Annotated in this window: 52 protein-coding genes and 2 tRNA genes (1 of these 54 running past the window's edge); 2 read left to right on the top strand and 52 right to left on the bottom strand. The window is 39.6% G+C overall.

What is annotated here, in order from left to right:
* From BUB93_RS03230 to BUB93_RS03010, 45 genes are all read right to left on the bottom strand, one after another.
* Nucleotides 1-289, bottom strand: partial view of a glycoside hydrolase family 3 N-terminal domain-containing protein gene (locus BUB93_RS03230; RefSeq protein WP_073269643.1) — the 5' end (the start) only. It extends 2,168 nt beyond the left edge of the window; 289 of the gene's 2,457 nt are visible here — the first part of the coding sequence; it begins with the start codon at nt 287-289; the stop codon falls past the left edge of the window.
* A 240-nt stretch (nt 290-529) separates the two neighbouring features.
* Nucleotides 530-1,549, bottom strand: coding sequence for a Gfo/Idh/MocA family protein (locus BUB93_RS03225; protein ID WP_073269642.1), 1,020 nt, complete (start codon nt 1,547-1,549; stop codon nt 530-532).
* 86 nt (nt 1,550-1,635) lie between these two features.
* Nucleotides 1,636-2,394, bottom strand: coding sequence for a sugar phosphate isomerase/epimerase family protein (locus BUB93_RS03220; protein ID WP_073269641.1), 759 nt, complete (start codon nt 2,392-2,394; stop codon nt 1,636-1,638).
* A 16-nt stretch (nt 2,395-2,410) separates the two neighbouring features.
* Complete coding sequence (locus BUB93_RS03215) at nt 2,411-3,286, bottom strand: sugar phosphate isomerase/epimerase family protein (RefSeq protein ID WP_073269640.1); 876 nt, start codon at nt 3,284-3,286, stop codon at nt 2,411-2,413.
* 13 nt (nt 3,287-3,299) lie between these two features.
* Nucleotides 3,300-4,379 (bottom strand): Gfo/Idh/MocA family protein, encoded by a 1,080-nt coding sequence (locus tag BUB93_RS03210; RefSeq protein WP_073269639.1) that lies wholly within the window; start codon nt 4,377-4,379, stop codon nt 3,300-3,302.
* 132 nt (nt 4,380-4,511) lie between these two features.
* Entirely contained in the window at nt 4,512-5,513 is a 1,002-nt protein-coding gene (locus BUB93_RS03205; RefSeq protein ID WP_159432053.1) for a LacI family DNA-binding transcriptional regulator, read from the bottom strand.
* Between the two features lie 142 nt (nt 5,514-5,655).
* Nucleotides 5,656-6,711, bottom strand: a complete 1,056-nt coding sequence (locus tag BUB93_RS03200) for an ABC transporter ATP-binding protein (RefSeq protein ID WP_073269637.1) — start codon at nt 6,709-6,711, stop codon at nt 5,656-5,658.
* 11 nt (nt 6,712-6,722) lie between these two features.
* Nucleotides 6,723-8,300 (bottom strand): ABC transporter permease, encoded by a 1,578-nt coding sequence (locus BUB93_RS03195; RefSeq protein WP_084116898.1) that lies wholly within the window; start codon nt 8,298-8,300, stop codon nt 6,723-6,725.
* Nucleotides 8,301-8,332: 32 nt separating this feature from the next.
* Nucleotides 8,333-9,397: an extracellular solute-binding protein gene (locus BUB93_RS03190; RefSeq protein WP_073269636.1), complete on the bottom strand. Its 1,065-nt coding sequence runs from the start codon at nt 9,395-9,397 to the stop codon at nt 8,333-8,335.
* 201 nt (nt 9,398-9,598) lie between these two features.
* The gene (locus tag BUB93_RS03185; RefSeq protein WP_073269635.1) at nt 9,599-11,011 is read right to left on the bottom strand and encodes a multicopper oxidase family protein; all 1,413 of its coding nucleotides are present in this window, start codon (nt 11,009-11,011) and stop codon (nt 9,599-9,601) included.
* Between the two features lie 85 nt (nt 11,012-11,096).
* Nucleotides 11,097-11,561, bottom strand: coding sequence for a macro domain-containing protein (locus tag BUB93_RS03180; protein WP_073269634.1), 465 nt, complete (start codon nt 11,559-11,561; stop codon nt 11,097-11,099).
* Nucleotides 11,562-11,786: 225 nt separating this feature from the next.
* The gene (locus tag BUB93_RS03175) at nt 11,787-12,527 is read right to left on the bottom strand and encodes an amino acid ABC transporter ATP-binding protein (RefSeq protein ID WP_073269633.1); all 741 of its coding nucleotides are present in this window, start codon (nt 12,525-12,527) and stop codon (nt 11,787-11,789) included.
* Nucleotides 12,524-13,186 (bottom strand): amino acid ABC transporter permease, encoded by a 663-nt coding sequence (locus BUB93_RS11305; RefSeq protein WP_073269632.1) that lies wholly within the window; start codon nt 13,184-13,186, stop codon nt 12,524-12,526. Before BUB93_RS11305 ends, BUB93_RS03175 begins: the two co-directional genes overlap by 4 nt.
* Before the next feature lie 12 nt (nt 13,187-13,198).
* The gene (locus BUB93_RS11300) at nt 13,199-13,957 is read right to left on the bottom strand and encodes a transporter substrate-binding domain-containing protein (RefSeq protein ID WP_073269631.1); all 759 of its coding nucleotides are present in this window, start codon (nt 13,955-13,957) and stop codon (nt 13,199-13,201) included.
* A gap of 103 nt (nt 13,958-14,060) precedes the next feature.
* On the bottom strand, nt 14,061-15,500 hold the full coding sequence (locus BUB93_RS03160) for a DEAD/DEAH box helicase (RefSeq protein WP_073269630.1): 1,440 nt from the start codon (nt 15,498-15,500) through the stop codon (nt 14,061-14,063).
* Between the two features lie 134 nt (nt 15,501-15,634).
* Nucleotides 15,635-16,804 carry a ubiquitin-like domain-containing protein gene (locus tag BUB93_RS03155; protein ID WP_073269629.1) on the bottom strand — a complete coding sequence of 390 codons (1,170 nt, stop codon included), beginning with the start codon at nt 16,802-16,804 and terminating at the stop codon, nt 15,635-15,637.
* Nucleotides 16,805-17,004: 200 nt separating this feature from the next.
* Nucleotides 17,005-18,771, bottom strand: a complete 1,767-nt coding sequence (locus BUB93_RS03150; protein WP_073269628.1) for a DUF4153 domain-containing protein — start codon at nt 18,769-18,771, stop codon at nt 17,005-17,007.
* A gap of 113 nt (nt 18,772-18,884) precedes the next feature.
* A complete protein-coding gene (locus BUB93_RS03145; protein WP_073269627.1) occupies nt 18,885-19,340 on the bottom strand; it encodes a DUF1801 domain-containing protein in 456 nt (151 codons plus the stop codon).
* A gap of 15 nt (nt 19,341-19,355) precedes the next feature.
* Complete coding sequence (locus BUB93_RS03140; protein WP_073269626.1) at nt 19,356-19,835, bottom strand: glutathione peroxidase; 480 nt, start codon at nt 19,833-19,835, stop codon at nt 19,356-19,358.
* 95 nt (nt 19,836-19,930) lie between these two features.
* The gene (locus BUB93_RS03135) at nt 19,931-20,569 is read right to left on the bottom strand and encodes a glutamine amidotransferase (protein ID WP_073269625.1); all 639 of its coding nucleotides are present in this window, start codon (nt 20,567-20,569) and stop codon (nt 19,931-19,933) included.
* A gap of 25 nt (nt 20,570-20,594) precedes the next feature.
* Nucleotides 20,595-21,890, bottom strand: a complete 1,296-nt coding sequence (locus tag BUB93_RS03130) for a homocysteine synthase (RefSeq protein ID WP_073269624.1) — start codon at nt 21,888-21,890, stop codon at nt 20,595-20,597.
* Nucleotides 21,891-22,038: 148 nt separating this feature from the next.
* A complete protein-coding gene (locus BUB93_RS03125) occupies nt 22,039-22,839 on the bottom strand; it encodes a Cof-type HAD-IIB family hydrolase (protein ID WP_073269623.1) in 801 nt (266 codons plus the stop codon).
* A 27-nt stretch (nt 22,840-22,866) separates the two neighbouring features.
* Nucleotides 22,867-23,754 (bottom strand): VOC family protein, encoded by an 888-nt coding sequence (locus BUB93_RS03120; protein WP_341465274.1) that lies wholly within the window; start codon nt 23,752-23,754, stop codon nt 22,867-22,869.
* A 214-nt stretch (nt 23,755-23,968) separates the two neighbouring features.
* Complete coding sequence (locus BUB93_RS03115; protein ID WP_073269621.1) at nt 23,969-26,950, bottom strand: sigma 54-interacting transcriptional regulator; 2,982 nt, start codon at nt 26,948-26,950, stop codon at nt 23,969-23,971.
* A 28-nt stretch (nt 26,951-26,978) separates the two neighbouring features.
* Complete coding sequence (gene lpdA / locus BUB93_RS03110) at nt 26,979-28,376, bottom strand: dihydrolipoyl dehydrogenase (protein ID WP_084116896.1); 1,398 nt, start codon at nt 28,374-28,376, stop codon at nt 26,979-26,981.
* A 36-nt stretch (nt 28,377-28,412) separates the two neighbouring features.
* Nucleotides 28,413-29,573: a dihydrolipoamide acetyltransferase family protein gene (locus BUB93_RS03105; RefSeq protein ID WP_073269620.1), complete on the bottom strand. Its 1,161-nt coding sequence runs from the start codon at nt 29,571-29,573 to the stop codon at nt 28,413-28,415.
* Between the two features lie 91 nt (nt 29,574-29,664).
* Nucleotides 29,665-30,924, bottom strand: coding sequence for a PTS transporter subunit IIC (locus tag BUB93_RS03100; RefSeq protein ID WP_073269619.1), 1,260 nt, complete (start codon nt 30,922-30,924; stop codon nt 29,665-29,667).
* Between the two features lie 54 nt (nt 30,925-30,978).
* Entirely contained in the window at nt 30,979-31,269 is a 291-nt protein-coding gene (locus tag BUB93_RS03095; protein WP_073269618.1) for a PTS sugar transporter subunit IIB, read from the bottom strand.
* 78 nt (nt 31,270-31,347) lie between these two features.
* Entirely contained in the window at nt 31,348-31,905 is a 558-nt protein-coding gene (locus BUB93_RS03090; RefSeq protein WP_073269617.1) for a PTS sugar transporter subunit IIA, read from the bottom strand.
* Nucleotides 31,906-31,917: 12 nt separating this feature from the next.
* A complete protein-coding gene (locus BUB93_RS11410) occupies nt 31,918-32,895 on the bottom strand; it encodes an alpha-ketoacid dehydrogenase subunit beta (RefSeq protein WP_073269616.1) in 978 nt (325 codons plus the stop codon).
* Nucleotides 32,864-33,889 (bottom strand): thiamine pyrophosphate-dependent dehydrogenase E1 component subunit alpha, encoded by a 1,026-nt coding sequence (locus tag BUB93_RS11405; RefSeq protein ID WP_200789398.1) that lies wholly within the window; start codon nt 33,887-33,889, stop codon nt 32,864-32,866. The genes BUB93_RS11410 and BUB93_RS11405 overlap by 32 nt, the downstream gene beginning before the upstream one ends.
* A 20-nt stretch (nt 33,890-33,909) precedes the next feature.
* Nucleotides 33,910-35,148: a RuBisCO large subunit C-terminal-like domain-containing protein gene (locus tag BUB93_RS03075; RefSeq protein ID WP_073269614.1), complete on the bottom strand. Its 1,239-nt coding sequence runs from the start codon at nt 35,146-35,148 to the stop codon at nt 33,910-33,912.
* Between the two features lie 19 nt (nt 35,149-35,167).
* Nucleotides 35,168-36,208, bottom strand: a complete 1,041-nt coding sequence (locus tag BUB93_RS03070) for a zinc-binding dehydrogenase (protein WP_073269613.1) — start codon at nt 36,206-36,208, stop codon at nt 35,168-35,170.
* A 221-nt stretch (nt 36,209-36,429) separates the two neighbouring features.
* Entirely contained in the window at nt 36,430-37,830 is a 1,401-nt protein-coding gene (locus BUB93_RS03065; RefSeq protein ID WP_341465273.1) for a GntP family permease, read from the bottom strand.
* Nucleotides 37,831-37,892: 62 nt separating this feature from the next.
* Nucleotides 37,893-39,608, bottom strand: a complete 1,716-nt coding sequence (gene ilvD / locus BUB93_RS03060) for a dihydroxy-acid dehydratase domain-containing protein (RefSeq protein WP_143159050.1) — start codon at nt 39,606-39,608, stop codon at nt 37,893-37,895.
* Between the two features lie 268 nt (nt 39,609-39,876).
* Nucleotides 39,877-40,608 (bottom strand): FadR/GntR family transcriptional regulator, encoded by a 732-nt coding sequence (locus tag BUB93_RS03055; RefSeq protein ID WP_073269611.1) that lies wholly within the window; start codon nt 40,606-40,608, stop codon nt 39,877-39,879.
* A gap of 420 nt (nt 40,609-41,028) precedes the next feature.
* A complete protein-coding gene (locus BUB93_RS03050) occupies nt 41,029-41,367 on the bottom strand; it encodes a hypothetical protein (RefSeq protein ID WP_073269610.1) in 339 nt (112 codons plus the stop codon).
* An 11-nt stretch (nt 41,368-41,378) separates the two neighbouring features.
* A complete protein-coding gene (locus tag BUB93_RS03045) occupies nt 41,379-42,728 on the bottom strand; it encodes a DUF1576 domain-containing protein (protein ID WP_084116894.1) in 1,350 nt (449 codons plus the stop codon).
* 252 nt (nt 42,729-42,980) lie between these two features.
* Nucleotides 42,981-43,898, bottom strand: a complete 918-nt coding sequence (locus BUB93_RS03040; protein ID WP_073269609.1) for a glycine betaine ABC transporter substrate-binding protein — start codon at nt 43,896-43,898, stop codon at nt 42,981-42,983.
* A 29-nt stretch (nt 43,899-43,927) separates the two neighbouring features.
* Nucleotides 43,928-44,527 carry an ABC transporter permease gene (locus BUB93_RS03035; RefSeq protein ID WP_073269608.1) on the bottom strand — a complete coding sequence of 200 codons (600 nt, stop codon included), beginning with the start codon at nt 44,525-44,527 and terminating at the stop codon, nt 43,928-43,930.
* A gap of 4 nt (nt 44,528-44,531) precedes the next feature.
* The gene (locus tag BUB93_RS03030) at nt 44,532-45,173 is read right to left on the bottom strand and encodes an ABC transporter permease (protein WP_200789396.1); all 642 of its coding nucleotides are present in this window, start codon (nt 45,171-45,173) and stop codon (nt 44,532-44,534) included.
* Nucleotides 45,174-45,176: 3 nt separating this feature from the next.
* Nucleotides 45,177-46,292, bottom strand: coding sequence for a betaine/proline/choline family ABC transporter ATP-binding protein (locus BUB93_RS03025; RefSeq protein WP_073269607.1), 1,116 nt, complete (start codon nt 46,290-46,292; stop codon nt 45,177-45,179).
* A 423-nt stretch (nt 46,293-46,715) separates the two neighbouring features.
* Nucleotides 46,716-46,791: transfer RNA gene (locus tag BUB93_RS03020), tRNA-Arg, on the bottom strand.
* 55 nt (nt 46,792-46,846) lie between these two features.
* A tRNA-Gly gene (locus BUB93_RS03015) sits at nt 46,847-46,921 on the bottom strand.
* 99 nt (nt 46,922-47,020) lie between these two features.
* Entirely contained in the window at nt 47,021-48,127 is a 1,107-nt protein-coding gene (locus tag BUB93_RS03010) for an RtcB family protein (protein WP_073269606.1), read from the bottom strand.
* 133 nt (nt 48,128-48,260) lie between these two features.
* Between BUB93_RS03010 and BUB93_RS03005 the strand changes: the two genes are divergently transcribed.
* Nucleotides 48,261-48,779 carry a nitroreductase family protein gene (locus BUB93_RS03005; protein ID WP_073269605.1) on the top strand — a complete coding sequence of 173 codons (519 nt, stop codon included), beginning with the start codon at nt 48,261-48,263 and terminating at the stop codon, nt 48,777-48,779.
* 15 nt (nt 48,780-48,794) lie between these two features.
* Entirely contained in the window at nt 48,795-49,289 is a 495-nt protein-coding gene (locus tag BUB93_RS03000; protein ID WP_073269604.1) for a flavin reductase family protein, read from the top strand.
* A 53-nt stretch (nt 49,290-49,342) separates the two neighbouring features.
* On the opposite strand, the gene larE is transcribed toward BUB93_RS03000, so the two are convergent.
* The 7 genes from larE to BUB93_RS02965 all read right to left on the bottom strand — a co-directional run bounded on the left by larE (nt 49,343) and on the right by BUB93_RS02965 (nt 57,079).
* Nucleotides 49,343-50,152: an ATP-dependent sacrificial sulfur transferase LarE gene (larE, locus tag BUB93_RS02995; protein WP_073269603.1), complete on the bottom strand. Its 810-nt coding sequence runs from the start codon at nt 50,150-50,152 to the stop codon at nt 49,343-49,345.
* 57 nt (nt 50,153-50,209) lie between these two features.
* Nucleotides 50,210-51,373, bottom strand: coding sequence for a nickel pincer cofactor biosynthesis protein LarC (gene larC / locus BUB93_RS02990; protein ID WP_073269775.1), 1,164 nt, complete (start codon nt 51,371-51,373; stop codon nt 50,210-50,212).
* An 87-nt stretch (nt 51,374-51,460) separates the two neighbouring features.
* Entirely contained in the window at nt 51,461-52,426 is a 966-nt protein-coding gene (locus tag BUB93_RS02985; protein ID WP_073269602.1) for an ABC transporter ATP-binding protein, read from the bottom strand.
* A complete protein-coding gene (locus tag BUB93_RS02980; protein WP_073269601.1) occupies nt 52,426-53,427 on the bottom strand; it encodes an ABC transporter ATP-binding protein in 1,002 nt (333 codons plus the stop codon). Before BUB93_RS02980 ends, BUB93_RS02985 begins: the two co-directional genes overlap by 1 nt.
* A gap of 17 nt (nt 53,428-53,444) precedes the next feature.
* Nucleotides 53,445-54,389, bottom strand: a complete 945-nt coding sequence (locus tag BUB93_RS02975; protein ID WP_084116892.1) for an ABC transporter permease — start codon at nt 54,387-54,389, stop codon at nt 53,445-53,447.
* Nucleotides 54,389-55,318 carry an ABC transporter permease gene (locus BUB93_RS02970; RefSeq protein ID WP_073269600.1) on the bottom strand — a complete coding sequence of 310 codons (930 nt, stop codon included), beginning with the start codon at nt 55,316-55,318 and terminating at the stop codon, nt 54,389-54,391. The genes BUB93_RS02975 and BUB93_RS02970 overlap by 1 nt, the downstream gene beginning before the upstream one ends.
* 132 nt (nt 55,319-55,450) lie before the next feature.
* A complete protein-coding gene (locus BUB93_RS02965) occupies nt 55,451-57,079 on the bottom strand; it encodes a peptide ABC transporter substrate-binding protein (protein WP_073269599.1) in 1,629 nt (542 codons plus the stop codon).
* Nucleotides 57,080-57,671 lie beyond the last annotated feature (592 nt).

The following is a 57,671-nucleotide window of genomic DNA, read 5'->3' as shown; positions in this document are numbered from 1 at the left end:
GTATTCCAAGCCTTGTTTCTTCAACAAAAAATCTCTGTATATCATTGCTGGTTTTAGCAATTGAACTTGCTGATATAAGGCCCAGTGTACTGTATTGTGTTATCCTGCCCAGTCCATCCTTAAATTTAATTTTGGCTTCATTATTAAGTTCTCCGTTTTCAACGAAATTAACTGGCAAGTCGCTGCATAACTGTGCAACTTTTTCTTCTATTGTCATTTTGGAAAGAAGGTCATCAACCCTAACATTGCTTGGTTGGTGCTTGTCTTTGTAAAGTAATCCTTTTGGCATATCAACTCTCCTTATCAATCATTTTTTTTCACATAAGTTCTCGGGCAGATAAGTTTTATTTTGAAATTATATTCTTGAATACCAGCTTGTTTTTCTTCTTGTTAAATAATTCTATAGCTTAAACAGTTGCCTATGGCCTTATAGAGAGCAGTGTATCGTTTGCATTCAGAGTACGTAATTTTCATTATGAAACTATAATAGCACGTCTTTTTAATTTTTTCAATATGAAATAATAAACTTTTACAACTTTATTTTTTTTGTTTTTTTAGACGATTCGTATACGCCCAGCACTATGCTCAGCGCTTTTTTACCTTCCGACCCATTTATGAAAACCGGGCTGTCGTTTATTGTGCTTTCGTAAAACTCTCTAATCTGTTCAAAATGATAATTCCCCCAGTAGTTATGACCTTTAGCGTCATCACTTTTCGAGTCTTGAGAATAGAACCTGTCTCTTTCTCCATCAATGCATACTGTTACATCGAATCCTTTTAAACTGATTGTTCCTTTTTCACCTTTAATCTCGATTTGAACTGGAGCATTATTGGTGTAATAGTTTGTAGCAAACAAACTATATATGCATCCATTTTTAAATTTTATAGCGGCATCGGCAACATCTTCAACTTCTACATTTTTAAGTATTCTGTTTGCGATGTGCCCTTCAATCCATTCAACCTCACTGCCCACTAGATATTGAACTAGATCGATAGAGTGAATAGCTTGGTCTATCAAAACTCCTCCGCCTTCTTCGCTCCAAGTCCCTTTCCAATCGCAATCGTAATATGAAGGTGGTCTCCACCAAGTAAGCAAGGACCAAGCACCTGTTATGTTACCTAATTTCCCTTTATCTATGAGTTCTTTAGCTATCTTTACACCTTCGATATATCTGTTTTGAAAAATCACTCCTAATTTTTTACCCGATTTGTTAGCTGCTCGTATCATCATCTCAGCATCTGGTATATTAATAGCCATAGGTTTTTCGGTTAGAACATTTATCCCTGCATTTAAGCAACTGACAACTTGTTCTTTATGTAAAAAATGTGGCGTACATATATGCACTACATCCAACTCTTGTTCAAAAGTATCTTCAAACAAATCCGAACTTACGCAACCTTCAAAATCTTTAGCAAAATCATCAGCTCGTTCTATAATCTTATCCATAGCAAATGTGACATCAATCGCATCTGAACACTTTTTGAATGCTTCTTTATAAACAACCGATATTCGGCCACATCCAATTATCCCTACTCTTAATTTACTCATTGCTACCTTCCTGTTCTTTAAGATGTACTCTAAGTTTATCAATTTGTTTCAGAGTATTTCTAAATTCATCACTTAAACTTTTTTCTCTAAAATAACTTGCTTATATATACGTAAGCTCTTTTGTAGCGCTCGATATCTTCTTCTCCATCCTCGTATTCCACAACAGCCCATCCATCTTCATCCAACACTTCTTTTAATAGCGGAATCAACGTCTTAAAATCCATGATACCTTCGCCTATTTCAACGAATTCTTTTTCATCATTCAAATCCCTTAGGTGAACGTAATTTATTCTATCCCTGTATTCTTTCACGAGTTCGATTGGGTCATTGCCTGTCTTATATACCCACCCAAGATCGAACCCTAGTTTGAGATTTGGCGCATGATCAGCCAACGCATTAAATATGCGCCTGTCCTTTTCAAATTCCCAGTTGTGGTTGTGATAATTTAATGCAACTCCTATATCAGCGCATTCTTTAGCTATGCTGTCAATGCTTAGCGCCATGCTTTTAAAATCTCTTATTCCTTCCTGATCTATCCCCGAAAACATAATATTTTTATTTGGCATATCTTTTACAAATTCGGCTACTGTCATAATGCGATTTCTCAATATTCTTGTTTTCTCAGCATCGCAAAAATCATTTAGCTCGCCAACAACATGCATCGCAGACATTTGATATTTAAACTTATCCAGTATTTTTATCAAGCCAGCCTTGTCTTCAGTTCCAAAAAAACGTGATCCAATTTCTGATCCTTCAAACCCTGTACTTTTAAGGTCTTTAATCAATCCCTCTGTGTCAGTTTTTATTCTATCCTTAAATAAAACCGCGTGACATCCTATATGCATAAACCTTCCTCCTCGTTTAAATATATTGTTCTATATGTTTTTTTGCCTTAAGTATCCCTGTTTGGACTTTATCCAGGCTTCCTTCCCAAACCGGATCTTCATGTTCGATGCTTATAGTCCCTTCATATCCTATTTCTTCAAGGTTGGCTGCCACTCTTCGCCAATCCACCTCTCCTAAACCAGGCAATCTATGTCTCCACCATTGATGCTCATAAAACTTAGTCTCTTCTGTGATGTTATGAAGAATCCCTATTCTGTTCATATTTGATCTTAATATTTCTGTATCTTTGCCATGAACGTGAAAGATCTTTTGTCCAAACTCTTTAATAGGATCATATGGATCCATCATTTGCCAAATCATGTGAGAAGGATCGTACGCAAGACCAAGCTTGTCGCTGTCTATCCGTTCAAACAATAATTCCCACATATATGGCGATATAGCTATATTCCCCATCATAGGACAGTTCTCAATCGCAAGTTTTACATTGTTTTTTTCAGCAACTTCTAAAAAACTTTTAAAAAGTTCTACTACTGCCTCTAAGCTATTTTCCGGGTTATATCTCATCCCGTAAAAAGCATCAGAAGTAACTCCGGTGCTACAAACCACCTTTTCGATGCCAAGTCTTCCTGCTGCTTCTATTCTTTCAATTAAGTTTTTCTGATGATCTTTAGCTGTTAATTCGTCGGTGTCTAAAAAATTTCTGCAATATATCAAAGTTGTGATATCAATGTTACCTTCTTCTTTTATTTTAAAAAATTTTTCTTCATCCAAGGCGATTGCCGGACCGACCTCCATATCTTTCAATCCATTTGCGATAGCCCAGGAAGCCATATCGTCGATGTCTTTTAAACCTTGCCAACTAAGGCTGTTAGTATGAAATCCTATCCTCATTTTTGCCTCCATTTTAAAGTTTAATAGCATTGCCGGTTTCTGTAGACTCCGCCAAAGTATCTAGTAATTCTTGAATATATAAGCCTCTCTTGAAGTCTCTCTTTGATTTTTGTCCTGACATGACATTGCTAATGAACTCATCATTTTGTTCATGGAACCTTGACTTTACTTTAAACTCTTCAGGTACATCTATGATTTCTGGGCTCTTGTCAAAGGCAAATGATTCGTCTTTGTCTTTAAGAAGCATTTTGATCTTGTTGTCATCGCCAAAGTAAATAAGAATACCGCCTTCTCCTATGATTTCCCAATTATGAGCTGAAAGCCCTACTCGACTTGATAAAAATGTAGATACAGCTCCTTCTTTTAATTTAACTGCAAACGCAGCTGTGTCATCATTGGTAACTGGAGCTTTCCCTTTTCCACCAATTACATTTCTTTCTTTAATACACGTATTTATCAAAGATGTAACTTCAGAAATTTTGCCTTCAGTATCACTTAAGAGATAATCCGTCAGGTCCAACATGTGGGATCCAAAGTCAGCCAGGGCTCCTGTGCCGGAGGTTTCTTTTCTCATTCTCCATTCCAGCATTACATTCTCTTTTCCGGCTATACGTCCTCCACCTAATTGATGATTGCATGCATAAATCTTTCCTATCTTTCCTTCATCGATGATGCTTTTCATATACTTGATTGCAGGAATGCCTCTATAGCAGAACCCTGTCATGTTTACAAGCTCAGGATATTTTTCTGCTGCTTCAACCATCTTTTTAGCCTCAACCGAATCAGTACTGATAGGTTTTTCACACAGCACATGAACTCCGTTTTCAAGCGCTTTTAAAGATAACTCCGCGTGGGTATTATTGGGCGTACATATACTTATTGCATCTACTGATTCCAACAGCTCATCATATGATTCACAGATGATCACGTCTTCAATCTTATTGTCTTTAGCCCATTTTTTTGCTTTTCCTTTAACTTCATCGTATAACGCTACCATCTCTACATTCGGATTGTCCTTATACGCCATCACATGGGGAAGCGCTATTCCTATCGTGTAACCTGTTCCTACAATTCCTACTTTTACTTTTTCCAATTTGAAACTCCTCTCAGCTTTTATTTTATAAATCTTATTGACACGTGTCAATTTCAATGCGTTTAGTCCATAAAAATTATCCCGTAGGAGATTAGTAATTGACACGTGTCAATAAAACTTGTGTTTTATTATCTAAACTGATTCCATCTCTATAATCTTGCATGGAATTTTTGATTGCTCACATATATTTGCATCAGCTAAATTACTTAAAATCATGTGCGATGCTTTTTCTCCAAGCTCTCGCATAGGCAATTCTATCGATGTCATGCTGGGATATAAAAATCTTTCGAAACCGCTGCTCGCCAGCGCCGCAACAGCTATCTCATTTGGAATTTCCATTTTATTTCTATTTGCTTCAGATATCACACATAGCCCTACGTGCGCCCAAGCAGCTATGATGGCTGACTCCTTTTGTCTCTTTATTATATTTCTTATTTTATCGATTGATTTTTCTTCATCGGAATCATAAAATGTAAATATTTTATCGTAAATAGTTAGTCTCGCGCTCCCACTTTCATATACTGCTTTTTTTACTCCCTCAACCCTCTGTTTTTCTTGCTCGGTTTCTGTATCAGGAATTATTAAAGCGATATTTTTGTGTTTTTTATCTATAATATAACGCATCATAAGGTATGCACCCTGAAAATAATCTATATCAACACTATTTATGTCTTCACGGTTCAGGTGATAATCTATAAAAACGTTGGGGATTTTATCTTTCTTTAATAAACTTATTCTAGTTTCTATATCTTCAAGCTTCATCTGTTCCTGATGTGCTATGAATATCAATCCATCAACTTTTTTGCTTTTAAACAGGCGATAATATTCTGGGTATCCGTCTTTATCTTTTTCTTCAGAACAAAACAATATATTGTATCCCGCCTTTGATAAAACAGACTGAATTCCACCTAATATAGGAACAAACCTATGCTCATCTATTTTACGCCTTGATACTACTGCAATTGACATCGCCTTATTTGTTTTTAGAGCTTGAGCTGTATTATCTGGGAAATAACCAAGTTTATTTGCAGCTTTAAGAACCTTATCTCTAGTTTCTTCTTTTAAGCTAACGCTATCAACATTATTTAAAACATACGAAACTGTTGTTCTAGAAACTCCCGCTTCTTTTGCCACATCGACGCTGGTTACACGACTCTTCATGATTTACCCCATTCATAATTATTTCATGGTGTTATTGTAAACCATTAACTGACACGTGTCAATCTTTTATTTATATTTCCACAAAAAGCTCTTACCATAAAGATAAGAGCTCTTCCTAGTTCTGCCTGATAACAGCCACAAAATCCGGTATCACTTTAAATCTCAAATTTTCTCCTATATCCACTACTTTCTCAGGGTGTATGTGTACCAGAAGATCCTTGCATTCTCCACTTGGAGTTTCTACGATGATCACCGCATCTATCGCATCTCCTGAGTAAGTGAATTCTTTAAGCTTCCCTTCAATTTCTCCCGAGTCGTCAAGCTCCAAGCTATCCGGTCTGATAGAGATAAACGCATATTCTCCAGGACTTAAGTCGTGGGTATGGCTACATGGCATTACTCCGAAAGCAGTTCTTACAGATGCTTTATCATCATTGATTGTTCCTGCAAGAATATTAGTCTGTCCAACAAATGTTGCCACAAATCTGTTTTCAGGATATTGATAGATCTCTCTAGGAGTGCCAATCTGTTGTATCTCTCCTTCTTTCATTACTACTACTTTGTCACTTATCGCAAGGGCATCCTTTTGATCATGGGATACAAATATGGCGGTTGTACCGCTGTCCTTGATTATTCTCTTAATTTCAACCCGCATCTGAACCCTAAGGTCAGCATCCAAGTTGCTGAATGGTTCGTCAAGCAGGACCACTACCGGTCTTCTCGCCAAAGCTCTCGCAAGGGCAACCCTTTGCTGTTGTCCCCCTGATAACTCATGGGGCCGTCTATTCTCATATCCAGAAAGATTGACAAGCTTCAATACTTCAGCAATTCTGGCATTTTTATCTTTCTCTTTGTAGCCAAAAGCAACATTATCGAATACATTCAAATGAGGAAATAGCGCATAATCCTGAAAAACCATCCCTACTCCTCTTTTTTCAGGTGGTACCCAGGCGCTTTGATCGCTGACCACCTTGCCTCCGATTTTCATTTCCCCTTTGTCAGCTCTTTCAAAGCCTGCTATAAGGCGCAATGTAGTCGTCTTTCCACAGCCACTTGGACCAAGAAGGGTGAGTATCGTTCCTTTATCTACAGATATGTTAATATCCTTTAATGCAGGTTCCTTTGCACCAAAATATGTTTTGCCTATATTATTTAATTCTATATCTATCATATGACACCGTCCTAATATTTGCTTACCATGTACTTCAATGGGATTATTGAAACCAATATGATCAAAAGTGCTGCAGGTGCAGCTAAATGATACACTGCTTCACTTGCCTCAAAGTATACCCTGATCGCCAAAGTGTCAAACCCTGGTGGTCTCAGCATCAAAGTTACAGGTAGCTCTTTGATGGAGTTTACAAAAACCAGCGCACCTCCGGCAAATACTCCTGGGAGCATATTGGGTAATATGACTTTAAATATGACGCCCCAGGACGAATATCCCAGGCTCCTCGCCGCTTCGTCTATTTTGGGAGATATCTGGTTTAGGGAAGACTCCCCGGATTGCATTGCCTGGGGTAAAAACCTCACCACGAAAGCTATGGCAACCACATAAAATGTGCCGTATAATGCCGGTATATGATTGTTGAATATGAACACGAATCCAAGCGCTACGATTACCCCTGGCAGAGCATATCCTGCGTAAGCCAATCTGTCTATGAAGCTAGTAAGATAAGCGGGATATCTGCTTTTTAAATAAATTATCGGGATGGAAAAAGCCATGCATAAAAAGGCAGCAAGTCCCGAAACCTTAAGGCTATTCAATGCAAATCCTATAAATCTCATATCAAGCGCCCCTGTCACCAATCCAATCCGTGACCAGTATATCAAAACGGATATGGGAAGCACTACAGAAATAAAAAATACCAACGATACATAAAAGAGAGCAAGTGGTTTAAGCTTGCCCAATGGTATTGTATCCGGCTTTTTATAGGAGCTTCCTGTTTGATAGTACCTATTTTTCCTTCTGCTCCAAGATTCGAATCTCAACAGAATTACTGTCATTAAAATCAACACGAGGCTCAAAACCGCAGCTGATGCGGTATCAAATCCAGCACGTTGAAAGTATATCGCAGCAGTGAAAGTTACGTACCTTAGCATTGAAACAGCGCCAAAGTCAGACATGACGTAAAGCGCTACCAATATAGCCCCCGCTCCGATAGCCGGACGCATCAACGGAAGGTTTACCTTCCAAAAAGTTTCCCAGGCACTCATTCCAAGTGAGTAGGCTGCTTCTTCGTAGCTTCGGTTCATTTTTTTTAGTGCAGCCCTTACCAGAAGATATACGTAGGGATATGTGAACATGGATAGTACAAAAAATGTCCCACCGAATGTATAAATGTCAAATGGGTAATCTCCTATCCACAAATCTCTGAGCCAGCCACTTCTGCCAAATACTATGATATAGGTAACTGCCCCTACATACGGTGGAATAACCAAAGGCACCACTAGTAGCCACTGCCATATTTTTTTCCCCGGTATATCCGTTCTTGTAAGAATCCAAGCCAAGGATACTCCTAGAAAAATTGCCATGAATGTGACAGCCGCAGCCAAAGATACCGTGTTCCACAGAAGCTGAGGGATCCTATCATCTAGAAGCCGCATCCATCTTTCCCCACCTGCTGTTATAGACCTTGCTGCTACGTAAAGTACAGGTATTGCCATAACAAAGGCTACAAAAAGTCCCAGCAGGAGAAGAATAAGACTTGGGGGATTGCTTCTCCACATCCCATACCATTTCTGTTTTAATTTCTTCATCCTGCTGCTCCTTCACATAAATATTTGTCGCGTTATTTTAAATCCAAGTCCAATCCCGATTCTTCTATCAACGTTCTGGTATCTTGAAAATAGTTCCCAAGCTCTTTGACAGGCATGTCCTGGACTTTCAAGTCTTTAAACTCAATAATAAACGGTTCGACTTCAGTCGGGTATTCCGCTCCGAATTGTGAATTAATCAATAGCTCCAATGATTCCCCTACAAAAGCAACTTGGTTTTCCGGAAGCAAAATCCACTCTAGGAAAGCCGATGCGTTATCGGAATTAGGTCCGCCTTTGACAAGTCCAACGCCTGCAGCATTTGCCACTGCGCCCATTTGCCCTTCTTCCTGATCCAAATATATGAAACCTACATTATTATTTTCAGGTTCTAAGAGCTGTTGGTGGAAGTAGTAATTATTGACTAGACCAAATGTATGCTCTCCTGCTCCTACTGCCCTTCTGATGTCTCCGTGTCCTTCATATATCCCTGCAGAGTTTTCTCTGACGGCAGTTATCCACTCAGCTGTTTTTTCGTCCCCCCACTCATATCTAAGTGCAGATACGTGTCCTATCATTCCACCATTTCCACCTCTGGTTATCGCATAACCGTTTGGCACTTCAGACCATTTTGGATCAAAAAGATCTTCTATGCTTTTTGGCATTTCATCTTCGCTGATCAAGTCCTTGTTGTAAATAAATCCTCTAGCTCTTGCCGAGATAGCAAAATACGAATTATTATCTGCTCTGAATTCTTCAGGTATAGAGTCAATTCCTTGGATGTCGCTACCCTCTAGGTAACCTTCCATATCTAAGTACCCTAGAGCTCCCAGATCATTTGATATAAATATATCCGCTCTCGGGTTGTTCCCTTCCTCAATAATCTGAAGCGGGTTTGCCCCGTGAAGAGCTACAACTTCAATCCCTGTATCCTCAGTGAATTTGTTCAATAATTCTTCAACAAACTTTTCATTCCTTCCGGAATATACCACCAATTCATTTGACGACGAGTCCGAATTTTGACCATCGGAACTGCATCCTGTAAATAGCACAATTGTTAAAAGAGTAATAACCAAACCAACCAATAATGATTTTTTCACTTTCCTGCCTCCTAAGATGTTTTGTATTTGTTGAAGATGTATCTTCAATTTTATTTAATTGATAATGAGTATCAATCTCACACGCTTGATTATACATGGCACAAAACCCTTTGTCAATACAGATACATGATTATTTATATCTTTTTTATATGTTATTCTCTTCTTCCTAATTAAAAAACGCAGGTTCCCCTGCGCATATAGTCATTCCACTATAAATTGCCCCATCATTCCTCTATCCTCGTGTTCTAGTATGTGGCAATGATACATGAAAAGCCCTTCTTTTTTAAACATTACTTTAATCACGACCTCTTCACCCACATCCACATAAACCGTATCTTTATGACCCGACTCTTCAGGTGTCGGCTTTTCGCCATTTCTAGACACTACTTGGAACTGGGTCCCATGAACATGAAATGGATGTCCTGTAGCCATCATTCCCCCTACATTTCTTACTATCCAGTATTCAGTGGCATTTAAATCTACCCTTTCATCTATTCTGTTCATATCATAGTATTTCCCATTGATCGTACCGCTTATCCCCATGCTTTGCAGCTCAAATATCCTTGTATTTGAAGCTTCATCAGCAGCAATATCAGCAACTTCTGCTAGTTCTTCTGGAATATCTGGAGATTTCTCAAGTTCTCCATCTATTACAAGCTCTAAAATCAAATCATCGTTTGATACTAACTTTACTGACTTATCATTAAATTCAGAAAAATCCACAACTATTTCTGCCCTCTCTCCAGGCGATAAGAATATTGCTTCTTTTTTTAGAGGTTTTTCTAAAAAACCTCCGTCTGAGGCAATCATCAAAAACTCAGCCCTGTTGCTCAACCTGAAGCTGAAATTCTGTGAATTAGATCCATTTAATAGCCGGAACCTTACTTTTTCTCGTTTTACGATAAAATATGGGTCCAATGTTCCGTTAACTAAAATTTTGTCTCCTTTGTCGACCCCCATCATGGATACCCTGTAATCGAAGCTTCCGTCAATATTAAAGTTTCTGTCTTGAACAACCAGCGGTATGTCATCAATTCCATAATCTTTCGGTATGCTCATAGTGTCCGTAAATTCATCATCAATGTAAATCAGTCCAGCCAACCCGTAATAAACCTGGTTCGCAACCGTACCGGCAAAGTGTGGATGATACCACAAAGTCGAAGCAGGCTGTTCTACTTTAAATTTTGCATTCCATGTTTCTCCAGAAGCTATCCCCTGCATCGGACCTCCGTCATTTTCACCATCTACCACTAATCCATGCCAGTGGATAGTGGTCCATTCATTTAGATTGTTTTCAACCACGATGCTAACATCCTGCCCTTTCACGAGACGAATCACAGGCCCTAAATATGAACCATTATAGCCCAAGGTGGGGGTTAACCTCCCCTTTGTGAACTCTGTTTGAGAAATACCAGCCTCCAACTTAAATTCTGCAATTCCAGGGTCTGCATTTAAATCATCCAGTATCTCCGGTATCTTAAGCTTATTTTTCCCTTCAAGGTCTACATCGCTTCCTCCGAAAAACGTATAATAAGCTGTCAACACAAAACCAACGGCAGCCACCACTATGATTAAGCTTAGAAATTTGTTTAGTTTCTCTTTCATGTTTTTCATATCACACCTCGTATTTTCAATCAGCAACTTAAATACAATTCACTTTTATTGCGGTTGTTGTTCAAACTTCACCCCATGCTTAATATTACTTTCCAAACAGAACCAGGTATATATCCATATCGTTTTTTTCTAAAAATTCTTCTATTGCTTTTGAAGCCACTGATATGGCATTCTCCTTTGGGTATCCGAAAATCCCCGATGAAATCAAGGGAAATGCAATAGACTTTATTCCATGCTCTTTTGCCAGCTCCAATGAGCTTTTATATGCAGATTTAAGCTTGAGTTCTTCGCTGTCGCTTCCACCTCTCCAAATCGGACCCACCGTGTGGATTATATATCTGGCTTTTAAGTTAAAACCTTCCGTTATAACCGCCTTGCCCACAGGACATTGTCCAATTTCATCACAAGCTCTTTGAAGCTTGTCTGCCCCTGCGGCTTTAAATATGGCTCCGCATACTCCTCCCCCCATCTGAAGCTCTGTATTTGCAGCATTGACTATGGCTTCTGTATCCAATTTGGTTATATCGTTATTGATAATTTGAAATGACATGGCTACCTCCTTATTGCTTTTTCTTTTATTAATACCCTTAATAATAACTATCATTAATTTTTCTTTAGTAAACTCGATTCATAGTGACTAATATTTATTTCAGGATAAAAGCAAATGGCCACCCTAGGGTGGCCACTCAGTCAAACTGATAAAAAAGTCCTAATCAATCATAAGACTTTTTCATCAGTTTGCGGCAGCTAGCAAGCTGCCATTTTTTCATTCTGCTTATCTCGCTGATAAGACCTTATGTAAAAATTCTTTTGTTCTAGAATTTTTGGGATTCGTAAACATTTCTTCAGGCGGAGCTTCTTCCATTATTATTCCTTCATCCATAAAAAGCACTCGATCTGCCGCATCTCTTGCAAAACCCATTTCATGAGTTACCACAACCATGGTCATACCCATAGCTGCTAGTTCTTTCATTACTGACAGTACTTCTCCTACCATTTCAGGGTCTAGTGCGGAGGTAGGTTCATCAAACAACATTATATCCGGTTCCATAGCTAAGGCTCTAGCTATGGCTACCCGCTGTTGCTGTCCGCCTGAGAGCTGCCTTGGCATAGCATTGGCCTTTTCAGACAATCCTACCCTTTTCAGAAGCTCCAAAGCCTTTTTTTCCGCTTCTTCTTTAGTTTTAAGCTTGAGTTCCAGCGGTGCCATCATTATGTTAGCTTTTACGCTAAGATGGGGAAATAGGTTGAATTGTTGAAATACCATCCCTATGTGCATCCTGATTTTGTTTATATTAGCATCCGCTGCAGTAATCATTTCACCATCAACTGATATCTTGCCATCGGTTGCCTCTTCCAGCCTATTTATACATCTTAGAAGTGTTGACTTACCGGAACCACTCGGACCAATCACACACACAACTTCACCTTTGCTAATTTCTACGTTTATCCCCTTTAAGACTTCAAGATCTCCAAAATATTTGTGTAAATTTTCGACCTTTATTTGCGTCGTCATATCTGCACCTTCCTCTCTACTATCTTAGCAAAATAGGTCAGTGCCGTTATGACAACTAGGTAAAATAGTGCGACCCAAGTGTATGTAGCAAATGCTTCCATGGATCTTCCTACATATATCTTTGCTTGATAAACAATATCGGCAAAGCCGATAACGGAGATAATCGAGGAATCCTTCAATGTTATAATGAACTGATTTACCAGGGAAGGAAGACAAATCCTAAAAGCCTGTGGAAGTATTACCTTTCTCATAGCTTGCCAATGTGACAGGCCAAGGCTCCTTGCCGCCTCCATCTGACCTGTATTTACTGCCATTATCGCTCCTCTGAAGATTTCAGACATGTACGCTCCTGCATTTAGAGTTAGAGTTAACAACCCTGCAGAAAATGGTGTAAATCTAACGTTGTAGCCTAAAAACTGCAACAACTGAGGTAGCGCGAAATAGAAGTAAAACACTTGAACGATCATAGGAGTTCCTCTGATCAAACCTACGTAACCCTTTGACAAGTACTTTAAAGGTGTTTTGGACATTCCCAAAAGCGCTGTGATCAAGCCTACAAATAATGCAATTATCAAGGCAAGTACAGTCACCTGAACTGTCATTGACATTCCTCTAAATAACAAAGGATACGACTCGCTAAAAACTTTGCCTAAATTCATAAAAACAACCTCTTATTCTACTGAAATATATTTGTCTAAAATTTCTTGGTATTTACCACTTTCGATGATGTTTTCCAGACCTGCATTAAACATTTCCAAAAGCTCTGTATTTTTATCTTTCATAACTGCAAATCCATAGGAAGAGCCTTTTTCCATCTCTGTGACTATTTTTAATCCATTTCCTTTTGATATACCATATCCCATTACAGGATAATCTTCAAAACACGCTACGGAATTTCCGGTGACCACATCTTCATACATGAACGGAGACTCGTCGAAGTAAACTAATTCGAAGCCATATGTTTCTGCTATAGACTCGGCGAAACTCGCTCCTTCTGTCCCAACTTTTACAGCTACCTTTTTCCCATTAAGATCATCATATGATTTGATTTCATCGTTAGATGCGCTGACAGCCATTACAACTCCAGAATCGTAGTAAGCTTCTGAAAAATCATACTTAAGTTTTCTTTCGTCAGTTATGCTCATTCCTGCAATAACCCCATCAGCTTGATTTGACTCAAGTGCTGCTACAGCTGCGCTAAAGCCCAGAGGATTAAGTTCGTACTCAAATCCTTGATCTTCGGCAATAGCGGCTAAGATGTCAATGTCGATACCAACATAATTTCCACTTTCATCTTGAAACTCGAATGGCGCAAATGTGGTATCAGTAGCTATCTTGTATACCTTGTCGCCATCACCCGAAGAAGAACAGCCTGTGAAAACAGCCAAAGAAACCATCAATGCCGTAAACAATACTAATACTTTTTTCATTTTATTTCCCCCTAAAATAATTATTCATACCATCTCATTATACATTAACAAATCGTAAATATGAATATTAAAAAAAATTGAAAACCATAAATTTACTTTAAATTTATCTTTTGCCGATTTCTTTTATAGTTAATATCTTGCCCTTTATGGTCTTGTTTTTTAGACCATTGTATACCTGTCTTCCTTTGCCTTCAAAAACCTCAACGTAAGTACAGGTATCCTGTATATCAATTATTCCTATGTCTTCAGCCTCGATACCCTCTATGTTGCTTATCGCCCCCAAGATGTCTGCCGGCCTGATTTTTTTCTTTTTCCCTGCGTTGATCCTGATACGAGTAATATCCCTGTGGATTTCTTCTCCCTTGCTCGTTTTAGGCTTAAGCCTTACATTTTTTCTTGCCGCCTCATCCTTAGACTTATATAAGAAATCCTTTGCTTCTTTTTTAGGAATTCGGTATCCCAGATATTCTTCTACATATTCTAGTCTATGGCTTTCCTTTGGAGATAGCAGCGTTATTGCAGTGCCTTTTTTATTTATCCTGCCGGTCCTACCTATTCTATGGATATAATTCTCACGTTCATAAGGCATCTCAAAATTTATGACATGTGTGACATCCTCTACATCTATCCCTCTTGCCGCAACATCCGTTGCAACAAGGTAGTGCAGCTCGCCCTTTTTAAATTTATTTATAGTCTGAGTTCGTTCTCTCTGAGTCATTCCTCCATGCAGGCTGCCACATGAATATCTTTTTCTTAACATATATTTGGTTAGCTTATCAGCTCTATCCCTGGTATTACAAAATAAAATACAGCTTCCCGGCAGCTCCGCAGCAAGCACTTTGTTTAATATCTCCTCTTTATCGGCATCTTCAACCAAAATGTGATACTGATTAATTTTATCTTCAGTAGGAACAACGGCTTTTATTTCTATTCTAGCGCTGTCTCTTAAGTATTTGCTGCATATCTCTTCGATCCTATCAGGAATCGTAGCTGAAAAAAGTAACGTGCATCTTTTTTGCGGCAACATGTTTATTATACTCTCCACTTGATCTATAAAGCCCATGCTTAACATCTCGTCAGCTTCATCGATTACAAGGTACTTTATTCCATCTAGGACAAGATTGCCCCTGTCTATATGATCCTTTGTCCTTCCCGGAGTACCAACGACCACATGAACCCTTTGCTTTAGCTCCCGTTCTTGAAGGTGAACCGGATGCCTTCCATAAAGAGCTGCAGCTCGTACTTTTTTGAACTTGCCTATATGCCCAATATCTTCTTTGATCTGAAGGGCCAATTCTCTCGTGGGCGTCAGTATCAGCGCCTGTGGTTTATTCTCCTCGATCTCAACTTTTTCGCATATCGGTATGCCGAAAGCTGCTGTTTTCCCACTTCCGGTCTGAGATTTTACAATAAGATCTTTGTCTTCCATAATAAACGGTATTACCTTTTCCTGAACTTCCATGGGGCTTTCGTACCCCAACATCCTTAAAGCTCTGCGAATATCAGGCCCGACGCTTAGATCTTTAAAACTTTTTTTATCCATTTTATTACACCTCGATTTTTTTATCACACCACATTATATACTAACTACCATAAAATGAGTAGGATTAATTTTTATTAAAAGTCTGTAGAACCCACAACTAAAAAAAGCCGGAAAATCCGGCTTGTTGCTTAGTATCAATCGTATATCCTAATCGTAACGGTTCGTCTTCCGAATATTAGCGCTTCTCTTCTGCTGTTAAAGGCAACATCTATTTTGTTTCCTTTGATTGCGCCCCCTCTATCCGCCGCTATTCCGTATCCGTAGCCTGGAACATAAATTTTTGTTCCAAAGGGAATTACCCTTGTGTCCACTGCTATAATACCCCTTTGCAGGGTTCTTCCCGTAGCAGTCCTGGTTCCAACTCCCGGATCCTGAGAGCTGTAAGCGGTAGCCGTAACAGTCAACGTCCTGTATGAACCGCTGCCTGACATGCCTCTGCTTGCAATGACTCTTGTTCCTACATTTACGATTTCATCTACAGGCTTTTTGACTACTTTAGTTTCGAGGGTGTTTCTGTTAACCTCTACGCCATCTTCATAGGTTACTTCAACGGTATTTAAGTTCAGGCCTTTTTTACCGGATTGAACAACTTTTGTCTTTCCCACTTCCATAGAGGAATTGCTCCGTCTAATGGTCTTGTACGAAACGCTTTCTTCTTCTTCGATGATTTCTTTTGTAACTCTGGTAACTACGATCTTCATGTCGTTATGCACCTTTTCAGTAAAGTCGTAATTTACCTTGTCCTCTTCTTTTAAACTCACATTTGCTTCTACCAAAACCTCACCGACGTTTTTTGCCGTTGTAGCAAGCTCATAAGTCTGTCCGTCAACATTTACCGTGCAATCAAGTGCCCTAGTTATCTTTATAGTCATTCCTTCTTCGAGTGCCTTATCAAGTGGTGCAGAAACGTGGTCATTGTCTCCTAATTTCAAGCCGGCTTCTTCAATTGCCTTTTCCACATTTTCAGCTGGTGTTAAAAGATCAATTGCTCTGTCGTCCACCTCTATTGAAACATTTACCGCCCTGTGAATTTGGACTGTCATCTGATCCTCGATTGGCGACTCAAGTCCAGGATATATCCCGTCCTGGGATATATAGTCGATTTCATTTTCGGCAAGAACCTCTCTTACAGTGTCCTTACGAGTCCTTGCCTCAATTTCAACTCCGTCATCGATTATCAATACCTGATTAAATGACATCGTATAACCGACTCCAGTGATGGACAATACCATGATAGCCAAGATTATCAGTACCCTTTTAATGTCGACTTGGTTGGATCCATCCTTTTTAAAAAACTTTTTCATTCAAACTGCCTCCTTGTATCTATAAGCTTTTTTATGTCTTTATACTTATAGTTCCGTCACAGTTGTAACATTATTGTAACACTTCCGTAAATATTTTTCAAGTTTAACCTGTATAGCCTTATGGCCGAGGGCTTTGAGATTAAAAAAAGCCCCCTTTGAGGAGGCAATATTGCAAACAAAAAGAGAGGACAGAAGTCCTCTCAGTCATTAAAACCTAGCATTACATAAGCTTCGCCATTCCATCTATATCCATCTTCCGCTTCATATCTATCTAGGTGATTTATAACCACCTTCATCTTCAAGCTGTTGTTTTCAACTTCGAAGGTTGCTTCTTCTGTGGATATTTCCACACTTCCAGTCTGAATATCCCCTAAACTATCTACTATCTGACTAATTAATAGCGTAAGTTCTTCATTCCCTTGATACTCAATGTAAAATCTGCCATCACCTTCCTCATCAGATGCGAAGGCAATGGTATACACTTGTTGCCCTAATGCAAAATCTATTTCATAAGGCTCGGTCCCTCTAGCTTTGATATCTTCAAAATAAATAACTGTCATTGCCTGATATCCTGACACATCGAGTGCTTCTGTCTTATTTCTGACTATTGAAGCATACTCTCCTCGACCATCAATTTCATACTCTTTAAACCCAAAAATTTTTTCAAAATCTGTATAATACACAAAGCTGTCAGGTAGCCACTCAACGTCTTCTATGTAATTCATTCTGTAGATATACGATGTAGTATTGATGATTATCTTTTTTTCTTGATTGTCAATATCTGATCTGGGAATTATCTCTTCGTCAATCAGCATGTCATTTCTGGTCAGCACGTTAATCAGTGTATTTATCTGATTTCTCTTGCTAACGCTAAAGGCATCTATTGGAGGCACGGTTGAGATTACAGACAAGCATATTAGCACAATAGCTACAATTCCGTATTTCCCGGGTTTTAAAAAGCTGTAAACCACACCGGCGACTATGGCAAAAACACCATACATGATTACGTAGTATCTGCTGTGGGTAATTCCCACATCTCCAATCTTCATGACCGAAGCAATAACTTGAAACAATACAATTGGTATCAGTACCTTTGGAAATATTTTTTTAAAAAGGTTGGCAAACCTGTTATCAAGGTTGGCGGCCAATGTCAAAATTATTATGGTCACTATGGAGTAAGAAACAAGCATAGGCTCTAGCAAATTTTCTTCCCAGAATCGTCCTCCTATATTTAATGCAATATACGAAATCAAAATCACAGTAAATACTGAAGCAAGGGGAATTATGATGTTTGATATCAATACTTCCAAAAACCTGCTGCTGCTTACCGCCCTTTCTATTTTTTCCTCACCAGCTACATTGTAGTCTGGTATAAGGGATAAAAAGTATAATGATGCGAAAAGCGTAAAAACAATATTTGCCGAGTGTGCGTATAGCTCTCCTGCCACATTGAATAGCAACAGATCTACAGCACCTAATATTAAGCTAATTCCTCCAAATAATACCCCGGAAAAAAAAACGGAGACAAAAAAGCCCTTGAATGCCGCCATGAATGATTGAGTAAAATCCACTTTTGATTTTATTGAAGGAATCCAAATAAATGCAATCAACAGTGCAAACACCAATGCAACAGTTCTTACTAGGATGTCGACCCCTATTTCAGGGGAGCTGTTCACTATAAAGAAATACCCTGTAGTAAGCAAACCAGCCGCTCCAAAAAGAATCAACCTTTTCTTCATGTCCTTAAAAAACCTTTCATAGCCAACTTGTGCCACGGTAGCTAAGAAAGCTCCTACTAAAAACACTACGAACAGCTTATTGTACATTATATTGGGGTAGCCTGCGTTTTCTATTGCCAGAGCATTTACGACTGCTGCTGCCAACAGAAAGGCTGTTGTTAAAGGATAGCGGGCAATTGCGTCTAAGAGCCCTTTAAGACTGTGCTGAAGCTTGTCAAGAAGTTTCATTTGTACCACCCTTTCTATGTTCTAAGTATATAATACCCATTTTAAAATAACGTCAAGCCATGTCGAAATATTAACATTCAGCTGAATAAAACCAATATTATATGGGTTAAACACTATTTTTGGATGGATTTTTCGTACTTGTCGATGTAATCTTCCGCAGAGATCTTCCTGAATAGCTCTTCAACAAGTTCATAGGGAATCTTGTTTGGGTTTTTAAAACGTATACAGCTTTTACCCATGTCCAGTTTTGTATTCACTCTACTAGAATACTCTCCAACGAACCAATCCAAAATTTCTGGATACATATAGACACCCATGTGGTAGAGTGAAATATGATTTTTTTGGGCAGCAAGTCCAGCAAACGGTAGTGGCTCGTCCGGATTCACCTTGTAACCCTTTGGGTAAACCCTCTTTGGAACCACATAGCCTATCATTCCGTAAGACATGACTTCCTCGAAATCTTCAGGCAGGTTTTCCAGAATTGCTTTTCTAAGTTTTTTTAAAGCATCCTTTTGGTTATCCGCTACGGCTTCAACATACTCATCCGGTGTAATCGCATCTGAATACATATCCTCACCTCCACATTATTTGCCTAATAATTTTTCAATCTCTTTACCGAGTTTTATCGGAACAGTCGTAGGGGAATATCTCTTATAGACCTCACCTTCTCTGTCTATGAGGAATTTTGCAAAATTCCATTTAATTTCTTTGCCTAAAAGAGAACTTTTTTCATCTTTCAAATACTTATACAGAGGATGAGCATTTTCGCCGTTTACTTCTATTTTTTCAAACATGGTAAAAGTCACTCCGTAATTAATCTGGCAAAATTCCTGTATCTCTTCATTGCTGCCAGACTCCTGATTTGCAAACTGATTGCACGGAAAACCAAGTATCTCGAATCCCTCATTTTTATATTTTTGATACAATTCCTCCAGTTCCTCAAATTGTGGAGTCAGTCCGCATTTACTGGCTGTGTTAACCACTAAAACTACTTTTCCCTTGTATTCTTCCATGGGGATTTCTCTGCCATCCATGGCTGTTGCATTAAAGTCATAAAAACCCATGTAAATTCTCCTTCCATATTAGTCCTGCGTTAGTTTATACCCTTAAATCTTATAAAACAACACTCTAATATAGATATTCAAATGGATGTTTTTGCTTATCCTGCAATCTGCACGAATCTTTTCAACAGCATCTCTCCATGGGACTCACCATTTTCATTTTCATTTTCATTAAATTCAGGGTGGAATTGCACTCCCCAAACATTGTCTCTGTATGCTACCGCATGATTTTTTTCAAAGCCGTTGCCTGCCAGCACTTTCGCATTTGCAGGCAGTTTTGTAACAGTTTGTTCATGAAATGCATACGCTTTAAAGGATTTAGGCATAGATCCAAGCAATGGATCCAAAGAGGCGGCCCCCCTCAGCTTGATGTCCACTTTTCCGGATTCCTTTCCCAGCTTGTGATAACCGACTTCTCCACCGAAAGTATCGGCTAAAAGCTGATGTCCATAGCAAATCCCTAGTATAGGTATGTTTTTATGGGAAATCTCCTTGATAAAATCTGAAGTTTCCACGCTCCATGGTTCCCTGTCCGTAACCATGGATGGGGAGCCCGTGACGATAACTGAACTAACGTTATCCGGAAGATACGGTCTGTGACCCTTGTATACAGGCAGCACAGCAACTTTCTCCCTATTTAGGCCGGCTTTTTTTATAATCCGTTCGTCGTGATCTCCGTATACTTTTTTTATCGATTCACCTGAAGCTCCAGTTTTTATGATTAGCAGTTTCCCCATATCAATACCTCATGTTTTATATTTTTTATTTGTTGTTAATCGCTTTATTCAAAGCTTGATCCAAATCATAGATCAAGTCCTCCACGTCCTCTATTCCCACGGATAATCTTATCTGATCCGGCGTCACTCCTGCCGATATCTGTTCTTCTTCAGAAAGCTGAGCGTGTGTCGTGCTGGCAGGATGTATGACCAGTGACTTGGCATCTGCCACATTTGCCAGCAAAGAAAATATTTCAAGACTGTCGATGAATTTCTTTCCCGATTCAACTCCGCCTTTAATTCCAAATGTAAAGATCGAGCCTGTGCCTTTCGGGAAATACTTTTGGGCGAGCTCGTAGTATTTGCTATCCTCCAAGCTTGGATAATTCACCCAGGCTACTGCAGGATGGTCATTTAAAAATTCTATTATTTTTTTTGTGTTAGACACGTGCCTCTCAACTCTTAAAGACAAAGTTTCGAGTCCTTGAAGCAGTTGAAATGAATTAAACGGGCTAATAGCAGCGCCTGTATCTCTTAAAAGCTGTACCCTTGCTTTTATTATATATGCCAATGGACCAAGTGCCTCTACATATTTCACTCCATTATAGCTTGGGTCCGGCTCAGTCAGGCCCGGGAATTTTCCACTGCTTTCCCAATTGAAATTTCCTGAATCAACTATGACTCCTCCTATGGTAGTTCCGTGACCTCCGATGAATTTAGTAGCTGAGTGCACTACTATGTCCGCACCAAATTCAAATGGCCTTATAAGATAGGGTGTCCCAAATGTATTGTCAACTATAAGTGGTATATTATGAGCGTGAGCGATCTTTGCCACAGCTTCAATATCTATAAGGTTGATTCCAGGATTTCCTATTGACTCTATGAAGACTGCCTTTGTTTTTTCACTTATTGCTCTATTAAAATTTTCCGGATCGTCCGGGTCTACAAAAACCGTTTTAACTCCAAGCTTTGGCAATGTATAGGACAGCAGATTATATGTTCCGCCGTAAAGGGTGCTCGCCGCTACGATTTCATCCCCTGACTGAACAATGTTTAATATTGCGTATGTTATAGCTGCCGATCCCGAAGCTACCGCAAGAGCGCCGACACCACCCTCAAGAGCTGCTATTCTTTTTTCAAACACATCGCTTGTAGGATTCATGATCCGAGTATAAATATTTCCGAATTCCTTTAGGCCAAACAAGTTTGCTGCATGTTCTGCATCTTTAAAGACATAAGAAGTAGTTTGATAGATTGGTACCGCTCTAGATCCTGTCGTTGGGTCAGGTTCTTGACCTGCATGTACCTGTAGTGTGTCAAAACTCAATTTTCTCTCGCTCATGTAAATTCTCCTTTTAATTTTTATTTATTAGTTTTCTTATATGTTTAATGTATTTTAACTCTTTTTTGTCTTCATGTCAAGTCTTGCAATATAAAAACACCCTTTTTCAGGGTGTTTTTATAAATTTACCAATATTCCTAACTAATAGCTATAAGCGATTGTCATTTATGAATCGATAAACCCCGTCTTCATCATTGCTGAAAGTTATTTTATCCGCAACCTTCTTGACCTCATCCAGAGCATTACCCATCGCTACTCCAAGGCCTGCGCTTTCCAGCATGTCGATATCGTTGTAATTGTCCCCAAAAGCTATGGTTTCTTCCATTGATGTTTTGTACTTTTCGCATAGCGACTTCATTGCAGAAGACTTGGATGCATTCACAGACATTATTTCAAGGTATGTAGACTTTGATTTATACACTTTGATGCCAGTGAAATGATCGATCAGCGCTTTCTCCATATCCCTTATATCATATTGATTACCCATGCATAAAAGCTTATGGACCTTTATATCTCCCAGGATTGAAAAAGATTCCACCTGTTTTGATTTAACTTCCGTGATATTCTCTTCTTCAATAATCCAAGGATTCTTACTGTCCTCAGTGAACCATATATCCTCCGAGTAGAGGCTGACGCAAACACCAGGAAAAAAATTGCGTATGTAATGTGAAATTTCCAAAGCCTGTTGTAACTTTATAAAACGCTCGGATATCGTCGAACCCTCTTCATCCAACACTAAAGCTCCACTGTAAGCCACTATGGGGGAGTTTATCTCCAGCTCTTTAATAACTGTTCTTATACCGTTAGGCATTCTGGCAGAAACTAATATAAATGGTATTTTCATTCTTCCCAACTTTTTGACAACGTCTTTTGTCTTTTTGGATACTTTGTGATTTGAATCTAGAATAGTTCCGTCAATATCGCTAAAAATCATTTTATATTTGTCCATGTCTCCTCCACATATTGCAAAATATTTTCATATGCCTTTTTTTGCTCTTTCCAGTTCTGCAAGGTCAACTTTCTTCATTTTTAGAAACGCTTCAGTAACTCTTGCAACTTCATCCTTAGATCCCATATAAAACACCTCATCCATGCTTTCGGGTATTATTTGCCACGAAAGTCCGTATTTGTCCTTAATCCAACCGCACTGTTCAGCTTCCGGCACTGCCGAGAGCTTCTCCCAATAATAATCTATTTCATTTTGATCTTTGCACATAACTATAAGGGAAAGCGCTTCGTTGAAAGTAAAATCAGCTTCCATGGCATTATCCATGGCTACCAGCTCAGTTTGCAATAGCTCATAGGCTGCAAAATTCACTTTTGCCTTTTCATGCAGAGCTTCACTCTCGCCGTATTTGCTGATCATACCAATAGAAGAATCCGCAAATACTTCTGTATAAAATTTCACGGCTTCTTCTGCCATTCCACACACGCCGTTTGAGAATAAAAGACAAGGCTTTATACTTTGCTTTGGAAGCTCGCCTTCGATTTGCATCAACTGCCAAGTTAGCCCGTATCGGTCTTTGATCCACCCATACCATTTGCTAAAAGGATACTCCTCAAGGGGCATTAAAACTTCTCCGCCCTCTTGCAAGCTAGCCCAAATTGAATCTACTTCTTCCTTAGTACCTAGCGAAACCATAAATGAAATCGAGGGATTAACTTTAAAATAAGGCCCTGCGCTTATCGCTTGGCACCTTAATCCAAGAATTTCGAAATCTATTATTTCCGCATCTCCCGAAGGCGTCCCTGGAACGATCGCCGAACTTCTTATCTTAGAATTATCAAATATTTTTGTATAGAACTCAGCTGCTTCCCTAGCTTCTTTGTCAAACCACAAATGGGGCACTACTTTATTCATCATCTACATTTCCTTTCTAGTACATCTTTTAGAATACTTCATTACAATGATACCCTGTCAATAAGTAAATCAACCTTATTCTTGACGCAAAAAAGAACAAAGAGCTGATTAAATTTACAGCATTTCTTTGTTCTTTGTTTTATCTGAATTCATTAAATTAAACAATAATGTCACGCCACCAATAGTAGCGGCAATCCCTGATAGTATCAGATTTTTCTCATACGAATTCCTTTCGCTTGCTGTTGAATATTTCGACAATCTTTCTTGAACTATTTTGATTTTTAATTTTTTTGACTATTTCCCTGTCTGTTATAATCTTGTATATCCACTGGAATTCGTCTTTTGCTTCATCATTAAGGGCCAATAGTAGGATTATTGATACGAATCTGCCGTTACCCCAATCCACAGGGTCTTTTGGAATCATTATTCCAACTCCAGGCTTTATGACATCTTCACAGTAACCATGAGGGATTGCAAGCAAGTTTTCCGTGAAGGTGGGACACATGGATTCCCTTTGCAAAACGCCATCTAAATAGCTTTCATTTATATATCCTTTAATCAACATGTCCGAACACATGAATTTTATCGCTTCGTCCTTAGTGGCAATTTCTTTATTCATGTAGATTATCTCTTCCTTAAACAAGCTTTCTGCAACGCCACTATCATCAACATATTCCAAATCGTATATCTTTTGCCTGATAGCATCTGCGAAGCTCTTCAGTCCTTCTTCCTTTAAAATATCTGAAGCATAAGCGAATGCGACTCCCGGTTCGTAAACGTTTACCGTTCCTACGATAGCCAATAAATTGTACTTGTTTTTCAGTTCTTTGATTCGTTCTTCTATTTTTTTTGAATCGATCAGCCTCATTGATATCACTTTAATCTTCTTACCGAAAGACTCGATCTCTTTGGTTATCATTTCTCCAAGAGTTTTTGCCATTCCTTCTCCAGTGAAGCATATCGTTACAACAATCGATTCTTTTTTGCTATTAATTCTATCTATTCCTTGATTGTTTTCGCCCACCATTATCATTTTATCTTCTTGAAGTACTTTCGAAATGTAGGAAAGGTTAGCCTCCGGAAGCAGTGCCATCCTGGTGGCATCTAAAGCCATCAAAGTGTCTACTCTTCCAACTGTCAATGTTCTCACGCCGGTTTTCCTGGTAATCCTATTCCCAAAGGTCTCAAGCGAGCCCATATCTACGAGTATCAATACCCCTTTGCCGCTATCTGCTTCAACCACGGCATTTAAAGCCCGTTCAAAAGCTTCTTCAGGTTTTTCGTCCAGTGACATCTCCACAGACCTCACATGATCAACGCCCAACAATGTATTGGCTACATTCGCCATGCCACTTGCAATGCTGCCATGGGTCATTATTACTACGCCCACCTTATTTGTTGCTCTATCGCTATTTTTAGTGTAGTTTGATATATACATGGCAATAAACGCTATCTCTTCTTCCGGTATATCTATGGCATAGTTATTTTTTACTTCTTCTATCATTTTCTCTGCTAAAGCATACTCTATTATGTAGTGATCTCTCACGTAATCAAGCTTGGGGTTAAATATTTTCTGTCCATTGCGAATTCTGTTGATCGTAGCATTTATATGGGTTGCCAGGCAATAATAAAGAGTATCATCGATGTGATCAATTTCTTCCTGTGCGATTTTCATCATCTTTTGAACTGTATCTACAACCTTCTTGCCAACTATGCTTTCAATATCAACCTTTTTGTATTTATATTTATTAGCGTTTATGATATCAATCATATCTTTGATTTTATTTTCTAGATTTTCACTTATGACCTCTTCGATATCTTCGTCTTTGCATCCCTGTTCTTTGTAATAGATATACTGATTTTCAATATCTTTATAGATGTTTTCCTGGAAATCGTAAGCTGAGTTTTCTTGAGCTTTGAATTCAGTATCTTCATAATCGATATCTATTGTGATATCTCTGTGTACTATTCGCTCTATTTCCGCTCTGCTTGTCTTATTATAAGAAGTATCCTGGATTACGTGAGAAGGCAAAAATTCGGTGTCTATGGTTATTGCCTCTTCCGTCGACCCTGTAGTAATATATGAAAGAAGACCTCTTGCACAAACAACTTGAACGTCAGATCTTAACTGACCTATATTCCCTGTGCATTTATAGAACAACAAATCCCTTAAGACATTCCTTGTTATTAAAAGCGGTTTTTTGATTCTCTGCGCTTCATTTCTGAAAAAATTAATTATAATGTCGTACTTTTCATCAAGATCTCTTTCTTCCAACTTTGGCAGCTCAATAACCATTGGGATTCTTCTTCGAAAGGTAGTCAACAAATTCGTTTCAATATCCTCTGATGTGGCAGCTATTATCATCACATCAGCTCGCCTTGTTATATTGGTATCTCCCAGCCTACGATAATGTCCTTTATCAATCAATTGGAATAATATTTCTTGACCTTCACTTGGTAGCCTGTGTACCTCATCTAAGAACAGTATCCCTCCTGACGCGCTGTCAACCAGACCTGCTTTGTCTTCAACTGCTCCTGTAAACGCGCCTTTTACATATCCAAACAATTGAGATAAAAGCAGTTGAGGATTTTCGGAATAATCTGCACAGTTAAACACAACAAAGGGCAAGCTCTCTGCCCTTTTGTCCCTGACTATCAATGCAAACTTATGCATCACTTCTGCCATATGACTTTTCCCTACGCCCGTGGCACCAATGATCAATGTATGCAAGCCGTTTGGCGGATACAAAACAGCTGCCTTTGCTTGCTCTACTTTGTTTCTAAGACTTCCATTCCATCCAATTATAGACTCAAATACATTGCCGCTACCCTTGTTTTTGACACTGACCTCTTCATAATTTGTGCTTTCCTGCTTTACTTTTGGTTGAATGTTTTCATGGAGGTTTCCCCTTAAGTTGTGTTCGCTGATAATTTGAGCTACGCTATTTTTAGATATCTCGTACCCTTTTTCTTTCAGTTTTTCTGTTATAGTAATTATGCTTGATTGGGATCTCATCATTGAACTGATGTCGGACACCAGCAATCCCATCCTTCTTATTCTGGAATCATCAATATTGAGTTTTTTTCGAAGTATCGTTACGTTACTTCTAGTCATACCCAGCATTTTTGACAGCTGAGAATCCGTGTACGGATTTTTCTTGTCTTCATTCTCTATAAGTTGAAGTAACTTTTCCTTCACGTTAAACCTCCTAATAATCACATATACTCTAAGTGTTTATGGATTGACCTAGAACAATTTGAGCAGCTTCGTTGATCGACTCGGCTATTGTTGGATGAGCATTTATTGCTTCCATCAAATCACTGGCATTTGCTTTTTGCTGTATAGCTAATACACCTTCGGATATGATGTCCGTTGCCCGCTCTCCTGCAATATGAACGCCCAATATCTTTTCAGTCTTCTCATCTATGATAAGCTTTACAAAGCCCTCCGGTTTACCGATTGCATGCGCTTTCCCACTAGCCATAAAAGAAAACTTGCCTTGCTTTATTTTTATGCCGTTTTTTTGTGCCATTATATCTGTCACGCCTACGCTGGCAAGCTCCGGTTCTGTGTACACGCAAAAGGGTATGGCGTCATATTCCATGACATGACTGCTTCCCATGCAATTTTCAGCAGCAACAATTCCTTCATGAGTTGCCACATGGGCAAGTTTATATTCCCCGGTAATATCTCCAATAGCATAAATCTTTTCATCGGATGTCTCCATCTTTTCATTAACGATTATACTATATTTATTCGTGTTAATTATACTTAAATTGCCGTTTAACACGCTTAAATCGCCGATTCTTCCCGATGCATCCAAAACAACGTCCGTCTCTATTCCATCTTCTTTGCTCTCTTTACTTATTGTTACATTAATTGCATTGTCTTTTTTTTCAAGCCTTAAAACACTTGTATTTTTGTAAACTTCAATTTTCTTCTCTTTGAATTTTTTTTCGATAAATTTCGAAATGTCCGTGTCCATCTCCGGCAGCAGCCTATCTTTCATTTCTACCATTATTACCTTCGAACCTAAATTCGACATTATCTGAGCATACTCAATTCCAACTGCACCTCCGCCGATTATAAGCAGTCTCCCTGGTATTTGCTCGATATTTTGAAGCTGGTCAGTAGTTACCGCAAATTCCGTACCACCGGGAATGCTTAACCTGTTGGCAATTGACCCTGTTGCTATGATAATTTTTTTAGGACTTATTTCAACCAGATGTTCATCATTGTTTACAGTTACAAGATCATTCGATCTAAGAACCGCTTCTCCTTTAAGTAAAGCGACCTTGTTTTTCTTCAGCAGAAAGCCTATGCCGTTTCGAAGCTGGTCCACTGTTTTATCTTTTTTATCCATAAGTTGTTGCAGATCAAAACCTTCAAAAGACGCCTTAACCCCAAATTCAGCATAGTTTTTTAAAGCGCCAACAGCGTTAGAAGCGTGCAGCAAAACCTTGGTGGGAATGCAGCCTCTATTTAAGCAAGTTCCCCCTACTTGTTGTTTTTCAACTAATATTACACTTGCACCCAGCTGAGCTGCTCTGATTGCAGCAGCGTATCCACCAGGCCCGCCCCCCAACACCACCACGTCACAGTCCATATGTTTCTTTTCAATCATTTACATTCACACCCTTAACAATAGCATCTTCTTTGTTTATTTAACTAATTCGTCTAATTTTTCTTCAATAGATTTACTGAACATATCAAAAAATCTTGCAGCATATGCACCATCGATAATTCTATGATCTACAGCTAGAGTTATCACAGCGATATCTTGTATTTTTATCGATTCATCTTTATCAACGACCAGCTTCTTGTTTGCTTTTCCTACCGACAAGATTCCGCTTTCGGGAGGATTTATTATTGAAGTAAACTGATCCACATTGAGCATCCCCAGGTTGCTGATCGTAAATGTTCCACCTTCCAAATCACCTAACTTCAAAGCTCCTTCCTTAGCTTCGTTGACTATTCGCATGCGCTCTTTAGAAATCTCTGATATGTCTTTTTTGTCAGCTTCCTTTATTACGGGTACAACTAATCCGTTTTTGCCCTCTACTGCCAATCCGACATTCACAGATTCATTGATATTTATCACATCATCTACCAAAGATGCATTCACCATAGGAAATTCCTTTAAAGCTTTGGCTATTCCCCAAACGATGAAATCAGTTATCGTAGCTTTAACTTCTAGTTTGCTTTTCATTTCAATGCATTTTGTCATATTTACATTTCGCGTCAGATAGATATGTGGTCTATCCACATTGCTCTGAGTCAATCGCTTTGCTATAATCGCCCTTTGCCCTTCCAACTTTGATCCTTGTATGGGTTTATTTGAATCTAGGCTTTTTTCAATATCTTCAACTGTAATCATTCCGTCTTTGCCGCTGCCTTTTATCTGGCTGTAGTCTATATTCTTATCAGATGCCAGTTTCTTTGCCCTGGGAGCTATTGAAACCCTGTCAGATTTAGAAGCGTCGCTGGTATGCGGTTTAACCACTTCGGGCTCGATTTTTTCTTCCTTTTTGTCTTCTTCCTTTTTTTCTTCATCTGCCTCTTGTTCAGTTTCCAACGCTTCGCCTTCTTCACCTACCGCCAGAAGCTTTTCACCAACGGGTACCGTTTCGCCTTCTTCTATATAGATCTTTAATACAAATCCACTTTCTTCGCTTTCTACCCCTTGCGTTACTTTATCGGTTTCGACATCAAACAAAATGTCCCCTTTATTAATTTCGTCTCCTTCTTTTATGTACAACTTAACGATAGCACCCTCATCCATCGTCATGCCTAATTTAGGCAACTCAATTATCTTAGCCATACCGCCTTCCACCTTTCTGAGCAAGTCTGCCTGCTTCAAATTTATTAAATGGGAATAGCTGCCATTACAGCAACTATCCCCACCACTAATACTATAGGCCTAGCATCTCACCTATTTTAACCAATATCCATGTTATCGGATTTCCACCTTCTGACAAGCTTCCGATTAATTCAGCACCTTCCGGCAATTGGAACCCGGTTATTACCGCGATGTTTGTATGCGCTCCTGCCAATGCTGTAGCACACCAGAAGTATACTGCAAAGACCACTATGCAAGACAAGACTATGTGAAGTACATTTCCTTTAGCATAAGACGTCATTGGAATAACAAACCATGGTATTGCGACAAGGCTTGCTACTGCCAGCATTTGATTTCCTGGTATCAAAGACATGAATGTTACAATCGGTGTCAAAATCAAGATTGATGACAATGTAGCAGGATGACCCAAAATAGTAGATGCATCGATACCGATCCAAATTTTTCTGCCCTTCATATACTTTTGAGTAAACTCTGATGCCGCTCCTGAAATCGTTAACAAGCCTTCCATCAATACAGCGATCATCCTAGGTGTTAAAACCAATACTGCAGCCATCTGTATGCCCATAGTTATTACAGTTTGAGCTCCAAAACCAGCCATTATGCCTATTAGAACTCCAAGAAAAGCTCCTATTATTACCGGTTCTCCCAAAACTCCAAATCTATCTTGGATAGACTCTGGATCTGCATTTATATCTTTGATGACAGGAATCTTCTGAATTAGTTTAACAACAGGTATTCCAATCATTGCAGTTGGTATAACTGCTCCTGTTGGCCAAGATACTCCGGGCATTCCATAAAACTCTTGATAATTGGGTGCAACTATGTCCGCAACCTTCCAGCTGATGACCATATAGATCGCTGCTACCAATACGCTGAACCAAACATTTTCTGTCGCTCCATACGCCAGCGCACCAGCTGCTGCAAATGACCAGTAGTTCCAAAAGTCAATCATAAGGGTTTTAGTAAAACCTATGAAGAGCAAAGCGATATTTAGAACTATCGCTGTTATTATTATAAACCCTGTAACAGGCGAACCCCAGGCCATACCTATAAGCCCCCAACCAACGTCAACAATTTGAAGCTGCCAGCCAAACCTTTCTACCATCGCACTTGTTGCCGGTCCCATTACAGCTATCAACATGTCAACTACCAAGAACAATCCTGTAAAACCTACTGCCGAAGTTATTGCTGATCTAGCAGCTTTCCCGATTCCTACTTTAAAGACTACACCTAGTATGAATAGGGCAACCATCAGTATTCCTCCGCCACCTAATCCAGTTATCCACATGAATATCGAGTTAAACGTTTGCATTTCAAACCTCCCATTTATTTAATTGTTCATTCTAATACTAAATCAGATCTTACCTCATTCGCTTAAAATTTGCTTTATTTGTTCAATTACTTCTTGCTTTCCTACTCCCGATATAAACGCAACGCCGTTGACTGACGGACCGTTTAATTTAACAGTTGTCGGAGTCATCAGCACGTACAGATCGGCTCCCCCCATAGAAGTTGCGGTTTTAAGCTCCACAACACGTTTTTTAAGTATTTCTGCTTCTATTTTTAGTTCTTTGACAATTTTTTTAACTTCGTCTTCACCTGCAGTTGAAGTAGCAAAACCTGCTCCACATACGACGATAATTCTTTTTTTAGCCATTAAAAGCTCCCCCTTAAAATAATTTCTTATATATTAAACTTAGGCGCCTTAAGTTCAACATAGACTTAAATACAATTTTTATTCTTCTTCATCACTTTTATTCAGTTCATCCCTAATTAACTTCTCTAATTCTTGACAGTCTTTTGAATTGCTGAGCTTATTCATCAGTTCTGAATTTTGTACTATCTTCATCAACTTGACCAACATTTTAAGCTGCTCTTCATTTCTATTTACAGCCAACATGACAACTATTTTTACTTCTACGTCTTCTTGCGGACAATCCATTCTTTTAAATGCAATCGGCTTAAGAAGCTTAGTTACAACTATACTTGAATGATATATTTCTCCTTTTTCGCTATGAGGAATCGCAATAGACACAGGTTGGCAAAATATTCCTGTCGGAAACATCTCTTCTCTTTCAATTACAAATTCCCCATAATTCTTGTCCACCATTTTTCTGTCAGTCAGCATCTTTGACATCTGCTTAATCAATTCATATTTGTCGAGTGCCTTTGAAAACATACAGAGAATTTCCAACGAGTTTTCGCCACTCATATTATGCACTTTTTCCTTATTTTCCTTATGCACTGCCATCTGTGATATAACCTCCTTTGTCGCTTCCCCATAAACTGTCATAGATATTTCTCCTTAGTATTCCATTGCCTTTTTGATGCAATCGGCAATTCTTTCTTTGCTTGGAAGCACGTATTCCTCAAGATTCTGGGCATAAGGAATGGGTACATCCAGGGCACCGACAGTTAAAACAGGTGCATCTAGCTCTGTAAACATCTCTTCCATAACTCTGGCAGATATTTCTCTTGCAAAGCTGCAAGTGTTGTGAGCTTCGTTTACAACAACCAGCCTGTGGGTTTTCTCTACTGATTTTTTGATAGTTTCAAAATCAAAGGGAACCAAGGTTCTGGGATCGATAACTTCTATGCTAATTCCTTTTTCTTCTAACTCGTCTGCCAAGTCCATTACCATTTTCACCATATACGATGTGGCTACTACAGTTAAGTCTTTTCCTTCGCGCTTGATATCGGCGCAACCAAAAGGTATGGTATACTCTTCCTCGGGAACTTTACCCTTAACATTATAGATCATCTTGTGCTCTATGAACAGTACCGGGTTGTTGTCTCTTATTGCGCTTTTAAGAAGTCCTTTGAAGTCGAAGGGCGAAGAGGGCATTACTACTACCAGGCCGGGAATATGGGTGAATACAGCTTCTAAGCTTTGAGAATGCTGAGATCCGTTGCCTCTATATCCTCCCCCTTGGGTTCTTAATACCAGTGGGAGATTTACTCTTCCTCCTGTCATATACTGCCACTTTGCGGCTTGGTTCATAATCTGATCCATAGATACGCCTATGAAATCAAAATACGTTATCTCTGCTATTGTCCTTATTCCCAGCATTGATGATCCTATAGCCGTACCTACAATTGCCGACTCTGACAAAGGCGTGTTCCTGATTCTGTCCGGGCCAAATTTGTCATATAAACCACCAGTTACTTTAAGCGACCCCCCATATTGAGCTATATCCTCGCCAATCAGTATTACGCTGCTGTCTCTGTCCATCTCTTCGTTTATAGCTTCATTAATTGCCTGTCTGACCGAAATTGTTCTCATTTATGTCCCTCCTTTCCCAAGCGCTGCCGTACACGAACATATCCTCTGTTGCCGTGCTTAGGTCCGGGTCGCTGTCATTCAATGCAAACTCTACTGCTTCCTCCATAATCCCTTTGCACTCTTCATCTATCTTTTTCAACTCTTCCACAAGCTCCTGCTTGTTTTCTGATATCCATTTTTCAAATACCGCTATGGGCTCGTCTTTCCAGGCATCCTTGATTTCTTCTTTAGTTCTATATACTTCTGAGTCACCGGCATAGTGACCGGAAAGTCTATATGTTTTTGCTTCGATGAATACAGGTCCGTTGCCCTTAATGACATCTTCACGCATTTCAACAGCCGTCTTATAGACCTCATTTACATCGTTTCCGTCTATTGACACTGCCTTCATTCCATATGCTCTTGCTAATGCTGCGATGTCTTTTGCTGCAACGGTGTCTTTAGTGTTTGTGGAAATTGCCCACTGGTTGTTTTCGCATACAAATATAATTGGCAGATTCCAGACTGCCGCCATATTTAGACTTTCATGAAAGTTACCTTGACATATGGCCCCATCACCGAAGAAGCATACTATGACATTGTCTTTTTTATTAAGTTTTACAGCCAAGCCTGCTCCTACGGATATGGGCATTCCTCCTCCTACAATTCCGTTAGAACAAAGTATCCCTTCTTTGCTGTCCCCTATATGCATAGATCCGCCTTTTCCTTTGCAGTAACCGTGCTTTTTTCCTAAAAGTTCAGCCATCATGAAATTCGGATTAAGTCCTTTTGCTATGGAATGTCCGTGTCCTCTGTGCGTTGAAAGAATATAGTCTTCTTTATCAAGAACCTCGCATATTCCAGATGCTATTGCTTCCTCTCCTATATAAAGATGAGCAGAACCTCTTATCATATTTTTTCTATACAGGCTTTCAATCGCTTCTTCAAAATACCTGATCATTTTCATCGAACGATAAAGATTGCAGTATGTTTCAGACGTAATATTTATACTCAAAAGTAGTCCTCCTTCCTCTCTTATGCCTTGCCCCAGAATTTAATTGCAGCATCCAATTCTTCATGGGCTTTTGCAGCGTCATCTATTGAAATCCCTGCCTTAACAGCCTCAATTGCTTGGCCGATGGCTTTGGCACCTGCAGTGGCTCCCTGAGGATGTCCGTAGATTCCTCCTCCTGACATAAGCATCGTGTCATCACCCAAAAGATCCATCAGATACTTTACGGTGCCGGGATGAACTCCCCCTGCCAAAGTTGCAAAGGATTTTTTGATTGAGCCCATTCCTGCTATGCATGCGTTGTGGGTCTCTACCAGCTCGTTTGTAGAAATCCCAAATCTGCCGCTATCCGGATACACAAGGGCCATATCCATTCCAATCAATCTAGCCATCTTGCCAACTCCCAGAGCAGTTCCTATTCCGGTTGTCTTTGATTTATAGTAAGCTCCCATCCCTGCACAGTGTCCAAATATTGGTATCTTTATGCCCTCTCTAGCCAAAGCCCTTGTAAGATCTTCTGTCGCCCCCCAGCCAAGTGCCTGGTAGTTTACCATTATAGAATTGGCACCTGCGTCTATCGCCCTTCTAGCCCTGTCAAAGAGATTCTCTCCGGTTATATTGATACAATATAGCGTTGACTTGTCTTTACCGATATCCTTTAGATATTTCATGACCGTACTTACTCGTTTTATCATCGGTGAATATTCAGGATCGCTTAGCAATTCATCATCTTTGATGACGTCCACGCCGCCGGCTGCTGCCTTCTGTGCTCCTAAGGCGCTGACTTCAGGTTCTACACCCAGGCAAGGCTTTAGAATCGCGCCAATCAACGGTCTATCATAAACCCCCAACATCTCCCTCATGCCGGATATCCCTACCAAAGGTCCCGGCAGGTCATCCAAAACCGGTTTTGGGAACTCTATGTCTACAAGCCTGATGCCGTTTTGCCCCAAAACGTTTCCCGCCACGGTGCTCATTATCATAGGCGTGTTATTTGGGAAGTTTGCAGTCGGGAATGCTATTCTAGCTAGACAAGCATTTTCCGTAGACATGGTATATACACCGACTATCTTGCATCCATACTTTTCTACAACTTCAGGCGTCTCGCCTTCTACATGGGTCCAGGTGCCGGCACTTTGATCTGCAGCTACAAGCTTCGCCCATTCATATAAGTCCGGCTCTGAATCAGAATTCATATAATACGTAGCTATCAGATAATCATCGCCTATGTGCTCCGGTAATGTCATAGTTTCCATTTTCATAAAATAATCCTCCTCATAATTAAGGTATTACTATACCTTTTATCATTTTTCCTGCCTTCATGTCTTTGAATCCTTTTTCTATGTCTTTAAGTGCATATTCATGGGTTATGTATTTACCGGCTTTAATTCGCCCTGAACTGATCAGCTCATAAGCTTTCCTATTTGTCATAGGAGTGTAGGCCGAAGCACCATATATATTTATTTCATTGTAATGAATCCTGTTTGTATCTATGGGAGGTGTCTGACCTTTGGCTATGCCCCCGAAGAAAATAACCTTTCCTCTTTTCCTAACTAGTTGGATAGCGTCCGTTTGAGCCTGTCCTGCCGGGCAAGCGGTAATAACCACATCTGCGCCTCTGCCTTTTGTCTTATCCATTATCAACTTTTTAAGTTCTTCGCTGCCGCTATTGAAATTATATAGTCCTTCAAATCCTCTTTCTTCTGCCAACTTGACTTTCTCTTCATTCATTTCAATAACCATCGTCTCTTTACAGCCTCTTATTTTTGCTATTTCTGAGTGCAAAAGCCCAATTGTTCCAGCACCGATAACCACAACCAAATCCTCCATTACAAGGTTTGCGTTTTCATGTGCGCTAAGCACCGATGATGCAGTCTCGGATATAACAGAATGTGTATGATCTACTCCCTCATCGACTACATTTATGCATCCTTTTTTTAATATATCTCCAGATAAGGCGATGTACTCCGCAAATCCTCCAGGTATTCCGGTAGCTAATCCGATTTCTCTCATGTTTTCACACAAATTTTGCATCCCACTCACGCAGCACCAACATTCTCCACAAGGTATCATAGGTGCTACCGTAAGCGCCATCCCCTTAGCATAATCCGAATTATTTGATTCTACTATGACTCCCGCAAACTCATGGCCTATGATCGACGGATAAATTTTATTTGACGAACCTCCTTCATAAGTTCTCAAATCCGAGCCACATATTCCACAGGCTTCGATTTTCAACAAGACTCCATCATCCGGGCAAACCGGATCTGGAACTTGCTTGTAAACAATTTCTGATGGTCCCATCAATACCGCTGCATTCAAACCCTTCACCTCATTTTCGTATTTTAACTTTATGCTAATAATAACTTGCAATATGCGTGCCAACTTTAAAATCAAATAAGTGAATCTTTTAAAACCTTTGTTCTAAAGGGTTTTAAAACGAAATTTCGCGCATCAAAAAAACCGGTTTAACAATTTTGGATTTATCCTAAAATGTTAAACCGGTCAAATATGTAAATGACCCTATTTGTTAAATTGTAATCCTACGCGAAAAAAGAGATAATCAATGCACATAAAAATCCTACTGTACCCACTATCGTTTCCATTACAGTCCAAGATTTCAAAGTAGTTTTTTCATCAATTTGAAGCAGTGATTTAACCAACCAGAAACCCGAGTCATTGAAATGACTCATGATAGTAGCTCCACCTGCTATAGCAGCAGTGACACAAGCCAAATACAGTGGCGAATAGTTTGCAATCTCAGGCATTGCCGCAACGATCCCGGCTGCCATGGTCATTGAAACAGTGGCAGAACCTATTGATATCCTAATCAATCCAGCAATTACGAATGCAACTACCACCATTGGCAATGCACTTGATGATACTGCTGATCCGATAACATCGCCAAGCCCTGAATCCGCAAGAATAAATCTTAAAACACCACCACAAGCCGTAACCAGGAGAATCATTCCAGTTGGAGATAGAGATTTTGTCATGATTTTTTCAAGCTCGTCTCTAGAATAACCATGTTTTATACCAAGAATCACCATGGCGACAATCGTTGCAATCGTAAGTGCTATAAAAGGCTCTCCTATAAATGCGAAAAACGGTTGTACAGAAGACATCGATGGCATGGCCTTCGAAGCTGTGTTAAGTAATATTAGAACCAACGGTATAAGAATTATACTGACCACCGTAAAAAAACCAGGCATTTTATTATTGTCATGCTCCATCATCTCTTCAACATTTTCAGGTATAGGCGCATATATTTTGTTTCCTATAAATTTACCGAATATCGGACCCGCAACAATCATCGATATAGTACCTACCACTGCACCAACAGCTATAACATAACCTAATTCAACTCCAAGTAGATTGGCTACCAAAATAGGTCCAGGTGTCGGAGGTATAAATGCGTGTCCAACCGCTAATCCAGCCAAAAGAGGTATGGCATATGTAAGAGTAGATTTTTTTGTCCTTTTGGCAAGACTAAACGCCAAAGGGATAAGTATTATCAAACCGGCATCGAAAAAAACCGGCATCGCAATTATTAGACCTGTCAGACCAAGTGCCCAGGCTGCTTTATTTTCTCCCAGCTTGTCAACCATCGTGACTGCTATTCTCTGAGCTCCACCCGAGATTTCTAATATTGCTCCAAACATGGATCCAAGACCAACCAAAAGTGCTATTCCTCGCAATGTGCTGCCGATACCGTTTCCGATTGAGTCTATTATCGCACTGTAGGGCATCCCAGCTATAAGGCCTATTGATATCGCACTAACTAGTATTGCCAATACTGGTTGTAGTTTTGCTTTAATTATAAGTATCAACAAGACCGCCAAACCTATTAAAGCAGCAGCCACCAATCTCCCTCCGCTAGCCACTTGGACTGCCTCAGAAGTAAGCAACATGTTTCCGTTAAAAAAAGTTAATAATGTCTGCACAAAAAATCCTCCTTATAATTTCAAAGTTTTATTTTACGATCCTCTACAACACATCCCTGTCCTTAATCCATGTATCCTCCTTTCATCGGGGATACTGCATGTTTTGCATAGAACCTTAGAACTCCTTTGTCATACTTTTCGCCTTTACTTTTCCATAGCTTTTTCCTGTCTTCTAAAACTCTTCTTACTTCATCTTCATCTTTGCGTTCTCCGCCAATGCCAACGATGTTAAGTTTTCTTTTTTTTATATCTATTTCTATAAGATCATTCTCTTCAACCAAAGCTATAGGTCCCCCTTCTGCTGCTTCTGGAGATACATGGCCAATGGCCGGTCCACGGGAAGCACCAGAAAATCTACCATCTGTTATCAGTGCTATGCTGCTGCTTAGTTCTTCATCGGAAGATATAGCTTCTGTAGTATAAAACATCTCAGGCATTCCACTTCCTTTTGGACCCTCATATCTAATAAAAACCGCATCACCGGGATTGATCATCTTTTTAATAACCGCATTTAGTGCTTCTTCCTCGGAATCAAATGGTCTCGCCCTTAGGATGGCCTTGTGCATTTTTTTTGGTACTGCTGAATGCTTAACGACAGCGCCTTCAGGGGCTAGGTTTCCTTTTAGTATCGCTATAGTTCCATCTTTACCTATTGGGTTGTCGAATTTACGTATTATATCTTCGCGCTCTATGCCACGTTCTTTTAGATACTCGTCACATTTTTCATAAAATCCGTTATTTTTTAAATCTTCAAGATTCTCCCCCAGCGTTTTTCCTGTCACTGTCATAACATCTAGGTGAAGCATTTCCTTTATTTCTTCCATTATTCGAGGAACACCACCAGCATAATAAAAATACTCTGCCGGCCATTTTCCCGTCGGCCTTATATCTAATAAATAATGTGCATTCTTGTGCATTTCATCGAAAGTTTCCGAGTCGATATCTATTCCAAATTCATGCGCTATAGCAGGTATATGTAAAAGGGTATTGGAAGATCCAGAGATTGCAGCATGAACCATAATAGCGTTTTCAAAGGATTTTCTAGTTACGATATCTGAAGCTTTCAATCCTTTTTTTGCTAGTTCGACAACTTTAACTCCCGCTTCGTATGCAACTTTATTTAAATCCTCGCATGTTGCCGGCATAAGAGCGCTTCCTGGAAGCATCAATCCGAGCGCTTCCGCCATTACCTGCATGGTAGCAGCTGTTCCCATAAATGAACATGCACCGCATGATGGACAGGCGTTATGCTTGTAATATGTCAGTTTTTCTTTGGTTATCTCTCCTCTTTGTTCCAAGGCGCTGTACATGCCGATCTGCTCCAATGTCAATAAATCCGGTCCAGCATTCATAACTCCGCCAGTTACTATTATTGACGGTATGTTTACTCTTCCAATTCCCATCAAATGCGCCGGAACGCCTTTATCGCAGCTGCAAATGAATACTCCTCCATCGAAAGTAGTAGCGTTTACATGTATTTCAATCATGTTGGCAATCATATCCCTTGACACTAATGAATAATTTATACCATCGTGGCCTTGAGCCATCCCGTCGCAAATATCAGTGGTAAAATATCTAGCAGCTTTTGCTCCTTCATAATTTATGGCTTTTACTGCTTGCTCAACAAAGGGCATCAAGTGTGCGCTTCCAGGGTGACTGTCTCCAAATGTACTCTCTACGATAATCTGAGGTTTTTCCAAATCTTCTAAGGTCCACCCCATGCCCATTCTTAGCGGATCCATTTCCGGAGCTAATTCTCTAGTCTTTTGACTATTCAACTTCATATCCAATCTCCTCTACACTTTTGTCATCAGACGTCTGATGTTTATTTGCGTATATCTTATAATAATTTATTATTCATGTCAAGTAAACGGTTTAATTTAATTTATTTTTGTTAATACGGTCTTTTTACATCTGATGTATTCGACTATTATAAGTTTTTTTTCTTGTTTTTAATTCGTTTTTAAAATTATTTTATTAAATAAATCAAAAATGACCCTTGGATATATAAATATACCCAAGGGTCATCAGATGAATTTGCTTCAATTACATGATATTATTTTCACTTTCAGAGCCAGCCATCTCGTTTTCGATCATTTTTTTTATCAATCTTCTATTATAAATCAAGTGCATCGCCATGGCATGCCTCGCAGTCTCTGCATCCCCAGAGCAGATAGCTTCTGCAACCTCTCGGTGGGTTTCTATCGTTTCCTCCAAAAGCCTCCTGTGGGTTATGTTTACGAATACTGCAACTGAAGAATTTATTATGGGAACCAGATTTTGAACCACTTGGTTTTTGCTGCATTTTGCAATGCAACCATGGAATTTTATATCTTCTTCCGTATGGTCTTCTCCCCTTCTTATCAACTCTTCAACTTTTTTGCACTGTACCATCAGCTCTTCCAAGTCTTCAGGGGTAGCATTCTTGGCAGCTAATGCCGCTATTTCAGGTTCCAGCATTAATCTTACATCCACCAGGTCAATTGCCAGCTGCTTGGAATCTTTTACGAAGGTTAGTCCCAGCGGGTCATCTGCTATTCCATGTTTATCAGATACGAAAGTACCGGCTCCTCTTCTGATCTCCAAGATATTCCTGGAGACCAACAATTTAATTGCTTCACGTATCGTGCTCCTGCCGACACCCAATCTTTGTGCCAATTCAAATTCATTTGGAATCTTTGAACCAACTGCCACTTTATTATCAACTATGTATTCTATTATATTATCCGCCACTCTTACTACCAGCGGTTTGTCTTGATTGGTAGTTAATTGTTCCATAAGATCATCCTTAATATTATTTTATGCAAACAACTCAAATCTACGACACTTATTTGCACATAGATGATTATATCACTAATCAAATCAAAGGAAAAGCACATGACACCCATATATGTTATGGTATCCCTCCTAGAAAAAATAACATAATTTTGTGCAACTAGAAACTAAAACACAAAAATCAATACTAAAATGATATAATATATTCATACCTAAACAGCAGAAAGGCGTGATTATGTGAGCAGATCCCTAGCAGATGAAAGAAGAAATAAAATAGCTCAATAAGAGCTTATATCTGACCTAAAAACAAAAAAAATGTTTTTATTGCTTAAAAAAGTGCTGCAGACATTATGACTGCAACACCACATATAATCATATATTTATTTTTGAATGTTCTTTATCCATATGATGCTAAACGAACATTCACAGCTTTCTGGTCACCTTTATAGACATCATTCCATTTTCATATGACATCAAGGCACTGTCTACAAGGGACCCCAAAAGCCCTAGCTCCTCTCTCCTGTCATTGCCCCCTAGCAACTCGAAATAATATTCTTCAATTTCTGGCTGCCTGGGCGAATTCAAGACGTCATACAATTCATCAAAATCATCTGGCTTTTGCGGACAGCTACCTTTTACATGAACGATAATTTCATTGCTTTCAAAATCAAGTGCTATCTTCATATTAGTGACATTATTTCTGAAAAAATAATCGATTAATTCTTCTAAAATTTTAGTCGCTTTCATTTTTTCTGTATTCATAATAGTCCACCTCACGACACTTTATAGTTTTTCTTTATAGAATCAAAAACCGGCACCAGCACCGCTGCTACAAAACCTCCCGAAAAACCGTTATTGTATAAATTCATTCCACCGTGGAGATATCCTACGTTCATGACCATTGACATATGTACAAATCCTGCTATTATTCCGTATTTCCATCCGTAAGTCCCCGAAATCGGCGCCAGCGTCGTACCAAACAACGCAGCCAGCATGGCGCCCATTGAGTTTGGTTCCCAAAGCTTCAACAAAGAAGCCAAGTATACTCCAAGAAGTATCGGGACCACATTTTTCACATGTTTTCCAAAGGCTCCAAAACCTACGATCGTAAATATGCCTCCAATCGTCGGTCCTGTCAAATCTCCTCCTACAAAGAAAACATACCCTGTGGAAATCAATCCCAACAGCGACATATTTACCATTGAAGGCCCGAATCCGTTTGAAGAGACAAAGTCAGATACCAATCTACCTGATTTATCCCAAATTCGAAGCAGACTTGTAAAAACATGATTGGAGTAAAACAATCCTATAAGCATCATGACAGAAAACATCACCATCAGATAAACGCTTAAAATTTGATTATTTCCATTTGATACGATCAACATTTGCGAATCGGTATCAAAATCAAAAGCTCTAAAGATAGCCATGAACACCATGCCGGTTATGCCGGCAGTAAATCCGACATTGTATAAGTTGAACCCTTGATGAAATAGAACAAATTGGTTGGCAAGAGACGGCAGACAAAAACCCGCAGCCAAGCCTATCATATTTGCCAGCACAATCGAGTACGGCATAGGAATATCAAATCCGAATGATATTTGGCTTACAAGCGGCCCTAGTGCCGTGCCAAAGAGAGCTATCAAGATAAACTTGCTGAAGTTTTCTTTCTGATAAACGGAATATAAATAAACTCCTACAATTATAGCCCATATATTATAGATGTTTTTCCCAAACAAGGCAAAGCCGCCTATAGTAAATATGGCAGATATAAGAGGACCATTCATTTGAATTTTGCTAATTTTAGAAATCAAAACTCCTGTGATCATTAGCAGTCCACTGTTGAAAAAGGCAGTTCCTATGTTGGCTACTTCCATATAGTCAGTTACCAATATACTTGGAGTTGCAGCTATTTTTTTCATTCCTGAAAATATCTCTTGAAAGTCATTGAATAAAAAAGAAGACAGCAAAATACAGCAGCTTATAAGAGAAATTATGATGTATTTTAGATTATCTGAGATATTATAATAATTTTGGCTTTTGTCCAAAGTATTTCTCAATAAATGTTTTCTTTGAAAACTCTTAAATAATCGCGAAGCATCAGCAAACACGACGACCACCCCCATTCTAATTGAATTTTTTAGTAATCGTTTACAGGTTCAATTTAAATACTAACATGATTTTTTTTATGCATCAACTTAAATTAATGTTTTTCTTTGTATTTTTGTAAATTACTGATAGTTTTAGATTGCATTTAATAAGAAGAGATAAGTTCGAAATCTGTCACTCTATTCATCGAGCTATGAGCACGCGAAATACCATATTAAATTCAAAAAATTAAGAGCCCTCAAAAATCTGAGGGCTCAAACTTGCTTTTATCAATCTACTAATCCTTTTGATTGAAGAAACTCCATAGCGATATCATATGGATCTTCTCCTTCAACATCTGCTTTATAATTCATTTCAATCATTTCTTCATTGCTTATTTGCCCCTCCAACATAAAAAACACCTCTTCTAAGTTCGGAGCTACGTCAGCAAATTCTTCATATACCGTGTCTCTTACCATGTGAGAGCCATAATACTGAGGGAAGAAATTCTTGTCATCTACCAAAATCACTAAATCGGACTTTAATATCAATCCATCTGTAGAATATACCATGGTTACATCGATATTTCTATTATCCATAGCAGAATACTTCAATCCCAAGTCAATGGAAACTCCATTTTTCCAATTCGCTCCATAGTGTTCATTAAAAGGTGTAAATCTCATACTACCTTCTTCATCAAAAAATTCATGTTCAGCACCAAAAACCAAATCTTCAGTATAAGACATCAAGTCACTGATGGTCTCAATATTGTTCTCTTCTGCAAATTCTCTTCTAATAGCCAAAGCATATGTGTTTTCAAAACCAAACTTACATGTTAACGTCAGCCCTCTAGTTTCTTCTCCTACCTGCTTGGCATAATCAAATAAATCGACGCCTTGCGGAACATCTCTTGGATCTCCACCACCCACCGTCGTCAACAAAGTACCATCATATCCCATAAACATATCAATTTCCCCTGATTCCAGCGCATTTGCTGCTATTACAGTTGCCATAGAATCTTTAATTCTGACGTTTAAATCAGTATTTTTCTCTAAGAGAATCCCTGTCATTTGCATGATAATGTCTACCTCCGAGAACTGTCCCTCAGCCATGACAAATTCTGTTCCTTCTTCCCTTGTTCCGCTGCAGCCAGCCATCACAATCCCTAACAAAATAGCACAGAGTAATAACAAACATCTTTTCCTCATTGTATCTTATCCCCCTTCTATTACAATAATCAACCGACAGTTTTTCGGCTCTTTAAACGTTTTTCAATACTTCCCATAAGCAAATCAAAACCAATTGCCATAATCATTAACGTTCCGGTCGCTTGCATCAAAGTACTCATATCCTGTAACAAAATAGCTCGATTAATAGTAGCTCCCAACCCCCCTCCCCCAACGAAGGCGCCAAATACAGCTATGCCTATTGAAGTAACCAATGCTATTCTCAATCCTGTGAAAATGATTGGAAATGACAGCGGAAGTTCTACCTGAATCAACCTCTGAATGTTTGTCATCCCCATGCCCTTAGCTGCTTCCTTAATACTGGGACTGATACCTACCAATCCAACAAAAGTATTTCGGACGATTGGCAATAATGAGTATAATACTATCCCTATTATTACCGTAGTGCTATTTGCTCCAAACACTAACATGATCATACCTAAAAGCGCTAAAACCGGTACAGTTTGAAGAATATCCACCGTCCACAATATACCAGGTCTTAAAAACTTCACCAAGTATGCCAATATCCCCAGAATCAGTCCAATGACAATATTAAAGCCAAATGCTACGCTTACTAAGTATAGATGCTCCCAAACATATCTCATAGCCATAACTTTACTCTCCTTTCAGACCACGCGGGGTTAGTATTTTCTGAATAAAATCAATAAAAAAACCTAGAAGAACAGCCAATATAGCTGCAGGGATTGCTCCTCCGACAATCAGCATGTTATTATTTGTGTCTATTCCTCTGTAAATGAATTCTCCCAATCCTCCAAGGCCAATCATTGCAGCCAAAACAGCCCAACTGACAGTATAAATAGTGCTCATACGCAAACCTGCGAAAATTGCACTGATAGCCATGGGAATTTCCACTTTGTATAGAATTTGCAGACTGTTCATCCCACATCCTCTAGCCGCTTCCTTTAGTGCGGAATCCACGTTGACGATACCAGTATAAGTATTTTTTAAAATGGGAAATACTGCATAGACAGATAATGCAACTATAATTGTTATTGGGCGAATTCCTAAATATATGAACAGTACTCCAATAAACACAAGACCGGGTATAGTTTGAAGAATCCCTAAAACCGGGATTACAACATCTGATATGCTGGGCACTCTTGAAAGTAATATTGCAAGAACAAAGGCAATCAAAAATCCAATAATGACTGAAATAAAAACGTACTGAAGGTGCACGACTATTGCCCTCACCAACATTTCACTATAACGATCAAAAAAAGCAATTATTACATCCATCACTCATCCCCCCCAGACTACACTTGCCAGTGCATTCGTCATACTGCTTTCAGTAATTATGCCAGCCACTGTCTTATCGCTGTTTAAAACAACAATATAGTCATTGTTTGACTCCATCAAGTAATCAAATGCTTCTTTGGCATTGGTATTTACTGATACAGTTTTCAGGTCTTTATTCGTAACTTTCTCAATTGATTCACCAGGCTTGCCTGTCTTCATGATTTCTTTAATTCCTGCTACTCCTAAATATCTTTCATTCTCATCCACGACCACTACGGAATTAATTTGTCTTTGCTTCATCAGATTTATGCATTCCAATGTTTTCTTGGTGTTAGGCACTGTTAATATTTTTGTTCTCATAACATCTTTACAAATTAGATCTTCACCCGTACTTGAGTAAGATCGCTTGCCCAAGAAATTTTTTATAACAGGATCAGCAGGATTTTTCAACATTTCTTCAGGGCTAGCTGCCTGAAGTATTTTGCCATTATACATGAAAATGATTTTATCCGCCATTTTTATGGCTTCATCCATATCATGCGTAACAAAAACCACTGTTTTTTTTAGCTTTTTTTGAATGACTTTTAATTCATCTTGAAGATTCTCCCTTGTAATTGGGTCCAGTGCACCAAATGGCTCGTCCATTAAAATAATTGGAGGTTCTGCTGCTAAAGCTCTAAGTACGCCTATTCTCTGCTGTTGCCCTCCACTTAATTCATTAGGATACTTATGCGCGTTTTCTTCATACGGCATTCCGACAAGTTTTAAAAGCTCCTCTGCTCTTTTACGTCTCTTTTCCTTACTCCATTTAAGAAGTTTTGGAACGACCGTAATGTTCTCTTCAATATTCATATTGGGAAACAGCCCTATCTGCTGTATTACATAGCCAATTTTCCTCCGCAGCTCAACTGCATCCATTTCATTTATGTTTTGATTGTCAATAAAAATTGCTCCATCATTCATTTCTATTAAACGATTCACCATTTTCAGACTGGTCGTTTTCCCACAACCCGATGGACCAATCAACACAACGAACTCTCCATCGTCTATTGTCAGGTTAAAGTTGTCAACCACTGTTACATCGTCGTATTTTTTAGTAACTTCCTTGTAAACTATCACATTTAACCCCTCCGCATCATAGGTGCAACATACTTATAGCATTACACTACATACCTTTTTCTACCCTTAAACCGAATTCGTGAAACCTGTAACTTTTATCATCTCATTATCTAAAGCTCTCATGACCCTTTGGAAATGTCAGTTCTATATTAAAAAGGGTTCGAATCCCTTTGTTCTTATTCATGCAAAAACACCCAAACCTAAACGGCTTGGATGCTTTTGTATGGCGTGCCCGGAGGGATCGTTCAGCTTCGCTTCACATTGCTTCGGATTTATCCTAAATCCTCGCAGCTCGCATCTGACAAATATGCATTTAGCATCTTTGTCCCCTTCGGGACTATGCTCCCCCTCTCAGGGTTCGAATCCCTCTTTTTTTTATTCATACAAAAACACCCAAACCTAAACGGCTTGGATGCTTTTGTATGGCGTGCCCGGAGGGATTCGAACCCCCGACGAACAGATTCGAAGTCTGCCACTCTATCCACTGAGCTACGGGCACGCAAAATGTAACTATAAATTTAAAAAAATGAACCATCGGTTCATTTATAAGCGAATGGAGCGAAAGACGGGATTTGAACCCGCGACCCTCGCCTTGGCAAGGCGATGCTCTACCACTGAGCCACTTTCGCATTATATATGTCGGTTGTCTTGATCATCAACTCGCTTTTATATTATACTCAGTATCATATGAAATTTCAAGCCCTAACAAGCAATTAATTATCAATTTTCTACTCCTCTGCCTTGAAATTGTATAGTGGCTTGATTATATCTACAATATCGACGGTATCTTTGACATATGCTAAGATGCTGTCGATAGGCTTGTACGCAGAAGGAGCTTCGTCCAAGGTGCCCTTGCTTACAGATGTAGTGTATACACCTTCCATGGACTCTTTAAATCCCTGAAGAGACAAAGATTTCTTTGCTTCGGTTCTGCTCATCAACCGTCCCGCTCCATGAGGCGCCGAGTAGTTCCACTCCGGATTGCCTTTTCCGATGCATATCAGCGAACCATCTCTCATGTTCATTGGTATTATTAGCTTTTCTTCTTTTTTTGCAGACACTGCACCTTTTCTAAGAATCATCATGTCGAGATCGATGTAGTTGTGTATCGTAGTGAATTGCTCTAAAGGGAAAATCGAAAATCTATCCATAATCTTTTCCGCTATTATTTCCCTGTTTCTTACTGCAAAGCGCTGGACAATTTTCATGTCGTTGATGTAGTCATCAAAGCCCTTGCCTTCCAAGTATGAAAGGGATTTTGGAACCTTTTGGCCTTCCGGCGGGTTCTTCTTTAAAGCTTTCCAGGCTTTCACCTGATAGAGTTCTGCAACTTGTTTCCCGAGGTTCCTGCTTCCGCAATGAACCTGCAGATACATCAACCCCTTGTCGTCTTTGGATATCTCTATGAAATGATTGCCTCCCCCTAAGGTACCCACGGATCTTATCAGCCTTTCGTGGTTTTTAAGCTCATTGATGCACATTAGACCGTTGATATCAAAAATTTCAACAGGTTTATCATACACCTTGAAAGAGTATGGGATATTTTTATAAATAAATTTATCAAGTGCTGCAAAATCAAATCCTTCTGCTTTAAATTTTACTACCTCTACACCGCAGCCTATATCAACCCCTACAAGATTTGGAACCACTTTGTCCAATACAGTCATCGTCGTTCCGATAGTGCATCCCGCTCCCGCATGGACATCCGGCATTATCCTTATCCTTAGCCCTTTTGTCCAACTTTGGTCACAAAGCTCTTTTATTTGCATTTTTGCATTTATGTCTATATCGTTTGTGTATACTATAGCTGTATTGAACTTGCCTTTTATTTCCACAACGAATCCCTCCTGCCTACCTTAATGATACTACAAAGAAAATCATTCCACTACAAATTATTGTCAATCTATTTTTAAGTTCGCTTTGTTGTGATAAGATTATACATATAAAAATTTACTAGGAGGATTTTCAATGGATTTTTTAACACTTGCAAAGAAAAGATATTCTTCTCGAAAATACTCTACTAAAAGCGTGGAGCCCCAAAAGCTCAACTACGTTTTGGAAGCGGGAAGAGTCGCACCTACAGCTAAAAATCTGCAGCCCCATAAGATCTTAGTGATTCAAGAGCAAAAAGGACTTGAAAAGCTTGCAAAGTCTGCAAGGACTTATTCTGCCCCCGTTGCACTTGTGGTATGCGCAGATCATACTCAAGCCTGGGTGCGTCCCTTCGACGATAAAGATCATGGAGACGTAGATGTGAGCATTGTAACAGATCATATGATGCTAGCCGCAACTGAACAAGGTCTAAGCTCAGTCTGGGTTTGTTATTTCGATCCGGAAATCGTCAGGGAGGAATTTGGCATACCTGAAACTTTGGAACCCGTCAATGTTCTCCTGTTGGGCTATGCTGAAGATAGCCCGAAACCCATGGATAGACATGATGAAATGAGAAAACCTTTGAGTGAAACCGTATTTTACGAAAAATTTTGATATTGGGAGGCAACTATGGAAAAGATATTTACATCTGAATTGGAAGATGCTATGGAATCCCTTCATCTTGGAGGAGCATTTCTGACCACAAGCACAGGGGTAAAAGACAATACCATGACCATATCCTGGGGGATGATAGGTTACCAATGGAAAATACCTGTCTTTATGTTACTTGTCAGAAAATCTAGATACACCCATGACATTTTGGAAAACAGCGATGAATTTACCGTCAGCATCCCTAAGCTCGGTAAAATGAAGGAAGCCCTGACTCTGTGTGGAAGCAAATCCGGGCGGGATATGGACAAATTTGAAGCTGCCGGGCTTGTAAAGGCAAAGGGAAAGAAGGTTTCCGTTCCGGTAGTTAGCGATTGCTTGCGTACATACGAATGCAAGGTTGTGTACAAGCAGGATATGGACCCAAAACTATTAAATTCGGAGATTGAAAAATTAATTTACAATGGAAGTAACCACCACACTTTATATTATGGTGAAATAGTAGAGTCCTATTAAAAAACACAGCGGTTGCCTGCAGCCGCTGTGTTTTTTGTATAACCATTTGATTATTATTCACCTTTATTTACATCCTGATTGAAGCTTCCCATTTTGTATCCTTCAAGGTCTAAAGATACGTATTTAAATCCAGCATTTTTTATTCCTTTTGATATCTTATCCAACAATGCTTCATCAAATATCTTGTGACGTTCATTTTGAGGGATCTCTATCCTGGCAAGATCGTCATGACACCTTACCCTCACAGCCTTGAATCCAAGGTCCATCATGAATTTTTCAGCTTCTTCGATTTTTCCAAAGTCTTCTTCCCTCAAAGGGGTGTTGTAAGGAATCCTCGTCAGAAGACAAGCATATGCAGGCTTATCCCAGGTATAAAGCCCCGCCGTCTTGGAAAGTTCACGTATGTCTGATTTTGAAAATTCATTTTCTTTAAGAGGACTTACCACATTAAGCTCGCTAAGTGCTTTAAGCCCTGGCCTGTAATCGCTCATGTCATCGATGTTGGTTCCATCCATTACGTATTTGATTCCTTGATCAGATGCAAATTTAAGTATCTCGCCAAACACTGCTTTTTTACACAAATAGCACCGATCCTCAGGATTGTTCCTTATTTCGTCAATAATCTTCGCTTCAATGAAAACGTGCTTAACTCCTATCGTCTTGGAAGTCTCCCTAGCTTCCTCAACCTCCCATTTTGGAATGTAAGGAGAGATGATTGTAACAGCTATCAAATCGTCCCCCAAGGCTTCTTTTGCAGCATGGAGCAAAAATGTGCTATCCACCCCACCCGAAAAGGCAAGTACTGCCTTATTTAGTCCCTTAAGATATTTTATGAGCGATTCATATTTTTCGTTGATTTCCATTTCATCCTCCATCTATTATGCGCAAGTTTATAAATATAGCTTAACCTTTCCCTTGTTTTACAGTTGCCTGTAAATTTGTCTGTAGATTTTATCAAGCTCCAGGTTGTTATCTTTGGCGATTTTCAGACAATCCTCATATTCTGCCTTTTGCTTCAATAGCCTTCCCTTGTAAAAACCTTGTTTAACCCTCACATCTCCCCACTGAGTCTTTAATTTGATTATCTTTCTTACCAGCATGCTCTTTTCAACTTTGTATTTTCTGACTCCCAGTGTGGTAGAGTGCAAGAAGACAACCTCTTCCATATTTTCTACACGATCCTCACTGCAAAGTATACTAAGCTTGACGGCAGGTCTGCTTTTTTTCATCAATATCTGGGTTTTGTAAACATCTAAAGCTCCGCCTTCAAAGAGCTTTTCCTCCAGGTGCGAATAATGCTCTGGATTCATGTCGTCTATATTTGCCTCGATCATATATTGAATTTCATCGACTTTTTTTTTATCTTCTATTTCAGCAATATAAACCCTTAGCACATTTGGCACATCAAAATCCTTTGTACCCAATCCATAACCGGTTTTCTTTATATCCATGCTCAGGCTATTGGTAAAACCATCTGCAAGGGACTTAAGAATAGCCGCTCCGGTAGGTGTCGTAGATTCACCGTCAACAAGACCTGTCTTTATCGGTATACCCGTCAAAAGCTCCACCGTTGCAGGTGCAGGTACAGGTATTTTACCGTGAGCACAGTTAACAAACCCTCCACCAACTTGTACAGAAGACGAATAGACACCGTCTATATCCAAAGAATCGTAGCATATGGCTGCCCCTACTACGTCAACAATGGAATCGATGGCACCGACTTCATGAAAATGAACCTTTTCCACGGGCTTTCCGTGGACTTTACCTTCAGCTATAGCGATGTTTTCAAAAATTCTCTTGCTGATCTTTTTAATGTTTTCATTTAAGTCGCTGTCGTCTATTATCTTGTATACATCCTTCAAATGCCTGTGGGGGTGCTCATGTTTTTTTAAGACAACATCAGCCTTAGTTCCGCTGATGCCCTTCTTTTCAGATTTATTAAAAACGACATCAAAATCGTCACTTATCGAAAGCTTGCTCAGTTCACTTTTTATGTATTCCGTATCGACTCCAATATCCGCCATTGCTCCCAAGTTCATATCCCCGCTTATGCCGCAAAAACAATCATAATATAAAATTTTCAAGTATACCACTCCAATCGGATAAATAACATTGCCTCTAGACATTATAACAAAAATCCGCCTACAGCAACAGACGGATTAATAACCATTTTATATTTCGCCTATTCTGTGACAAGCGGCGAAATGTCCGGGCTTGTGTTCAATGAACTCCGGTGTTTCAATTTTGCACCTGTCTACCGCATACGGGCACCTATCTACAAATCGGCATCCTTCCTTTGGGTTTATCGGACTTGGCACGTCCCCTTCAAGCACAATCCTTTTTTTGCTTCTTTGCGCTTCAGGCTCCGGTATAGGTATCGCTGACAGCAATGCTTTTGTATACGGATGAAGGGGATTGTCGTAAAGCTCTTCAGATCCCGCAAGCTCCATCATGTGGCCTAAATACATGACCCCTACTCTGTCTGATATGTATCTTACCATGGATAGATCATGAGCTATGAACATATAGGTAAGACCCAGTTTTGTTTGTAAATCCTTAAGCAGGTTTACGACTTGGGCCTGTATGGATACATCAAGCGCCGATATCGGCTCGTCGCAAACTATAAACTTGGGATTTAAAGCCAACGCCCTGGCAATGCCGATTCTTTGTCGCTGTCCCCCGGAAAATTCGTGGGGAAATCTCATGGCATGCTCATCGTTAAGTCCTACGAGCTGCAAAAGCTCAATTACCCTGTCTTTTCTTTCCTTGCTGCTTTTATATATCTTGTGTATGTCAAGTGGTTCCGCCACTATGTCGAGAACTGTCATCCTTGGATTCAACGACGCATAGGGGTCTTGAAATATCATTTGAAAGTTTTTTCTTATTTCTGACATGTCATGTCTTGATAAGGCAAAAATATTTTTTCCATTAAATACAACTTCTCCACCTGTAGGATCATATAGCCTTATAATGGTTCTGCCAGCAGTGGATTTACCGCACCCCGACTCTCCTACAAGCCCAAAAGTCTCACCGGGATATATATCAAAGCTGATGCCGTCTACCGCTTTTAGCACAGCTCCTTTTCCAACATCAAAATACTTCTTAAGATTCTTAACTGAAATCAACGGCTCCTGCATCAAACTTCACTTCCTTTCACGCTTTTTGCCATTGGGTGATTTAGCCAGCACCTGCTTGAATGGGTCTGACTGTGCTGAATAAATTCCGGCATATTATCCTCGCAAACCTGCATGGCAAAATCGCAACGGTCGTAAAAGGCGCAGCCCTTTGGAGGTATGTATAAATCCGGAGGCGTTCCTTCAATTGAAAGCAGCGTCTCATTTCTTTTCATATCTAGTCTTGGCACAGAAGCCAACAGTTTTTTGGTATAAGGGTGGGACGTGTTATCAAATATCTCACTTGTCAATCCTTGCTCTACGATTTGGCCTGCATACATTACCACTACTCGGTCACTCATATCTGCAACTACGCCCAAATCGTGAGTAATCAAAATTATGGCCATGTCCATTTTTTCTTGAAGATCTTTCATCAAATCAAGTATCTGTGCCTGTACTGTAACATCTAGGGCAGTGGTCGGCTCATCGGCTATTAGAAGCCCCGGGTTTGAGATCATTGCCAAAGCAATCATTACCCGCTGTCTCATCCCACCTGAAAATTCATGAGGATACTGCTCGATGCGCTTTTCCGGCTGGGGTACCGAAACCAGCTTTAACATCTCGATAGCTTTTTTCTTCGCTTCTTCCTTTGATACGTTCTTATGTCTCACGAGACCCTCGGTTATCTGTTTTCCTACCTTCGTCGTAGGGTTAAGAGATGTCATGGGATCTTGAAATATCATTCCTATGTGATTCCCCCTGATTTTTTGCATCTCATTTTCCGATTTGCTCAACAGGTCTTCACCCTTGAACCTAATTTCTCCTGTTTTATAAAACGCTGGAGGCGTCGGCAAGAGCTGCATTATCGAGTTTGCTGTCACACTTTTACCGCAACCGGACTCGCCCACGACTGCTACCGTTTCTTTTTTGCCAACGTCAAAACTTATATCTCTTACTGCCTCTACCTCTCCAAAAAAAGTTTTGAAAGAGACGGCCAGGTTTTTTATCTCTAATATTTTTTCCATTTTACTACAACCTCTCTTTACTTACGTAATCTTGGATCCAAGGCATCCCTTAATCCGTCTCCCAGCACGTTGAAGGAGAACATGATTAACGAAATCAATATGGCAGGTATTATAATCTGATATGCATTGCCCACTGCCAGTCCCGCCAAGCCATCATTTGCAAGAGTGCCAAGGCTTGACTTTGGAGCCTGTAGCCCCAGCCCCAAAAAGCCAAGGGTCGCTTCTGCAAATATCGCCCGAGGAATGGTCAATGTTACATTAACTAATATAGGTCCCAAGGTATTGGGGAATATATGTTTTTTTAGTATCCACCCCTTGGTTGCGCCAAGAGATTCACTGGCCAGAGAATATTCTGACTCCTTAAGCTGGAGCACCTGTCCCCTGACCAATATCGCCATGGGAACCCATCCTGTCAAGCTCATTGCCAAAATCAATACGAACATGGAAGTTCCTCCACCTTCACGAGAGAGCACTACCGACAACAGAATTACTATCAGCAAATATGGTATGCTGTAGATTACTTCTGCAATCCTCATCATGATAGAATCTACTCTGCGAGAGGCAATTCCTGCTACTCCGCCGTAAATGACACCTACTAAAAAATCTATAAATGCCGCAATTATGCCTATGGCAAGTGAGTATCTTGCGCCGAACCATACTCTTGTAAACATGTCCCTGCCCAGTTCATCAGACCCAAACCAAAATGCTCCACCCGGTTTGACATTCCTAAGGGATAGGTTTTGTTCGAAGTAGGTATATCCGGAAAGTTCCGTTCCTACAAAAGACATAACACCCATTAAAACGATCAGCGTGAGCCCTAGCATTGCAAGCTTATTGTGGTTTAACCTTCTCCAGACATCAGGCCAATACTTGATAGTTGGGCGTTTGATCTTATCGGCGTTTTTATTGCTTTTGTCAGCTTTTTGAAAAAGCTCCGGTCTTAGCTCCATATCCGCTCTCATCAACGTCCCTCCTTGACAAGCTTGATTCTTGGGTCAATCATCATGTATGCCACGTCTACTATAAACAACATCGCTACCAATATTATTGCATAGAATATCGTTGTCCCCATTATAAGCGTATAGTCCCTGTTGCTTATGGACTGCACAAAAAATCTACCTAGCCCGGGAATGCCGAATATTTTTTCAATAACAAAGCTCCCAACCAACAGGTTTGATATGGTAGTGCCCAATATGGATATTACGGGTAGGACGGCATTTCTCACCGCATGCCTTAAAATCACAGCTGATCTTTTTATTCCTTTAGATTTTGCAGTCTTTATGTAGTCCTGTCCCAAAACCTCAAGCATCGAAGATCTCATAAGCCGGGCCATCGTTGCCAGAGGCATCAGCGCCAAGGCAAAGGAAGGCAGCAGGGTATGCTGGAACGTCCCCCATCCTCCAATAGGAAAATAGCTGACGTTTCTTGCAACGAATTGTATCAAAACGGTACCCATGATAAAAGACGGAACTGAAATTCCGATGATTGCTATAATCATAGCCAAATAATCCGGAAACTTGTTTTGGTAAAGGGCTGCCAGGCTACCAAGAGCCGGGCCAAATACGATTGCTATAAGAAGAGCCTGTGCTCCAAGCTGTGCAGATACGGGAAAACCCCTCTCAACCATATCGTTGACGGTTTCAACCCTGGACTTCATCGATGCACCCAGATCCCCTTGAAGTAAGTTGCCCAGGTATATTAAATACTGCTCAGGCACTGGTCTGTCCAGACCGTATTGGGATAAAAGGTTTTGATAAACCTGTGGCGGCATTTTGCTTTCAGATTTGAACGGATCTCCAGGGATGGAGTGCATTAAAGCAAAGGTTATGGTTATAACTGCCCAAATTGTCACTATCGAAAGGGCTAATCGCTTTAAAAGGTATTTTGACATTTTCTTTCTCCTTCATTAAGTAACAGTTAGCTTTAACTGTCATTACTTCTAGTTGATCTATAAAAGAAACCAAGCTCTATTATAATTAATAGAGCTTAGATCTCCTATAATAAAATTTATTTGTTTTATTGATTATTGCACTTCCATATCTGCATATATGAAGTACGGGTACCTATTAACAGGCTTATAAACGCCGGTCACATAAGATTTTTGAGCATACGGCTGGGTATAGAAGTATATTGGAACTACCGGCATTTCTTCCATTAGCAGCTCTTCTGCATTTCTCATAGCTTCCATACGTTCAGCTTGATCTACGCTGTTTCTTGCAATCTGAACGTACTCGTCATACTGCGCATTTGAGTAGCTTGCATCATTGTAAGGCCCATCAGTTACCCACATGTCAATGAACGTCAGCGGATCTATGTAGTCACCTATCCAACCAGCACGAGATATATCATAATCTCCCGCCTTTTCTCTGTCAAGCTTAACTTGGAAATCGACGTTTTCAAGATTCACTTCGATACCTAGGCTTGTTCTCCACATTTCTTGAATAGCCTGGGCAATTTTTGCATGGGCTTCAAGAGTGTTGTAAAGAAGAGTAAAGTCGTTCATGTCTGATAAAGTCATTCCCTCTTCAGCAAGTCCTTCTTCTAGAAGCGTTTTTGCACCTTCAGGGTCATAAGTGATCAGGTTGCCTACGCCGTCTCTGAAGTCTTCGCCTGTTTCATCAGGTATTCCGTAAGGTACTACGCCTTCAGCAGCCAGCTGTCCACCTTGTGATACATTCTCAACGATAGATTCTCTATCAATTGCCATTGAAAGAGCTTGTCTTACCTTGACATTGTTGAAAGGTTGAGTCTCGGTATTAAGGTTGTAGTAGTAGGTCGCAAGATCAGTTCCTATTACTAGTTCCGGATTATTTTCATCCATCATCCTTGCTACTACAGTTTGTGGAAGGGGAGTTAGAAAATCGAACTCTCCGCCTTCATATCTTTGCCAAGCCGTATTTTCGTCATCTAAAATAGCAAATTCGATAGCGTCTAGGTTTACCAGATCTGCATCATAATAATCTTCGTTCTTTTCGATTGTTATGCTGGCATTATGAACCCATTCGGTTAGAAGGAACGGTCCGTTTGAAACATAAGTATCAGGACTTTTTGCCCAATCCGGGTTCGCTTCGTCTACGTCCTTGCTAATTGGGAAATAGCAATAAAATGAAGTAAGTTCAGGGAAAAACGCTGTCGGATTTTCTAGGACTACTTCCAAGGTCGTATCATCAATTGCAGTAACTCCTACATCCTCAGCAGTTCCTTCTCCTGTGTTGTAGGCTTCGCCACCCTTTATATAATAAAACTGGTAGGAATAGTATGCTGCTGTTTCAGGATCAAGTGCTCTCTTCCAAGAATATTCAAAATCATGAGCTGTTACAGGCTCACCATTTGACCATGTAATATCATCTCTTAGGACAAATGTATAAGTAACGTTGTCATCAGCTAATGTGTAGCTTGCAGCCATGCCTTCGATGATGTCTCCGTCCTGGTCCTTTTTCATCAAACCTTCAAACACATGGTCAAGCACCCAGGATTCATGAGTTCCTTGGGCCAAAGCCGGGTCAAGGGAACCGGGTTCACTTGAATTATTGGTTCTTAAAACTTTACGTGCTGTGTCGTCTCCGTTGTCGCTTCCTCCCGCACACGCTGTGAATACGAGCGCAAATACCAACAGAATACTAAGAAGAACAACCCTTTTCTTTTTGTTCATTTAACTTTCCCCCTTTGCCTTTATTAAATTTCTCTTAACTTAAATATTATCACTAAAAATTTTAAAAAACAATCATAAAAATACACAGTTGAAAAATTGTATTTTTATGCAGGTAAATGCATTATATTTCAAATAAATCTCCAGTGAATATTACATTGATTGTAATATCGGTAAACAGTAGTGGGGCAATGGTCAAGCAATAGTTAAGCGATTGGAAAAGCAAAGCATTACCGACAGTTTAACCTTTCAGTTCTAGGGTCCGGTTTCTACGCCGGACCTAGACCCAAAGGAATACATGCACACTTACAACTTATCTGCACCTCGTTCAGCGCAGCTAAACAGTCCATCATATGCCTCAAATGCCACTGTAAATTTAAGAATTACCTGAGATTTCTCATTGCATTCGAAATGACGGATTCAGGCATTTGTCTTTGACCCAAAAGAATACATGCACACTTACAACTTAGAACTTGCATCTTACAACTTATCTGCACCTCGTTCAGCACAGCTAAACGAGTTCGCGGGCTTCGCCCTATATAGTATCTGCATCTCAGTCAGCTTTGCTGTCTGAGCTCGCGGGCTTCGCCCTATA

It is taken from the genome of Alkalibacter saccharofermentans DSM 14828, assembly GCF_900128885.1.
GTDB classification, from domain to species: domain Bacteria; phylum Bacillota; class Clostridia; order Eubacteriales; family Alkalibacteraceae; genus Alkalibacter; species Alkalibacter saccharofermentans.
This window is presented reverse-complemented; position numbering and strand designations above follow the sequence as displayed.

Bases quoted from the DNA above. Each gene is read 5' to 3' on its own strand.
- BUB93_RS03225 (WP_073269642.1), bottom strand. From the start codon at position 1,549: ATGAGTAAATTAAGAGTAGGGATAATTGGATGTGGCCGAATATCGGTT.
- BUB93_RS03220 (WP_073269641.1), bottom strand. From the start codon at position 2,394: ATGCATATAGGATGTCACGCGGTTTTATTTAAGGATAGAATAAAAACT.
- BUB93_RS03215 (WP_073269640.1), bottom strand. From the start codon at position 3,286: ATGAGGATAGGATTTCATACTAACAGCCTTAGTTGGCAAGGTTTAAAA.
- BUB93_RS03200 (WP_073269637.1), bottom strand. From the start codon at position 6,711: ATGATAGATATAGAATTAAATAATATAGGCAAAACATATTTTGGTGCA.
- BUB93_RS03195 (WP_084116898.1), bottom strand. From the start codon at position 8,300: ATGAAGAAATTAAAACAGAAATGGTATGGGATGTGGAGAAGCAATCCC.
- BUB93_RS03185 (WP_073269635.1), bottom strand. From the start codon at position 11,011: ATGAAAAACATGAAAGAGAAACTAAACAAATTTCTAAGCTTAATCATA.
- BUB93_RS03180 (WP_073269634.1), bottom strand. From the start codon at position 11,561: ATGTCATTTCAAATTATCAATAACGATATAACCAAATTGGATACAGAA.
- BUB93_RS03175 (WP_073269633.1), bottom strand. From the start codon at position 12,527: ATGACGACGCAAATAAAGGTCGAAAATTTACACAAATATTTTGGAGAT.
- BUB93_RS11305 (WP_073269632.1), bottom strand. From the start codon at position 13,186: ATGAATTTAGGCAAAGTTTTTAGCGAGTCGTATCCTTTGTTATTTAGA.
- BUB93_RS11300 (WP_073269631.1), bottom strand. From the start codon at position 13,957: ATGAAAAAAGTATTAGTATTGTTTACGGCATTGATGGTTTCTTTGGCT.
- BUB93_RS03160 (WP_073269630.1), bottom strand. From the start codon at position 15,500: ATGGATAAAAAAAGTTTTAAAGATCTAAGCGTCGGGCCTGATATTCGC.
- BUB93_RS03155 (WP_073269629.1), bottom strand. From the start codon at position 16,804: ATGAAAAAGTTTTTTAAAAAGGATGGATCCAACCAAGTCGACATTAAA.
- BUB93_RS03150 (WP_073269628.1), bottom strand. From the start codon at position 18,771: ATGAAACTTCTTGACAAGCTTCAGCACAGTCTTAAAGGGCTCTTAGAC.
- BUB93_RS03145 (WP_073269627.1), bottom strand. From the start codon at position 19,340: ATGTATTCAGATGCGATTACACCGGATGAGTATGTTGAAGCCGTAGCG.
- BUB93_RS03140 (WP_073269626.1), bottom strand. From the start codon at position 19,835: ATGGGTTTTTATGACTTTAATGCAACAGCCATGGATGGCAGAGAAATC.
- BUB93_RS03135 (WP_073269625.1), bottom strand. From the start codon at position 20,569: ATGGGGAAACTGCTAATCATAAAAACTGGAGCTTCAGGTGAATCGATA.
- BUB93_RS03130 (WP_073269624.1), bottom strand. From the start codon at position 21,890: ATGAGCGAGAGAAAATTGAGTTTTGACACACTACAGGTACATGCAGGT.
- BUB93_RS03125 (WP_073269623.1), bottom strand. From the start codon at position 22,839: ATGGACAAATATAAAATGATTTTTAGCGATATTGACGGAACTATTCTA.
- BUB93_RS03120 (WP_341465274.1), bottom strand. From the start codon at position 23,754: ATGATGAATAAAGTAGTGCCCCATTTGTGGTTTGACAAAGAAGCTAGG.
- lpdA (WP_084116896.1), bottom strand. From the start codon at position 28,376: ATGATTGAAAAGAAACATATGGACTGTGACGTGGTGGTGTTGGGGGGC.
- BUB93_RS03105 (WP_073269620.1), bottom strand. From the start codon at position 29,573: ATGGCTAAGATAATTGAGTTGCCTAAATTAGGCATGACGATGGATGAG.
- BUB93_RS03100 (WP_073269619.1), bottom strand. From the start codon at position 30,924: ATGCAAACGTTTAACTCGATATTCATGTGGATAACTGGATTAGGTGGC.
- BUB93_RS03095 (WP_073269618.1), bottom strand. From the start codon at position 31,269: ATGGCTAAAAAAAGAATTATCGTCGTATGTGGAGCAGGTTTTGCTACT.
- BUB93_RS03090 (WP_073269617.1), bottom strand. From the start codon at position 31,905: ATGACAGTTTATGGGGAAGCGACAAAGGAGGTTATATCACAGATGGCA.
- BUB93_RS11410 (WP_073269616.1), bottom strand. From the start codon at position 32,895: ATGAGAACAATTTCGGTCAGACAGGCAATTAATGAAGCTATAAACGAA.
- BUB93_RS03075 (WP_073269614.1), bottom strand. From the start codon at position 35,148: ATGAAAATGGAAACTATGACATTACCGGAGCACATAGGCGATGATTAT.
- BUB93_RS03055 (WP_073269611.1), bottom strand. From the start codon at position 40,608: ATGGAACAATTAACTACCAATCAAGACAAACCGCTGGTAGTAAGAGTG.
- BUB93_RS03050 (WP_073269610.1), bottom strand. From the start codon at position 41,367: ATGAATACAGAAAAAATGAAAGCGACTAAAATTTTAGAAGAATTAATC.
- BUB93_RS03045 (WP_084116894.1), bottom strand. From the start codon at position 42,728: ATGGGGGTGGTCGTCGTGTTTGCTGATGCTTCGCGATTATTTAAGAGT.
- BUB93_RS03040 (WP_073269609.1), bottom strand. From the start codon at position 43,898: ATGAGGAAAAGATGTTTGTTATTACTCTGTGCTATTTTGTTAGGGATT.
- BUB93_RS03035 (WP_073269608.1), bottom strand. From the start codon at position 44,527: ATGGCTATGAGATATGTTTGGGAGCATCTATACTTAGTAAGCGTAGCA.
- BUB93_RS03030 (WP_200789396.1), bottom strand. From the start codon at position 45,173: ATGGATGTAATAATTGCTTTTTTTGATCGTTATAGTGAAATGTTGGTG.
- BUB93_RS03005 (WP_073269605.1), top strand. From the start codon at position 48,261: ATGGATTTTTTAACACTTGCAAAGAAAAGATATTCTTCTCGAAAATAC.
- BUB93_RS03000 (WP_073269604.1), top strand. From the start codon at position 48,795: ATGGAAAAGATATTTACATCTGAATTGGAAGATGCTATGGAATCCCTT.
- larE (WP_073269603.1), bottom strand. From the start codon at position 50,152: ATGGAAATCAACGAAAAATATGAATCGCTCATAAAATATCTTAAGGGA.
- BUB93_RS02985 (WP_073269602.1), bottom strand. From the start codon at position 52,426: ATGCAGGAGCCGTTGATTTCAGTTAAGAATCTTAAGAAGTATTTTGAT.
- BUB93_RS02980 (WP_073269601.1), bottom strand. From the start codon at position 53,427: ATGGAAAAAATATTAGAGATAAAAAACCTGGCCGTCTCTTTCAAAACT.
- BUB93_RS02975 (WP_084116892.1), bottom strand. From the start codon at position 54,389: ATGAGAGCGGATATGGAGCTAAGACCGGAGCTTTTTCAAAAAGCTGAC.
- BUB93_RS02970 (WP_073269600.1), bottom strand. From the start codon at position 55,318: ATGTCAAAATACCTTTTAAAGCGATTAGCCCTTTCGATAGTGACAATT.
- BUB93_RS02965 (WP_073269599.1), bottom strand. From the start codon at position 57,079: ATGAACAAAAAGAAAAGGGTTGTTCTTCTTAGTATTCTGTTGGTATTT.